The organism is Enterobacter sp. Ap-1006 (assembly GCF_011752835.1).
Classification (GTDB): domain Bacteria; phylum Pseudomonadota; class Gammaproteobacteria; order Enterobacterales; family Enterobacteriaceae; genus Cedecea.
Genome location: NZ_VWWU01000004.1, coordinates 572,379 through 621,296, shown reverse-complemented (window position 1 = coordinate 621,296; position 48,918 = coordinate 572,379). Strand labels below are relative to the sequence as shown.

Here is a 48,918-nt window from a genome sequence, read left to right as displayed (position 1 = left end):
TTTGCCTGGCGGCCGTAGCGCGGTGGTCCCACCTGACCCCATGCCGAACTCAGAAGTGAAACGCCGTAGCGCCGATGGTAGTGTGGGGTCTCCCCATGCGAGAGTAGGGAACTGCCAGGCATCAAATAAAACAGAAAACCTCAGCCTGATGGCTGGGGTTTTTTGTTTTCTGGTTTCTGCCATTTTCTACTCTCAGAGAGCAGGATAAAATCGTCAGGAACGATTTTGCACAGCCGGAGGCTGCCCGCAGGGTGACGGGCAGGACAGCCCGGCATACAACTGCCAGGCATCAAATAAAAGCAAAAGGCTCAGTCGAAAGACTGGGCCTTTTTGCTTTTGTACGCTTCATATTTTACCTTCCTTAAACAGACATATTCACTACGTCCTTGCCTTCAATCCAGCGTAAATATCTACTCTGCATCATCACTCTTAAATGAAACATTTTCACCTTTTCGCTTCTGACTCGACATTGATCCATAAACTCGGTATCGTCAGGTGTCTGGATGTCTAAACGTTTAAACGTATGCTTTGAGGATATAAGGTTATGCCGATTCGGGTGCAGGACGAGCTACCAGCCGTCAATTTCCTGCGTGAAGAAAACGTCTTTGTGATGACGACATCGCGCGCCAGCAATCAGGAAATACGTCCGTTAAAGGTACTGATCCTGAATCTGATGCCAAAGAAAATTGAGACGGAAAACCAGTTCCTGCGGTTGCTCTCCAACTCTCCACTGCAGGTGGATATCCAGCTGCTGCGCATCGACAGTCGTGAATCTCGCCATACCCCTGGCGAGCACCTCAATAACTTTTACTGTAACTTTGACGACATTAAACACGATAACTATGACGGATTGATCGTCACCGGTGCGCCTCTCGGACTGGTTGAATTTAATGATGTGGCTTACTGGCCGCAAATCCAGCAGGTACTGGAATGGGCCAAAGATCATGTTACCTCGACGCTGTTTGTCTGTTGGGCAGTCCAGGCCGCGCTGAATATTTTGTACGGTATTCCTAAGCAAACACGGGATGAAAAACTTTCTGGCGTCTACGAGCACCATGTTACTCAGCCCCATGCTTTGCTAACTCGAGGGTTTGATGATTCATTCCTGGCGCCTCACTCTCGCTATGCTGATTTTCCTGCGCAGCTGATCCGGGATTACACCGATCTGGAGATCTTTGCAGAAACTGAACAGGGCGATGCCTATCTGTTTGGCAGCAGGGATAAGCGTATCGCGTTCGTGACCGGCCACCCGGAATATGATGCGCTGACGCTGTCCGGCGAGTACTTCCGCGATGTCGATGCGGGGCTTCAGCCCGAGGTACCTTATAACTACTTCCCGGGCGACGATCCGGCGAAAAAACCTCACGCGACCTGGCGTAGCCATGGCAATCTGCTGTTCACCAACTGGCTGAACTACTACGTCTACCAGATTACGCCATTCGACCTTCGCCACATGAACCCGACGCTCGATTAAGCGTTTCAGCTTCCCATCCCAGGCGCCTTCGGCGCCTTTTTTCTTTTCTGAAAACCACTTCCCTCCTTGATTAAACTTTAATCCCATAAATATCAATACGATAAATCAATTTAAAATTAAAAATGGAAATTGTTTTTGATTTTAAAAATTCATCAAGTAGTCTTAATTCTGTTGCATGAAAACTGCACAGCCGTGCGCGATTCACTTTTGGCCGTCTCGACGGGATAAGACGAAGGAGTAACCGAATGACACAACAGACAGTTAGCGAAGAGCTGGCCTTTAGCCAGCCGTTTGGTGAGCAAGAGAAGCAGATCCTCACCCCGGAGGCCGTAGAATTCCTCGGCGAGCTGGTGAGCCGCTTTACTCCACAGCGCAATAAGCTGCTGGCATCTCGCATTGCTGAACAGCAGGCCATCGACGGTGGAAAGCTTCCTGATTTCAATTCGGAAACAGATTCCATTCGTAAAAGTGATTGGAAGATTCGTGGTATTCCGCAGGATCTGCTCGACCGCAGGGTAGAGATTACCGGGCCGGTTGAGCGAAAAATGGTGATCAACGCGCTGAATGCTAACGTAAAAGTCTTTATGGCCGACTTTGAAGATTCTCTGGCGCCGAGCTGGAGCAAAGTCATTGACGGGCAAATCAACCTGCGCGACGCGATTAACGGCACCATCAGCTGGACAAACGAAGCGGGAAAAATCTATCAGCTGAAGCCAGACCCGGCGGTACTGGTTTGCCGCGTGCGCGGCCTGCATCTGCCTGAAAAACACGTGACCTGGCGTGGGGAAGCGATCCCTGGCAGCCTGTTTGACTTCGGGCTCTATTTCTTCCACAACGTGGATGCCCTGCTGGCTAAAGGCAGTGGCCCTTATTTCTATCTGCCCAAAACTCAGTCATGGCAGGAAGCGGCCTGGTGGAGCGAAGTCTTCAGCTTTACGGAAGATCGCTTCGATCTGCCACGCGGCACCATTAAAGCAACTTTACTGATCGAAACACTGCCTGCTGTCTTCCAGATGGACGAGATCCTGCATGCTTTGAAAGATCACATAGTGGGCCTGAACTGTGGCCGTTGGGACTACATCTTCAGCTACATCAAAACCCTGAAAAACCACCCGGATCGCGTCCTGCCGGACAGGCAATCCGTGACGATGGATAAGCCTTTCCTGAACGCCTACTCGCGCCTGCTGATCAAGACCTGTCATCGTCGCGGTGCCTTTGCGATGGGCGGCATGGCGGCCTTTATCCCGAGCAAAGACAGCGCGCGTAATGAATGGGTACTCAACAAAGTCAAAGCGGACAAAGAGATGGAGGCCAACAACGGCCATGATGGTACCTGGATTGCGCATCCGGGCCTGGCGGACACGGTTGTTGAGGTCTTTGGCAAAGCGCTGGGTGAGCGCCAGAACCAGCTGGACATCAGCCGCAGCGAAGATGCACCCATTACTGCGGCACAGTTGCTTGAACCTTGCCCTGGTGAACGCACTGAAGAAGGTATGCGCGCTAACATCCGCGTTGCGGTGCAGTACATCGAGGCGTGGATCTCCGGCAACGGCTGCGTGCCTATCTACGGGCTGATGGAAGATGCCGCGACCGCTGAAATTTCCCGTACTTCTATCTGGCAATGGATCCACCACCAAAAGACGCTAAGCAACGGCCAGACCGTGACGAAAGCGCTGTTCCGCCAGATGCTTGCCGAAGAGATGTTGGTGATTCAGGACGAGCTGGGCGACCAGCGTTTTAGCCAGGGACGCTTCGATGAAGCTGCACGGCTGATGGAACAAATTACCACCTCAGAAGAGTTAATCGACTTCCTGACGCTGCCGGGCTACCGCCTGCTTGCCTGAACCTAACCCTATAAAAATGGAGCATCTGAAATGAAAACCTCTCGTAGCCAACAGATTCAACAAGTACAACAAGAATGGACACAGCCGCGTTGGGAAGGCATCAAGCGTACCTATAGCGCAGAAGACGTCGTGAAACTGCGCGGTTCACTGACCCCGGAATGTACTCTGGCACAGCACGGGGCGGCTAAACTCTGGCGCCTGCTGCACGGTGAGTCGAAAAAAGGCTACGTAAACAGTCTGGGGGCGTTAACCGGAGGCCAGGCTCTACAGCAGGCTAAAGCCGGCATCGAAGCCATTTACCTCTCCGGCTGGCAGGTTGCGGCGGACGCGAACCTGGCGTCCAGCATGTACCCGGATCAGTCACTTTACCCGGCGAACTCTGTCCCTGCTGTTGTCGATCGGATCAACAACAGTTTCCAGCGTGCGGATCAGATCCAGTGGGCATCCAATATTGAACCAGGCGATCCGCGCCACATTGACTACTTCCTGCCTATCGTTGCCGATGCAGAAGCCGGTTTTGGCGGCGTGCTGAACGCCTTCGAACTGATGAAGTCGATGATTCAGGCCGGTGCCGCTGCGGTGCACTTTGAAGACCAGCTTGCCTCGGTGAAGAAATGCGGCCATATGGGCGGTAAAGTTCTGGTCCCCACTCAGGAAGCTATCCAGAAGCTGACCGCTGCTCGCCTGGCGGCTGACGTGATGGGGGTTCCAACGCTGCTGATCGCCCGTACCGATGCTGATGCCGCAGATCTGATCACCTCCGACTGCGACGAATACGACCGTGAATTCATCACCGGTGAGCGCACGCAGGAAGGTTTCTATCGTACCCGCGCTGGCATTGAGCAGGCTATCAGTCGCGGCCTGGCCTACGCGCCTTATGCCGACCTGGTCTGGTGTGAAACCTCTAAACCCGACCTGGACCAGGCCCGCCGTTTCGCGGAAGCCATCCATGCGCGCTTCCCAGGCAAACTGCTGGCCTATAACTGTTCGCCGTCGTTTAACTGGAAGAAAAATCTCGATGACAAAACCATCGCGTCCTTCCAGCAAGAACTGTCGGACATGGGTTACAAATACCAGTTCATCACCCTGGCGGGGATCCACAGCATGTGGTTCAACATGTTCGATCTGGCGCACTCTTATGCGCAGGGGGAGGGCATGCGCCACTATGTTGAGAAGGTACAGCAGCCTGAATTTGCCGCCGCTTCTGAAGGCTACACCTTCGTTTCTCACCAGCAGGAAGTGGGCACCGGCTACTTTGACCGCGTAACCACCATCATCCAGGGCGGCGCTTCTTCCGTCACGGCGCTGACAGGTTCGACGGAAGAAGAGCAGTTCTGAACAAACTTTATTTTCCCCCTCTCCTTTGGGAGAGGGCCGGGGTGAGGGGAGAAATAAATGTCACACAGGCTGGAGTTGTTAATTGCCCACACCATCCTGCAGGGGTTCGACGCGCAATACGGTCGATTTCTGGAGGTCACCGCGGGTGCCCAGCAGCGCTTTGAACAGGCCGACTGGCACGCCGTTCAACAGGCGATGAAAAGCCGCATCAACCTGTACGATCACCACGTAGGTCTCGTCGTAGAACAGCTTCGCTGCATTACCGGCGGGCAGAACACCGACGCGGCCTTTTTACTGCGCGTGAAAGAGCAATACACCCGGCTTCTGCCGGATTACCCGCGTTTTGAAATTGCCGAAAGCTTTTTTAATTCTGTCTATTGTCGGCTCTTCGACCACCGCTCGCTTACTCCCGAGCGGCTTTTTATCTTCAGCTCCCAGGCAGGCAAACAGCTTCGGCCGCTGCCTCGCCCACTGGCAAAAACTTTTTTCCCGGAGCAAGGCTGGGCGACGTTGCTCACGACCTTGCTCTCCGATCTCCCGCTGCGCCTGCCCTGGCAGGATATTGCGCGGGATGTGGGTTTTATCCTCGCCCATCTGCACGAAACCTTCGGCGCAGAAACATTGCAGACGGCCACGCTGGAAGTGGCTAATGAACTGTTTTACCGCAATAAAGCCGCCTGGCTGGTTGGCAAACTGATTCTGCCGGGAGGAAAAATTCCCTTTTTATTGCCGATCCATCGCACCGATGATGGCCGGTTAATGGTAGACACCTGCCTGACCAGCTCCCCCGAAGCCAGTATCGTTTTCGGCTTTGCGCGTTCCTATTTCATGGTTTATGCCCCTTTCCCCGCCGCGCTCGTGGAGTGGCTACGCGAGATTTTACCGGGAAAAACCACCGCCGAACTGTACATGGCGATTGGCTGCCAGAAGCACGGCAAAACCGAAAGCTATCGCGAATATCTGACCTACATTCACAGCACGGCCGAGCAGTTTATTGAGGCACCCGGCATACGCGGCATGGTGATGCTGGTGTTCACGCTGCCGGGCTTCGATCGCGTATTTAAAGTGATAAAAGACAAATTCGCGCCGCAAAAAGAAGTCACCGCCGAAAGGGTCCGTGCCTGCTACCAACTGGTAAAAGAGCACGACCGCGTGGGGCGCATGGCGGATACGCAGGAGTTTGAAAACTTCGTGCTGGAGAAGCGGCAGATAAGTTCCGACCTCATGTCGCTGCTACTTGAAGAAGTGCCTGAAAAACTGACCGATCTTGGCGACCGTATTGCCATCAGCCATCTCTACATTGAGCGGCGAATGGTGCCGCTTAACCTGTGGCTGGAGCAGGTAGAAGGCCAGCAGTTAAGGGATGCGGTGGAAGAGTACGGCAATGCCATTCGTCAGCTGGCGGCAGCCAATATCTTCCCTGGCGACATGCTATTTAAAAACTTTGGCGTGACGCGTCACGGGCGGGTGGTGTTCTACGATTACGATGAAATTTGCTACATGACCGAGGTGAATTTCCGGGATATTCCGCCGCCGCGTTACCCGGAAGATGAACTCTCTTCGGAGCCGTGGTACAGCATCTCGCCGGGAGATGTTTTCCCGGAAGAGTTCCGGCACTATCTTTGTGCAGATAAACGCATTCGCCCGCTATTCGATGAAATGCACGCCGACCTGTTCCGCGCTGAATTTTGGCGCGCTTTGCAAACTCGCATCCGCGGTGGCTATGTAGAAGATGTTTATGCTTACCGCCGCCGCCAGCGCTTCAGCCAGCGCTTTGGGGAAGTGAAGCGAGCGGGCTAGCGCCCGCCGCCGTAAGCCAGAGTAATGTCCTTCGCGGCTTTGATCACCAGCGCACCCAGCTCCGTCACGCGGTCATCGGTGATGCGTGAAATCGGGCCAGAAATAGAGATTGCCGCGAATGCCTCATGGTGTTCATCGTAGATGCACGAAGCCACGCAGCGCAGCCCCAGGGCATGCTCTTCATCGTCAAATGAATAACCGCGCTTGCGGGTTTGCGCTAAATCTTCTTTCAAATGCAGTGGCGAAGTCAGCGTGGCTGGCGTGTAGCTGTGCAGACCTTTGCGGTGCAGCAGGCCCGTCAGTTCGTCGTCGTTTAGCTGAGCCAGAAACGCCTTGCCCGCGCCGGATGCGTGCATCGGCAGCTTGCCGCCAATAGGTGCTGACATACGCATCAGCTGCGTGCACTGAACCTGGTCGATAATAATTGCCTGGTGATCGCTCTTGTCGAGTACCGCGAGGTTGACGGTTTCACCGGAGGCTTCCATCAGTTTGCGCAGAATAGGGTGCACAATGGCCAGCAGATTGCGGCTTTGCAGGAAGCTGCTGCCGACGACAAATGCGTGCGCGCCAATCGTCCAGTGGCCAAGATCGCCCACCTGATGCACAAAGCCTAACTGCTGCATTGTGGTGAGCAGGCGATGGGTGGTGGAATTGGGCAAACCAGCCTGCTGGGCAAGCTCGGTGAGCGCCACGCTACCGTCAGATTCGGCAATCCACTCCAGCAGCTTAAGGCCGCGGGTCAGGGACTGCACTTGCCCGGTGGCAGCCGGAGCCGCAGCGGCGGCGGCGCGGGGTTTCTTACCTCGTTTAGCGGGGACTGTAGCAACCATACCGGACTCCTTTTTCGTATCGTGGAAATCATTTTCGTTTTATTTGGCGAATTTGCAACCGCTACTCAGACTGATCGGAGGAGTGATGCTGAACATCTCTCATGTTCCCGATATGCGGCTTTTACGACCCTATAGATTGTGCAAGTATGGGATGGCATATCCGTCAGGCAGGGAAAACAGGTGGGAGTGAGGCGTGAGCAACAACGTAGAGAAGCTGAAGCAACAACTGAGTGAGCGCATTCTGGTGCTGGACGGCGGCATGGGAACCATGATCCAAAGCTACCGCCTTGATGAGAGTGATTTCCGCGGCGAGCGTTTTGCCGACTGGCCGTGTGACCTTAAAGGCAACAATGACCTGCTGGTGCTCAGCAAACCGGAAATTATCGCCGCGATTCACTATGCCTACTTTGAAGCTGGCGCAGACATCGTCGAAACCAACACCTTTAACTCCACCACCATTGCAATGGCGGATTACCAAATGGAGTCGCTGTCGGCGGAAATTAACTACGAAGCCGCTAAGCTGGCGCGTGCCTGTGCCGACGAATGGGCGGCCCGTACGCCGGAAAAACCGCGTTACGTCGCCGGTGTGCTTGGCCCGACCAACCGCACGGCATCAATTTCTCCAGACGTGAACGACCCGGCCTTCCGCAACATCACCTTTGATCAGCTGGTCGCCGCTTACCGTGAATCGACCAAAGCGCTGGTGGAGGGCGGGGCCGATCTGATCATGATCGAGACGGTCTTCGACACCCTGAATGCTAAAGCCGCCATCTTCGCCGTAAAGACGGAGTTTGAAGCGCTTGGCGTTGATCTGCCGATCATGATTTCCGGCACCATTACCGATGCGTCAGGCCGTACGCTTTCCGGTCAGACGACGGAAGCTTTCTATAACTCCCTGCGCCACGCCGACGCGCTCTCTTTCGGACTTAACTGCGCGCTGGGGCCGGACGAACTGCGACAGTACGTGGCTGAACTGTCACGCATTGCCGAGTGCTACGTGACGGCTCACCCTAATGCTGGTCTGCCAAACGCTTTTGGTGAATACGACCTTGATGCGGACGTGATGGCGCAGCAGATCGGGGAATGGGCGCAGGCCGGATTCCTGAACATTGTCGGCGGCTGTTGCGGGACGACGCCTGCGCATATCGCCGCAATGAGCGCGGCGGTAGCAGGCGTTGCGCCGCGTAAACTCCCCGATCTGCCGGTTGCCTGTCGCCTCGCCGGGCTTGAGCCGCTGAATATCGGCGCGGACAGCCTGTTCGTTAACGTCGGGGAACGCACCAACGTTACCGGCTCGGCAAAGTTTAAGCGTCTGATCAAAGAAGAGAAATACAGCGAAGCGCTGGACGTGGCGCTGCAGCAGGTCGCCAGCGGCGCGCAGATCATCGACATCAACATGGACGAGGGAATGCTCGACGCCGAAGCGGCGATGGTGCGTTTCCTGAACCTGATTGCCGGTGAGCCGGATATCGCCCGGGTGCCCATCATGATCGACTCCTCGAAATGGGAGGTGATCGAGAAAGGGCTGAAGTGCATTCAGGGCAAAGGCATCGTTAACTCTATTTCCATGAAAGAAGGCACTGAGCCGTTTATCCATCATGCGAAGCTGGTACGCCGCTACGGTGCGGCGATGGTGGTGATGGCGTTCGATGAAGTGGGCCAGGCCGATACGCGAGAGCGTAAAATCGAGATTTGCCGCCGGGCCTATAAAATTCTTACCGAAGAGGTGGGCTTCCCGCCGGAAGACATCATCTTTGACCCGAACATCTTCGCGGTGGCGACCGGCATCGAAGAACACAACAACTACGCCCAGGATTTTATCGGCGCCTGCGAAGATATTAAGCGCGAGCTGCCCCATGCGATGATCTCCGGCGGCGTGTCTAACGTCTCCTTCTCTTTCCGCGGCAACGAGCCGGTGCGCGAGGCCATCCACGCGGTATTCCTTTACTACGCAATTCGCAACGGCATGGACATGGGGATCGTCAACGCCGGGCAACTGGCGATATACGACGATCTTCCGGCTGAACTGCGGGATGCCGTCGAAGACGTCATTCTCAACCGCCGCGACGACAGCACCGAACGTCTGCTGGAGCTGGCCGAAAAATATCGCGGCAGCAAAAGCGATGACGGCGCCAATGCTCAACTGGCGGAGTGGCGTAGCTGGGACGTAGTGAAACGTCTCGAATATTCGCTGGTGAAAGGCATCACCGAGTTTATCGAAGCGGATACCGAAGAGGCCCGCCAGCAGTCGACTCGTCCAATAGAAGTGATTGAAGGCCCGCTGATGGCGGGAATGAACGTGGTCGGGGATTTGTTCGGCGAAGGGAAAATGTTCCTGCCGCAGGTGGTGAAATCGGCCCGCGTGATGAAGCAGGCGGTGGCTTACCTTGAGCCGTACATCGAAGCCAGCAAAGAGCAGGGCAGCAGTAACGGTAAAATCGTGCTGGCGACCGTCAAAGGCGACGTCCATGACATCGGCAAGAACATCGTCGGCGTAGTGCTGCAATGTAACAACTACGAGATTATCGATCTTGGCGTGATGGTGCCCGGCGAGAAAATTTTGAAAACCGCCCGTGAAGTGGGAGCCGATATCATTGGCCTGTCCGGGCTTATCACCCCGTCGCTGGACGAAATGGTCAACGTGGCCAAAGAGATGGAGCGGCAGGGCTTTACGCTGCCGCTGCTGATCGGCGGGGCAACCACGTCAAAAGCCCACACGGCGGTGAAAATAGAGCAGAACTACAGCGGGCCAACCGTCTACGTGCAGAACGCCTCGCGCACCGTCGGCGTGGTTTCTGCTCTGCTTTCAGAAACCCAGCGCGATGAATTTGTCGCCCGCACCCGCAAAGAATACGAAGTGGTGCGAACGCAGCACGCGCGTAAAAAACCGCGCACGCCGCCGGTTACGCTGGAAGTCGCGCGGGATAACGATCTGCCTTTCGACTGGGAAAACTACACGCCTCCGGCTCCGCACCGGCTGGGTGTGCAGGAAGTGACCGCCAGCATTGAAACGCTGAGGAACTACATCGACTGGACGCCGTTCTTCATGACCTGGTCGCTGGCCGGAAAATATCCGCGCATTCTGGAAGATGAGGTTGTTGGCGAGGAGGCAAAACGGCTGTTTAAAGACGCTAACGACATGCTGGATATGCTCCACCGGACGAAAACAATGACGCCGCGCGGCGTGGTCGGCCTGTTCCCGGCGAATCGCGTGGGGGACGACGTGGAGATTTATGTCGATGAAACACGCTCTCAGGTGAAAGGCTTCAGCCGCCATCTGCGCCAGCAAACGGAAAAGAACGGCTTCCCGAACTACTGCATTGCCGATTTTGTGGCGCCTAAATACAGCGGTAAAGCCGACTACATCGGTGCTTTTGCGGTCACCGGCGGTATTGAAGAAGACGCGCTGGCGGGCGCTTATGATGCGCAGCACGATGATTACAACAAAATCATGGTGAAAGCGGTTGCCGACCGCCTGGCCGAAGCTTTTGCTGAATATCTGCACGAGCGCGTGCGTAAAGTTTACTGGGGCTACGCGGCCACGGAAAACCTCAGCAACGAGGAACTGATTCGCGAGAATTACCAAGGCATTCGCCCGGCACCGGGCTACCCGGCCTGCCCGGAGCACACGGAAAAAGCGGCCATCTGGGCACTGCTGGACGTCGAAAACGTGATTGGCATGAAGCTCACCGAGTCTTACGCCATGTGGCCCGGTGCGTCTGTTTCTGGCTGGTACTTCAGCCACCCGGACAGCAAGTACTTCGCCGTCGCGCAAATTCAGCGCGACCAGGTTGAAGATTACGCCCGACGCAAAGGCATGCCGGTGAGCGAGGTTGAACGCTGGCTTGCGCCGAACCTCGGGTACGACGCCGACTGACTCACAAACCTGTTATCTTTCCTTACAACTTACAAGGCGCTCTGGGGGCGCCTTGTCTCTTTATTGAAGTTAAACCCTTATACTGAAGGATGGTGGCTATTTTTGCTTCGGGAACCCTAAAAACTTTACCCTAAATAATTCGAATTGCAGGAAGGCGACAAGACCGACAATCCCCGGGAGCATAGCTAACTATGTGACTGGGGTGGGCGGGTGCAGTCAACGCACCTGCGGTTTGAAGTATGACGGGTATATAAGGAGAACAAGAATCCGTGCTGACGTTGTTACACCTGCTGTCCGCCGTTTCGCTGCTGGTCTGGGGCACGCACATTGTGCGCACCGGTATCATGCGCGTTTACGGTGCCAACCTGCGCAGTGTGCTTAGCCACAGCGTAGAAAAGAAACCGCTCGCCTTCTGCGCCGGGATAGGCGTGACCGCGCTGGTGCAGAGCAGTAATGCCACCACCATGCTGGTGACCTCGTTCGTTGCCCAGGATTTGGTGGCGCTCGCCCCTGCGCTGGTGATTGTGCTGGGAGCTGATGTCGGTACAGCGCTAATGGCGCGTATCCTGACTTTCGATCTTTCGTGGCTTTCGCCGCTGCTGATTTTCATCGGCGTAATCTTCTTCCTCAGCCGCAAGCAGACTCGCGCCGGGCAGCTTGGCCGCGTGGGGATTGGCCTAGGTCTTATTCTGCTGGCGCTCGAGCTGATTGTGGGGGCCGTTACGCCGATTACCCAGGCGAACGGCGTTCAGGTGATCTTTGCTTCCCTGACCGGCGACATCATGCTCGACGCGCTGATTGGCGCGATGTTTGCCATTATCAGCTATTCGAGCCTGGCTGCTGTCCTGTTGACGGCCACGCTGACCTCCACCGGCGTGATCTCGTTTGATGTGGCGCTGTGTCTGGTCATCGGGGCTAACCTCGGCTCCGGCCTGCTGGCAATGATCAATAACAGCGCTGCGAATGCTGCCGCCCGTCGTGTGGCGTTGGGCAGCCTGCTGTTCAAGCTGGTGGGCAGCCTGCTGGTGCTGCCGTTTGTGCATGTCCTGGCCCGGCTGATGCACCACCTGCCGTTGCCGGAGTCTGAACTGGTTATCTACTTCCACGTGTTCTACAACCTGATTCGTTGCCTGGTAATGGTGCCGTTTGCCGAGCCAATGGCACGCTTCTGCCGCCGGGTGATCAGCGAAGCGCCGGAAGTCGACGCCCGAATGAAGCCGAAGCACCTCGATCCTACGGCGCTGGATACTCCCGCGCTGGGGTTATCTAACGCCGCGCGGGAAACCCTGAGGATGGGCGACGTGCTGGAGCAGATGCTGGAAACCTGGAGCAAGGTGATGCACGGCGAGCCGCGCCAGGAAAAAGAGCTGCGCAAGCTGGCCGACGACGTGGACGTGCTGTATACCGCCATCAAACTTTACCTTGCGCAGATGCCGAAGGAAGATCTGGCGGAAATGGAGTCGCGCCGCTGGGCGGAAATCATCGAAATGTCGCTGAACCTGGAGCAGGCGGCGGACATCATCGAACGTATGGGCAGCGAGGTGGCGGATAAATCTCTCGCCGCTCGCCGGGCCTTCTCGCCGGACGGCCTGACCGAGCTGGATAACCTGCTCCAGCAGTTGATCAGCAACCTGCAGCTGAGCCTGTCGGTGTTCTTCTCGAGTGACCTGGGCAGTGCCCGCCGGCTGCGCCGGAACAAACACCGCTTCCGCATCATGAACCGCCGCTACTCCCATGCCCACGTTGATCGCCTGCACCAGCAGAACGTGCAGAGCATCGAGACCAGCTCGCTGCACCTCGGGCTGCTGGGGGACATGAAGCGCCTGAACTCGTTGTTCTGTTCCGTTGCCTACAGCGTGCTGGACCAACCGGACGATGACGACGAGCGGGATGAATATTGATCGTCAACCCGGTATCGCTCTATAATTGAATAATGTATGCGCATTACAATGGGGGTTAATATGCGTGTTGAAAGTGCAGCCGCTAAAAAATCGGTGAATGTCACGCTAGCGCCGGAGATTCTGGATGAGGCCCGTAAGCTGAAACTAAATATCTCGGCGGTACTGACCGAGGCATTAATCGAGAAATTTCGCGAAAACGCTCGGGCTGAGTGGCTCAAGGATAATCAGGAAAAGATTGCCGCGCTTAATGAGTTTGTTGAGGAGCACGGCTCGTTCAGTGATTTTCAGAGGAGCTTCTGATGGAACAGTTTCACGCCTACGAAAATACTGGCGCAGGGAAGAAAACGTATCCTTATCTCATCAATATGCAGCACCCCATTGCTGATGCCTTAAAGCATGTCCTGGTCATTCCCGTTATTGAACGCGAATTACTGGGTGCCATGCCTCCAGAAAAAATCTGCCCCATCGTGACGATTGAGGGGCAGCCTTGCGTGGCGATGACTCACATGATGGCAGGTATTCCGCTTAAAGAACTCGGTGCTTCAGTCGCGGATTTGACGCATTACAGAGATGAGCTGTGTGGCGCCGTTGATTTTATGATTCAGGGTTACTAACAAGCCCATTTTGCGGTTCGCAACGCCCTGCGGGTAAGGTATAGTCCTGGGTTTTCGGAGGAGCCATGCTGACTAATTCATCTATTCGTCTTAACAAATACATCAGCGAGAGCGGGATCTGCTCACGCCGTGACGCCGATCGCTACATCGAACAGGGCAACGTTTTTATTAACGGCAAACGCGCCAAAATTGGCGATCAGGTTTTTGCCGGCGACAGCGTGAAGGTGAATGGTCAGCTCATCGAACCCCGCAACGAAGAAGACCTGGTGCTCATTGCGCTGAATAAGCCGGTGGGAATTGTAAGCACCACGGAAGACGGCGAGAAAGACAACATCGTGGACTATGTGAACCACAGCAAGCGCGTGTTCCCCATTGGACGCCTGGACAAAGATTCTCAGGGGCTGATTTTCCTCACCAACCACGGCGACCTGGTGAACAAAATTCTGCGTGCCGGGAACGACCATGAGAAAGAGTACGTGGTCACGGTGAACAAGCCGGTTACCGACGAGTTTATTCGTGGTATGGGGGCAGGCGTACCGATTCTGGGCACCGTCACCAAGAAATGCAAAGTTAAAAAAGAAGCGCCGTTTGCGTTTCGCATCACCCTGGTTCAGGGGCTGAACCGCCAGATCCGCCGCATGTGTGAACACTTTGGCTATGAAGTGACGAAGCTGGAGCGTACGCGCATCATGAACGTTAATCTCACTGGGATCCCGCTTGGGGAATGGCGCGACCTGACGGATGATGAACTGATTGAGCTGTTTAAGCTGATTGAGGATTCGTCCTCTGAGGCGAAACCGGCTAAAAAAGCGAAGCCAAAAGCGGCCAGCCCGGCGGCGAAAAAACCGTTGGTAAGCGGCCCGAAAAGCTCAGCCAAAACGCCCGCTGAGCTTGCCTCGCGTAAACGCTTTGCTTCTCCAGGCCGGAAGAAAAAGGGCCGTTAAACTAGCGTTTGCCTCGCGTATGGTTGTTGGCTGACCATGAATAAGTCGTCGTCGTATCCGGCTTTAAGGCATTTTGTTTCTTCAGCTGGCGAGCTTTCTTAGCCGCCAGCGCTCGTTCCGCCATCAGCTTGTCGATGTACTCTTTTTTTACCTGATTAGTCTCTGAGTTGGTCAACGTACGACCGTGGGCAATGCGGGCGCGATCCAGCAGCGTTTTTAGCTCACGCTGTTCGCTTTCCGTCATGTCTTGCTGTGTCAGTCTGGCTGTGGCCATCGTTGCAATCTCCCAGGAAAGGACCTTCAGTGTAAAACAAACCCACCGCGCCGACGAGACAAAAAAGCCTGCATCAGCAGGCTTTTAACGATTATTTTTTGCCGTCTGGCTTCGGCGTTATCGCTTTGCCGGACCAATACCCGGCCAGCAGAGAGCCGGACAGATTGTGCCAGACGGAGAACAGCGCGCCGGGCAGCGCTGCGAGCGGCGAGAAGTAAATTTTACCCAACGTGGCCGCAAGACCGGAGTTCTGCATCCCCACTTCGATGGCCAGCGTCCGACAGGTCGACTCGTCAAACCCAAACAGCCGCCCGCCCCAGTAACCGCCGAGCAGGCCAATGGTGTTATGCAGAATCACCGCGACAATCACCACCAGACCAACGGAAGCGATGTGTGACGCCGAACCTGCCACAACTGCGCTAATGATGGCGAGAATACAAAGCATGGAAAACGCAGGCAGCCACGGTTCCACGCGCTTTACCAGGCGTGGAAACAGGTGATGCACAATCAGGCCAAGGCCAATCGGGATGATGACGATTTGCAGAATACTGACCAGCATGCCCATCACATCGACTTTAATGTCGGCGTCGACATAGAGACGGGTTAGCAGCGGTGTGGCAAATACGCCGACCAGCGTAGAAACAGAAGATATTGTTACGGAGAGCGCAACATCACCTTTGGCCAAGTAAATCATGACGTTGGACGCCGTGCCGCTGGCTACGCTGCCGACCAGCACCATCCCGGCTGACAGGTCGGGCGGCATATGGAACAACATTGCCAGCAGCCACGCCGCCAGCGGCATCACCAGGTAATGCAGAAAAATGCCTGCAGCTACCGGGGCCGGGCGGGACAGCACGCGTTTAAAGTCTTCAAGTCGCAGGTGGACGCCCATGCCAAACATAATAAGCATTAGCAGCGTGCTGACCCACGGGCCAATTGGGGTAAAGGTTGAGGGGGTATAATACGCAGCGACGGAGAGCAGCAGCGCCCAAAGCGGGAACAGCCGGGTTAGGGTGGCGATCATAGCGGTGTCCTTGCAGAGTTTGTGTTGTTTTATGGTTATAAAAAAAGCCGGGTGCGAGCCCGGCTTTCTGTATTCATGGCATGGATTGGACGGTTATTCAAACAGGTTGCGGTGCAGTTTCTGCACGACCTGCTCGGCATCGTCGCCAGGCACCAGGAAGCACAGGTTGTAGCTGGACGCGCCGTAGCAAATCATGCGGATGTTGAACGGGTCGAGCACGCCGAACACTTCTTTGCCTACGCCACAGGCCTGGGACAGCTTATTGCCGATGATGGCCACCAGCGCCAGGTTCTCTTCGACTTCCACGCGGCACAGCGATGAAAGCTCGGTGAGTAGCGCGGTGGTCAGCAGGCTGTCGCCGGTGGAGGTAGAGCCTGTGGTGTCCATAGTCAACGCCACGCTCACTTCGGAGGTGGTGATCAGATCCACTGAAATATTATGGCGAGCCAGAATGCTGAACACTTCCGCGAGGAAACCACGGGAATGGAGCATGTGCAGGCTGTGCAGCGTCAGCAGCGTTTGCTTGCGACGTACCGCAAGGGCGCGGAAGAGCGGTGGATTTTCCGTTTTTTTGCATACCAAAGTTCCGCCAGCAGCAGGATCTTTGCTGGAGCCAACGAACACCGGAATGTCGCAGCGCACGGCGGGCAGCAGCGTGGCCGGGTGCAGGACTTTCGCGCCAAAGGTCGCCATTTCAGCGGCTTCTTCAAAGGCGATGCGGTCAATGCGTTTTGCCGCAGGTACCATACGCGGATCGGTGGTGTAGATGCCCGGCACGTCGGTCCAGATATCTACGCGCGCGGCATTTAACGCTTCACCAAGCAGCGCGGCGGTATAGTCACTGCCGCCGCGGCCAAGCGTGGTCGTTCTGCCTTTTTCTTCGCTCCCGATAAAGCCCTGAGTGATCACCAGGGATTCCGCGAGGCGCGGCATCATCTGCTGGCTTGCCAGTTCCGCCAGCGCGACGATATCCGGTTCGGCACGGCCGAAGCGGTCGTTGGTGCGCATGACTTTACGAATGTCGAACCACTGCGCTTCCACCTGACGTTCACGCAGAATTTCCACGAATAGCAGGGTGGACATTAATTCGCCGTGGCTGACCAGTTCATCGGTCAGCGCGGTGGAGGTCGCCAGAGAGGCGGCTTCCGCAAGGGTCGTGATGTTTTCAAGCAGGCGGTCGATTTCTTCGCGAATAACGTCCGGATTCGCCAGACGCTCAACGATGTTGTACTGGATTTTGCGGATGGCATCGAGCTTGACGAAGCGCTCGGTCGCTTCGAGGCCTTCGGCCAGAGCAACCAGCAGGTTAGTCACGCCAGCGGAGGCGGAAAGCACCACCACGCGGACGTGGCTATCGGCCAGCACCACATCGGCGCTGCGGTTCATCGCGTCGAAATCGGCGACGCTGGTCCCACCAAATTTGGCGACTACGGTTTGAGACATAACTACCTCGTGTCAGGGGCCATTAACTGGCAAAAAAGTATTCAGCCTTGGCACAAGGGAAGAGCGGTAAACGGGTGGGCGCAGAGCAGGAGAACTACGATATCACCCAGAAGTGCTCCACCTTGTCTATCCAGCTTTGGAGCCGGATATGAAACGCTCGACTGCGAACGTTTCTGGTGACAACCCAGAGGATTCAGCCCCTGCAGCCGACAATAAGCGTGACCAGCCGCTTCATCATCTCGGCGTTGCTCCCCCTCACGTATCGTCCTTGTTACTGGTTTCTCGGATACGATTTTCTGGGCAACGCGCCTCTTCTGGCCTGCGCACGCGCAGGTAGCGCCTAATAAATAAAGCTTCGGCGAAGGCATGTCAACTGCGGGGTTATGCGGATTTTTCATGTTAAATCGGTAATCAGGAATTTAACTTATAAGAGGGTATTTTTGCCGCTTTTTAGGGGGTTACGGGAAACCCTCGGTTAATGGCATAAAATCAATCACAATTTTTGCCTGCAGGCGCTACAATCGACCGAAGTCACAATTCTCAAATCAGAAGAGTATTGCTATGAAAAACATCAACCCGAAGCAGACCTCTGCCTGGCAGGCACTCCAGAAACATTACGATGAGATGAAAGACGTTACGCTTTCCGACCTGTTCGCGAAAGATAACGACCGCTTCAGCAAGTTCTCCGCAACCTTCGATGACCTGATGCTGGTGGACTTCTCCAAAAACCGCATCACCACCGAAACTCTCGAAAAACTGCAGGCGCTGGCGAAAGAAACCGATCTGCAGAGCGCGATCAAATCCATGTTCGCCGGCGAGAAAATCAACCGCACCGAAGACCGCGCCGTGCTGCACGTTGCGCTGCGTAACCGCAGCAACACGCCTATCGTGGTCGATGGCAAAGACGTGATGCCGGAAGTGAACGCGGTGCTTGAGAAGATGAAAGCCTTCTCTGAAAGTATCATCAGCGGGAACTGGAAAGGCTACACCGGCAAAGCCATCACCGACGTGGTTAACATCGGTATCGGCGGCTCTGACCTCGGCCCATTCATGGTTACCGAAGCGCTGCGTCCATACAAAAATCACCTCAACATGCACTTTGTGTCCAACGTTGACGGTACCCACATTGCCGAAGTGCTGAAGAAAGTTAACCCGGAAACCACGCTGTTCCTGGTGGCCTCTAAAACCTTCACCACTCAGGAAACGATGACTAACGCCCACAGCGCGCGTGACTGGTTCCTGCGTGCCGCTGGCGATGAAAAGCACGTGGCAAAACACTTCGCTGCGCTGTCCACCAACGGGAAAGCCGTCGGTGAGTTTGGTATCGACACCGCAAACATGTTCGAATTCTGGGACTGGGTTGGCGGCCGCTACTCTCTGTGGTCCGCGATTGGCCTGTCCATCATTCTGTCCGTGGGCTTCGACAACTTTGTTGAGCTGCTGTCCGGCGCGCACGCGATGGACAAACACTTCTCCACCACGCCTGCCGAGCAAAACCTGCCGGTTCTGCTGGCGCTGATCGGCATCTGGTACAACAATTTCTTCGGTGCTGAAACTGAAGCGATTCTGCCATACGACCAGTACATGCATCGCTTTGCCGCCTACTTCCAGCAGGGCAACATGGAGTCCAACGGTAAGTACGTTGACCGCAACGGCAACGCCGTGGACTACCAGACTGGCCCAATTATCTGGGGTGAGCCGGGTACCAACGGGCAGCACGCGTTCTACCAGCTGATTCACCAGGGGACCAAAATGGTGCCTTGCGACTTCATCGCACCGGCTATCAGCCATAACGCGCTGTCGGATCACCATCCAAAACTGCTGTCTAACTTCTTCGCACAGACCGAAGCGCTGGCGTTCGGGAAATCCCGTGAAGTGGTTGAGCAGGAATACCGTGACCAGGGTAAAGATCCGGCTACGCTGGACCACGTTGTGCCGTTCAAAGTGTTCGAAGGCAACCGCCCAACCAACTCTATCCTGCTGCGCGAAATTACCCCGTTCAGCCTGGGCGCGCTGATTGCACTTTACGAACACAAAATCTTCACCCAGGGCGCGATCCTGAACATCTTCACCTTCGACCAGTGGGGCGTGGAGCTGGGCAAACAGCTGGCTAACCGCATCCTGCCAGAGTTGGGTGACGACAAACAAATCGCCAGCCACGACAGCTCAACCAACGGCCTGATTAACCGCTATAAAGCATGGCGTGATTAATTAAACCGCGTGATGTAAATATGCCAGCCTCGTGCTGGCATATTTTTTATAAGAGTTATCCCCTTGTCGTCATAATTCTCGACATTGCCACCCTGAGGTTAATCCGAAAAATGATTTTCCCACCGCTTTGTCAGGTCTTTAATTTAAGATTATATTGAATTGATCTTTCTAAAATACATTAATAAATAATTGTTTTTATTTGATTTATTTTTATTAAAATATAACTCAGGTCTTGATTTTTACTCTTTTTCTTAAAGTTCACTCCTTATTTCCTGCAGGCTAATTCATCACATTGTGTTGTGTATACTCGATCGCGCCTGAAACCTTTTCAGGTAAATCTCCATTCATTCAATGAAGGGAAATTGTAATGAGAAAAACCCTTTATGGCGCTTTAGCCATATTTACGCTGGCTGCCGCCGGCGCGGCGAATGCTGACCCTGTAGCTGTGGGTGATGCGGCCGGCGCGCAGGCGACGTCTGTGTCTGCAGGCAGTTCTGCTGCAACCAGCGCCAGCACTGTTGGTTCTGCGGTCGGTGTGGCATTAGCCGCAACCGGTGGCGGCGACGGTTCAAACACCGGAACCACCACAACCACGACGACCAGCACCACCACCCGTTAACGTTTGGGTGTTTTTAACCATAACCACACTTCGGTGTGGTTATTTTAAATCGGGGAATCACCGTGCAGCGACTCGCAATACTCTTTGTCTGTCTGTTACTCCAGGCGTGCTCAGCGACCACCAGAGGGCTTGGCACCTCGCTTTGGAACAGTATTGCCGGAGGTGGGGGCGTGCAGCTTACCGACGATGAAATTGCCGAGATGCGCTACGCGAGCCAGTACATGAGCATCAACAACGGCCCGCAGCTGTTTGTGGTGCTCGCCTATAACGAAGACGGCCAGCAGAAGTGGGTGACGCAGGACAGATCGGTCATCGTCACGCAGAACGGCCGCATTGTGAAAACCTCCGGGCTGGGCGACAACCTGACGGAAGTGACCAACCTGGCCCGTGACCCGCTGGCGAACGTGAAACAGATTAAGGATGGCGCGAGCTGGACCCGGCAGATGGCCTGGACTGAACGCCAGCAGGTTCGCTACGCCACCGCAACGTCCACCTTTGAATTTGACGGCACCGACACGGTGAAGCTTGGCAGTAGCGTGACCAAAGTACGCGTCCTGGAAGAAGAGGTAACCGCGCTCGGGAAAAGCTGGACGAACCGCTATTGGGTGGATGATGAAGGCCAAATCCGCAAATCAAAACAGTACCTTGGCCCCGGCTACTGGCCCATTACCACGCTTCTTGTGAAGGCGGCAAAACAATGAAAAAACTCCCCTTTACGTTTATGGCTCTGCTTTTTGCCAGCGCCTTTACCCACGCAGAAAGTACCGTGACGGTCTATACCCAACCGCAAACGCAGCCGCGGGTGATTAAAGATGCCGCCAGGCTGGCGGATTTGGTGACTAACCCTGCGTTAAGCCGCACCTGGTGGCCTGCGGCGGTGATTAGCACCCGGCAGGCAAGCGCCGCAGAAGAGCAAAAACACCAGCAGCTTCTGGCGCGCCTGGCTGAAGTGGCAGCGGACGAAGGCGGAGATGACGGCGCGGCAATCAACGGACTGCGCCAGCAGCTCAGCGCTATGCATGTGACCGGGCGGCAGTTTGTCAATCTGGACCCCGACTGGGTTCGCCTTCGCCCACAATCAAACGTGCCGCTTCAGGGGGAATACAGTCTTTGGGCCGGCCCGCAGCCCACAACCATCACCCTGGTGGGATTAGTCAGTTCTCCCGGCGTGAAACCTTTTACCCCCGGACGCAGCGTGGATGACTATCTGGACGACGTCAGCCTGTTGAGCGGGGCCGAAAGAAGTTATGCCTGGGTGATTTACCCGGACGGCAAAATCGAAAAAGCGCCAGTTGCTTACTGGAATAAACGCCATAGAGAACCATCGCCAGGTAGCCTCATCTTTGTGGGATTCTCTGACCGCCTTTTCAGCTCCACCTTTGATGAGCTGAACCAGCAGATTCTTAATACCCTGACCCATCGGATACCGGATTAATGAAAAAACGTTACCTGTATAGCCTGATTGCGCTGGCGGTGACTTCCGCCTGCCGCGCCGAAACGTATCCGGCTCCCGTTGGCCCTTCGCAGGCAGACTTTGGCGGCGCGGGTCTGCTGCAAACGCCGACGGCGCGCATGGCGCCTGAGGGCGAATTTAATCTCAACTACCGCGACAACGATCAGTACCGCTTCTACTCCGCCTCCATGCAGCTTTTCCCCTGGATGGAGGCCACGCTGCGCTACACCGACGTGCGCACACGTCACTACAGTAGCGTGAAGGCTTTCTCGGGTGACCAGACCTATAAAGACAAAGCGTTTGACGTGAAATTCCGCCTGTGGGAAGAGGGCTACTGGCTGCCTCAGGTCTCTGCCGGTATTCGTGACCTGGGCGGCACCGGGCTGTTTGACGGTGAATATGTGGTGGCGAGCAAAGCCTGGGGGCCATTCGACTTCAGCCTTGGCATGGGCTGGGGGTATTTAGGCACCAGCGGCAACATCAAAAACCCGCTCTGTGAATACAGCGACAAGTACTGCCACCGGGATAACAGCTACCAAATGGCGGGCTCCTTCAACTTTAGCGGCATGTTTCACGGCCCGACGTCGCTGTTTGGCGGCGTAGAGTACCAGACGCCGTGGCAGCCACTCAGGCTGAAGGTTGAATATGAGGGCAACAACTACAGCCATGAGTTTGCGGGGAAAATAGACCAGCGCAGCAGCGTTAACGTCGGCGCTATCTACCGGGTGACCGACTGGGCCGACGTGAACATGAGCTACGAGCGCGGCAACACCTTTATGTTTGGCGTGACGCTCCGCACCAACTTCAATGACCTCAAGCCGGGGTACAACGATTCCCGTCGTCCTGAGTACCAGCCGCACCCGCAGGACGAAATTCTGCAGCACAACGTGGTGGCCAATCAGCTGACCGACCTGAAATACAACGCCGGGCTGATCAACCCGAACATTCAGGTCAAAGGGGATACGCTCTACGTCACGGGCGAGCAGGTGAAATACCGCAACTCCCGCGAAGGCATCGAACGCGCCAACCGCATCGTGATGAATGACCTGCCGGATAATATTCGCACCATCCGCATTACCGAAAGCCGGATTAATATGCCGCAGGTTACCACTGAAACGGACGTGGCCAGCCTGCGTCGGCACCTTGAGGGGGAGCCGCTGGGGCAGGAAACGACGCTGGTACAAAAACGCGTTGAGCCGGTAGTGCCAGAAAGCACCGAACAGGGATATTACATCGAGAAGTCGCGCTTTAATTATTCGGTAGATCCGATTCTCAACCAGTCTATCGGCGGCCCGGAAAGCTTCTATATGTACCAGGTCGGGGTGATGGGGAACGTCGATTACTGGCTGACGGATCACCTGTTAACCAGCGGCAGCCTGTTTGCCAACGTCGCCAATAACTACGACAAATTTAACTACACCAATCCGCCAATGGATTCTACGCTGCCGCGCGTGCGTACCCACGTTCGCGAATATGTAGAAAACGATGTTTACATCAACAACCTGCAGGCCAACTACTTCCAGTATTTCGGGCATGGGATTTACGGCCAGGTTTATGCGGGCTATCTGGAAACCATGTACGGCGGGGCGGGGGCCGAGCTGCTTTACCGTCCGGTGGACAGCAACTGGGCGATCGGCGTCAACGGCAACTACGTCAAACAGCGTGACTGGCGCAGTTCGCAGGACATGATGAAATTTACCGACTACAGCGCCAAAACAGGGCATATCACCGGCTACTGGACACCGCCGTTTGCTCAGGATGTGCTGGTTAAGCTCAGTATCGGCCAGTATCTGGCGCAGGATAAAGGCGGCACGCTGGAGATTTCCAAACACTTTGACAGCGGGATCGTGGTGGGCACCTACGCCACCATCACCAACGTGTCGAAGAAAGAGTATGGCGAGGGGGACTTCACCAAAGGTTTCTACATCAATGTGCCGCTGGATATCTTCTCGGCTTACCCAACCCGCAGCCGGGCGCAGGTGACCTGGACACCGCTGACGCGTGACGGCGGGCAGATGCTGGGCCGTAAGTTTGACCTGTATGGGGTGACCAGCGACCGCAGCGAAAATTTCCGCTAACGAAGGTAAGTAAATAAACTAGATCAAGATCACATTTTAGACGTATAACAGCCTCTCAAGACCACAATAAAAATGAGAGGCCGTTATGCCTGCGACACCGCGTTTTTCCTGGATTTCTACCGTCATGCAGACGGTGCTTAATCTGGGCCTGTTAGCCCTTGGGCTGATTTTGATTATCTTCCTCGGCAAAGAGACCATTCACCTGGCCACCGTATTGTTTGCGCCGGGGGATGACGCCAGCTCGTATCTGTTTATCGAGGGGCTGGTGGTCTATTTCCTCTATTTCGAATTTATCGCGCTGATTGTGAAGTACTTTCAGTCGGGCTATCACTTCCCGCTGCGCTACTTTATCTACATCGGCATTACCGCAGTTGTTCGCCTGATTATCATTGACCACAGTTCGCCGCTGGACGTGCTGATCTACTCGGCCGCGATTCTGGTGCTGGTGATTACGCTTTGGTTGTGTAACAGCCAGCGCCTGAAGCGGGAATAAAAAAGGGCGGCCCTGGGGCCGCCTGAATAAAGTGCTAAGGTCAAAGTGAGGGTTGCAGTGGTATGGCATAAAGATGAAGCAAATGACTTTCAGGGATAAACGTTAACCTTTCACCCCGCCAGCGGTCAGGCCGCTCACCAGCCAGCGCTGGGCCAGCAGGAACACAACGGTAATCGGTATCGCGGAGAGCACCGCCGCGGCGGCAAAATCGCCCCACAGGTAGTTCTGCGGGTTAAGGTATTGCTGCATCCCCACGGCCAGCGTGTAGCTGTCCACGTCGCGCAGCAGCAGCGAAGCCACCGGCACCTCGGTAATCGCGGCAATAAACGACAGAATAAAGACCACGGCCAGAATCGGTACCGACAGCGGCAGCAGCACCAGACGGAATGCCTGCCACGGCGTCGCGCCATCCAGCGCGGCAGCCTCTTCCAGCGAACCATCAATCGTTTCGAAATAACCCTTAATCGTCCAGACGTGAAGCGCTATCCCGCCTAAATACGCAAAGATCACCCCACCGTGCGTGTTCAGACCAATAAACGGAATGTACTGGCCCAGGCGATCAAACAGGGCATACAGCGCCACCAGAGACAGCACCGCCGGGAACATCTGGAAAATCAGCATCCCTTTCAGCAGCGTGGCTTTCCCGGGGAAACGCATACGGGCAAAAGCGTAGGCGCAGGTTGTAGAAAGGGTAACGATACCTATCGCCGTGATCCCGGCAATTTTTATCGAGTTCCACAGCCAGAGCAGCACCGGGAACGGTGGCGGCGTGACGCGACCGTCCGCGTGCTCAACGCTAAAGCCAAGCGCCAGCTTCCAGTGTTCCCATGAAACCTGGTCCGGGATCAGGCTCCCGGTGGCAAAGTTACCCGGACGCAGCGAGATGGCGATGACCATCAGCAGCGGGAACATGATTGCCGCGATAAACAGCAGCAGCAGAAAGTGCGTGAGAAACAGACGCAGCTTTTGAGATTTGGGTTGCACCATGGCCATCGTCGGTCTCCTTAATCAAACTTCATGCGGGTGGCTTTCAGGTTCACAATCGCAAGGCCGCCCACCAGCAGGAAGATAAGCGTTGCGATAGCTGCAGCCAGGCCAAAGTCCTGACCGCCGCCGCCTTCAAAGGCGATGCGGTAGGTGTAGCTCACCAGCAGGTCGGTATAACCCGCTGGCGTGGTCGTCCCGAGTCTGTCCGGGCCGCCGTTGGTCAGCAGCTGAATCAGAACGAAGTTGTTAAAGTTAAAGGCGAAGCTGGCAATCATCAGCGGCGTGAGCGGCTTAATCAGCAGCGGGAGCGTGATTTTAAAGAAGTTCTGGAACGGGCCCGCGCCGTCCATCGCCGACGCCTCATAAAGATCGTCAGGAATCGCTTTCAGCAGCCCCATGCACAGAATCATCATGTAGGGATAACCCAGCCAGGTATTGACGATGATGATCATTGAGCGAGCGGTGGTTGGGTCGCTGAACCAGGCGGGCTTAATGCCGAACAGTGCACTCAGCATCATATTGATTTCGCCAAAGCTTTGGTTGAATAAGCCTTTGAAAATCAAAATGGAAATAAACGAAGGTACGGCGTAGGGCAGAATCAACAACAGGCGGTAAGCCGCCTTGCCTTTGAGCGCTTCCCACTGCACTACGCAGGCTAGCACCATCCCCACAGCGACGGTAAGAATCACCGTCAGCACCGAGAAAATCACTGTCCAGACGAAGATAGCCAGGAACGGTTTTTGGATCCCGTCATCGTGAAAAACGCGCAGGAAGTTTTTCCAGCCGATGGTGACCGTATAGCCCGGGCTTAGCTGTTCTCCGGCCCAGCTGCCGTCGGCGTTTACCGACTCGTAAAAACCAATATGGTCGTTCGGGGCGTATTTTACGCTGGTCTGGTTATTGGTCAGCTCGCCGTTTTCCGCCAAAGTGTAGAGCGGGCGTGTGCCGGAAAACTGGCGAAGCGAGCTCATCACCACCTTACTTTCATCCGGCAACACAGCGGTTATCTGGCTCAGCGCCTGGCGGTTTTGGGCGATCACGCGCAGGTTGCCGCGCTCGCCGGTTGGCAACGCATCGGCTTCTTTCAGCCGGATTTTTTGTTCACCACCAAAGGTAAACTTGTCCGAGACATAGTTTTTCCCGCTTTCCCCGTCGGTGAGCGCTAACGTCCATTCATTGCCGTCTGGGTAAAGGCCAAAGTTGAACGTTTTGCCTGCCTGGTACTGGCGGTCCATCAGCACCTGCTGCGCGCGTTCAAACGTCAGCTGGTTGGTGCTGCTGTAGTTGGTAAAAGCGATAGCGATAGTGCAGATCAGCGGGAAGAGGACGAACAGCCCCATGCCGGCCATGCCGGGATAAACGTAGCGCCAGGCGTATGCCTTACGGTTAGCAAAAATATAGAGGCCAAGTGAGCTTAAAATCAGCGTCATTATGGCGAACAGGTACTCCCCCTGGGCGTACATTAAAACCACAAGATAGCCAACCAGCAGGCCTAATGCCCCGATGAGTGACCATTTCAGTCCCTCGCTTTGCCACCAGCGGCTCTTTTTAACTGCATCCATGGGGTGTTCCTCTACAGCGTGTTATTTCCCCTCACCCTAACCCTCTCCCCAAGGGGGAGAGGGGACAGAAAGGGCCTGTTTTCTCACTCCAGCGGGGAAGCGGGCTCAATCCGCATTCCGTCTCCCCTGCGGGAGAGAACCGGACTCAATCCGAATTCCGTCTTCCCAGCGGGAGAGAGCCGGGCTCCGTCCGAATTCCGTCTTCCCAGCGGGAGAGAACCGGGCTCCGTCCGAATTCCCCCTCTCCCCTATGGGGAGAGGGCCGGGGTGAGGGGCAAGATTTACTTAGTGATACGTCCCTGTGCATCCTTCAGCGCAGCATCAACTGTCTGGCGGCCGCTAACGGCATTGATAACCGCGGTGCGTACCGCATACCAGAAGGCAGACATCTGAGGAATATTAGGCATAATCTCGCCCTTCTGGGCGTTATTCATGGTGGCGGCAATGCGTGGATCTTTCGCCAACTGCTCCTGGAACGATTTCAGCGCCACGGCACCGAGCGGTTTGTCCTTGTTCACATCTGCCAGACCCTGGTCGGTCAGCAGGTAGTTCTCAAGGAACTCTTTCGCCAGTTCTTTATTCGGGCTGGCGGCGTTGATACCGGCGCTCAGGACGCCGACAAACGGTTTAGACGGCTTGCCTTTAAAGGTAGGCAGCAGCGTCACGCCGTAGTTGATTTTGCTCTTGTCTATGTTAGACCAGGCCCACGGGCCGTTGATCGTCATCGCCGTGTCGCCTTTGTTAAACGCGGCTTCGGCAATTGAGTAGTCGGTGTCGGCGTTCATCTGCTTGTTCTTGATCATATCGACCAGGAAGCTCAGGCCGGCTTTCGCCCCCGCGCTGTCTACGCCCACATCTTTCACATCATATTTGCCGTTTTCGAACTTGAAGGCATACCCGCCGTCTGCCGCAATTAGCGGCCAGGTGAAGTACGGTTCCTGCAGGTTGAACATCAGCGCGCTCTTACCTTTGGCCTTCAGCTCTTTATCCAGGGCGGGGATCTCCTCCCAGGTTTTCGGCGGGTTTGGGACCAGGTCTTTGTTATAAATCAGCGACAGCGCCTCTACCGCAATCGGGTAAGCGATAAATTTGCCGTTGTAACGTACGGCGTCCCAGGTAAACGGATAGAGTTTGTCCTGGAAGGCTTTGTCTGGGGTGATTTCGGCCAAAAGACCGGACTGCGCATAGCCACCGAAGCGGTCGTGAGCCCAGAAGATAATGTCCGGGCCATCGCCGGTTGCCGCCACCTGTGGGAATTTTTCTTCAAGCTTATCAGGATGTTCAATGGTGACTTTAATACCGGTATCTTTCTCAAACTTCTTACCGACTTCGGCCAGGCCGTTGTAGCCCTTATCGCCGTTAATCCAGATGACCAGTTTGCCTTCTTCGATTTTTGCCAGTGCAGAGGCGGAAAGCATCATCGTTGCCAGGGCTGACAAAGCGAGAACGCGGGCGCCGGTTTTCATTTTCATGTTCCCATCCTTTTGAGTGGTGGTGTGCGCTTCATAGGGTAGTGCAGATTCACGGTGCTAAGTCTGCGGAGATGGCAAGCGCTTCTCATCCTCCTTTGCTCTACGCCCCTGGGCAGTTATCTGTGATCTGCTTTGCATAACTCAGCGTTATGTGTCCTGGCGCACATAAAAACACAGCGAAAACTGAAGCCGCGATCACGAAAATCCCTTGTGCCGCCTGCAACCGGTTGCAGATACCACGCTCTCATCCTCCCGCCTCCTCCCCCATAAAAAAGCCATAGGGCGGAGGATTTACCAAATGTAGCTATCCCTCATAGTCGGACACATCTTGAATCACCTGTCCGACGGCAGGCGGCAGTAATGAGGGAGTGGTAATGGCGAGCGTGCAGCTACGGAACGTAACAAAAGCCTGGGGTGACGTGGTGGTGTCGAAAGATATCAATCTCGACATCAATGAGGGAGAGTTTGTGGTTTTTGTCGGGCCATCTGGCTGCGGTAAATCAACGCTGCTGCGAATGATCGCAGGCCTTGAAACCATCACCAGCGGCGAGCTGCTGATTGGTGAAAAACGGATGAATGACACCCCTCCCGCCGAGCGTGGCGTGGGCATGGTCTTTCAGTCATACGCCCTCTATCCCCATCTCTCCGTCGCCGAAAACATGTCCTTTGGCCTGAAGCTTGCCGGGGCAAAAAAAGACGAGATCAACCAGCGCGTAAATCAGGTTTCCGAAACCTTACAGCTCGCGCATTTGTTGGAGCGCCGCCCGAAGGCGCTGTCCGGTGGGCAACGTCAGCGCGTCGCGATTGGCCGAACCCTGGTGGCGGAGCCGCGAGTGTTCCTGCTGGATGAGCCGCTTTCCAACCTGGATGCCGCACTGCGTGTGCAGATGCGCATTGAGATCTCCCGCCTGCACAAGCGCCTGGGCCGCACGATGATTTACGTGACCCACGACCAGATTGAGGCGATGACCCTGGCCGACAAAATCGTCGTGCTGGATGCCGGCCGGATTGCGCAGGTCGGGAAACCGCTAGAACTGTATCACTACCCGGCAGACCGCTTTGTGGCGGGCTTTATCGGGTCGCCAAAAATGAACTTCCTGCCGGTAAAAGTGACCGCGACGGCCATTGACCAGGTGCAGGTGGAATTGCCTAACCGTCAGCATGTCTGGCTGCCGGTGGAAAGCCGCAACGTTCAGGTGGGGGCCAATATGTCACTTGGCATTCGCCCGGAACACCTGCTGCCGAGCGACATTGCTGATGTCACCCTTGAAGGGGAAGTGCAGGTCGTTGAGCAGTTGGGACATGAGACTCAGATTCACATCCAAATCCCCGCCATTCGTCAAAACCTGGTTTACCGCCAGAACGACGTGGTGTTGGTAAAAGAGGGTGCCACATTCGCTATTGGCCTGCCGCCAGAGCGCTGTCATCTGTTCCGAGAAGATGGCACCGCATGTCGTCGGTTGCATCAAGAGCCCGGCGTTTAAGCATTCCCATAAAAAAGAAAAGCAATGATCTCAGGAGATAGAATGATGATTACTCTGCGCAAACTCCCACTGGCGGTCGCCGTGATTGCAGGCATCGTGTCTGCACAGGCCGGCGCCGTTGACTTCAAGGGTTATGCTCGTTCCGGTATTGGCTGGACAGGTAGCGGCGGCCAGCAGCAGTGTTTTAAAGCGACAGGTGCCGGTTCTAAATACCGTCTGGGTAACGAATGTGAAACTTATGCTGAAATTGAGTTAGGTCAGCAAGTTTGGCAGGAAGCCGATAAAAGCTTCTATGTTGACACTATGATTGGTTATGCCACCAACCAGCTGAACGATGACGAGGACACCAACGGTGGCCCGCGCGTACGTCAGATGAACGTGGTGGGTAAAAACCTGATCGACGCGCTGCCGGGGGCCAATATTTGGGCAGGTAAGCGCTACTACAAACGTCATGACGTCCACATGATCGACTTCTACTACTGGGACGTTTCTGGCCCGGGTGCTGGCCTGGAAGATATTAACCTGGGCTTCGGTAAACTCTCCCTGGCCGCAACCCGTAACGGTGAAGCGGGCGGTTCAGAAGCCTTCATCAACGGCACGACCAAAAAACAAGATCTGGCGAACGATATCTTTGATATCCGTTTAGGCCAAATGGAAGTGAACCCAGGCGGTTCTCTGGAAGTTGGCTTTGATTACGGTCGCGCCAATACCAGCAAGCACTACGACTACAATTATGGCGTGCAGGATCCGACTAAAAATGGTTGGTTGGGTACCGTGGAGCATACCCAGACCTTCCTCGGCACCAGCCTGAACAAATTTGTGGTGCAGTACGGCACCAACGCGATGGCGCAAACCAACGGCACCGGGCGCCCGAATACCTTCCAAAACAACGACGGTAAAATGCTGCGCGTGATCGACCACGGGGCGATCGACTTCAACGATACCTGGGGCCTGATGTACGTGGGTATGTACCAGGATATCAACCGTGATGATAAGAACGGTACCCAGTGGTGGACCGTGGGCGTTCGTCCTATGTACAAATGGACGCCAATCATGAGCACCCTGCTGGAAGTTGGCTACGACAACGTGAAGTCTCAGCTGACCGACAAGAGCAACAACCAGTACAAAATCACCCTGGCACAGCAGTGGCAGGCGGGGAACAGCATCTGGTCTCGTCCGGCTATCCGCGTCTTTGCAACCTACGCCAAGTGGGATGAAAAATGGGGCTACTCCTCCGGTGATTCCAATGACGCTAACTTCGTAGCTGGCACGCCAGGCGGGATTGCTTTCAGCGATACCAGCGCCCGTACTTTCAGCCGCGGCAACGACAGCGAAGTCACCTTCGGTGCTCAGATGGAAGTCTGGTGGTAAGTTAACCCGCCGCGCGGGTGCTTAGCGCCCGCCGGTTTCACATGCCTGACCCGTCTCTTTTTTGCCTGAAGGAGACGGGTTCGCTTCGAGGATAAAACAATGAAAAAACATCTTCTCGCGCTTTGCCTGCTTCCCGTTCTGGGCTTATCCTCCGTGCCGGCCGCTTTTGCTGCCAACACGGCGATTAACCCACAGAATGTCTCAACCGCACCGTCTATTCCTACGGAAAAATTACAAAGTCTGCCGTGGATTCCGTTGATGCCACCCGTTAGCCAGGATGTGGTCCTGAGCGCTTCTTCGGCCAGCCTTAACGTCGGGGAACTCACCGGGAGCGTAGCCGCCTTCGTGCTGCCAGCGGATCAGGGCTCACTGGAAATCACGCTGACCAGCCTGGTAAAAGACCTGAGCGTTTATGCGCCAAACGTCCTGATTCTCGACGGGCAGATGCAGCCTTCTGCTTTCTTCCCGAGCAGTTACTTCCAGTACCAGAAACCGGGCATGACCTCCGGCAACCGTCTGGAAAACGTCATGAAGTTGACTCCGATGATGGGTCAGAAGCAGATTTATATGCTGGTCTACACCACCAAACACGATCTGACGGAAACCACCCGGATGATCAACCCGGCGAAGCTCTATGCCGAGGGGGCAAGTAACGCGATTCCTGACGTTGCCGACCCGATTGCCCGCCACAGCGGGCAGGGTACGCTGACGGTACAAGTGAAAACCGAACAGAACAGCGGCAACATCATGATCGGTAAGATCTTCGGCGGATCCGATACGAAGCCTATTGTCGTGGGTAACGTAACCCCGCCGCCGGCCTACTCCGCTCCGGCCGCTGCCCCAGCGCCAGTTGCCGCATCTGCTCCGGCCCCGGCCCCGGCCGCGAAGAGCGAGCCGATGCTCAATGATACGGAAAGCTACTTTAACCGCGCGATTAAACAGGCTGTGGATAAAGGCGACATTGATAAAGCCCTGAAACTGCTGAATGAAGCCGAGCGCCTGGGTTCCACCTCCGCCCGTAAAACTTTTATCAGCAGTGTAAAAGGCAAGGGGTAATTCTCTCCCCACGTTGCTGATGCTTGAAGTATTGGTGCGCTCAGGCGCACCTTTTTTTTCCGTAGCCTAAAAGCTTTAAGCTGCTGTTGCTCAATTGTTGCGGTATTTGCCGCGAGTGTTGCCATTCATTGCCCGCCGGGTGATGTTCTGCGTTACAATGCCATCAGGTTATGTATCGGAGAGTATTCCCATGTCCGACGCGCTGTCGCCGTTGCGCGCCCTGAATTTCTACACTGAGGTCCCGCAAGGGCTTAGCTCCGCTTATCTCGACTGGCTGTTGCTGGAAGATTCGATGACTAAACGCTTCGAACAGCACTGCCAAAAAGTCACCGTCCGCATCGTGCGCGAAGGTTTTGTCCCTGCTGGCAATGATTTGCCCGAAGCCGATTTATTACCTGCCTCTGCGCGTTACTGGCTGCGGGAAATTATCCTCTGCGGGGATGACGAACCCTGGCTGCTGGGGCGCACCGTGGTGCCTGAAAGCACGCTTGATGGCCCTGAGCTGGCTTTGCAAAAGCTTGGCGATACGCCGCTCGGGCGCTACCTTTTTAGTTCATCAACCCTGACGCGTGACTATATTGAGATTGGCCGCAGCGCCGAACTGTGGGGACGCCGTTCCCGACTGAGACTTTCCGGTAAGCCTTTGTTGCTGACCGAACTGTTCCTGCCGGCATCTCCGCTGTACGAAGAGGAAAAATAATGGAGTGGAGTCTTAAGCAGGGAAAACTGCTGGCTTATCACCGGTTAATGCGTACCGATAAGCCCATTGGCGCTTTGTTGCTGCTATGGCCCACGCTGTGGGCGCTGTGGGTGGCCACCCCGGGCTTACCCTCGCTGCTGAATCTGGTTGTTTTTATCGCTGGCGTCTGGCTGATGCGCGCCGCGGGTTGCGTGGTGAACGATTATGCCGACCGTAAATTTGATGGTCACGTAAAGCGTACCGCGCAGCGCCCGCTGCCCAGTGGCGCAGTTTCTGAGAAAGAAGCGAAGGTGCTGTTCGCGGTGCTGGTGGGCCTGGCTTTCCTGCTGGTGCTGACGCTCAACACCATGACGATCTTGCTGTCCGTGGCCGGCCTGGCGCTGGCATGGGTGTATCCGTTTATGAAGCGCTACACCCATTTGCCTCAGGTGGTGCTGGGTGCGGCTTTTGGCTGGTCCATTCCTATGGCATTTGCCGCCGCCAGCGAATCGGTGCCGCTAAGCTGCTGGCTGATGTTCTTCGCTAACATTTGCTGGACCGTGGCGTACGACACACAGTATGCGATGGTCGACCGCGACGACGACCTGAAGATTGGTATTAAGTCGACGGCGATTCTGTTTGGCCGCAACGATAAGCTGATCATCGGCCTGCTGCAAATCGCCACCATGCTGTTGATGGGCGTTGTGGGCTGGCTCAATGGGCTGGGGGGCTTGTTCTACTGGTCAATTTTGCTGGCGGGCGGGCTGTTTGTGCATCAGCAGAAGCTGATCGCCAAACGCGAGCGCGAAGGCTGCTTTAAAGCGTTTATGAACAATAACTATGTCGGGTTGGTGCTGTTCCTGGGCCTGGCGTTGAGCTACCTGCATTTCTGAGTCAGTCTTCAGGCAATAAAAAAGGCGGGTTAATTACCCGCCTTTTTCGTTTCTGCTGAATTAAGAAACCACGTCCTGAGAAGCGGAGCTCTCAATCGTCAGACGTACGTCCGAGGTCACAAGATCGGCCAGCATCTGGTAAACCTTGATGGTTTCGGTCGCGTCTGCATCACCGGTATCGCTGATATAGCCTTCATCGCGCAGGGTAAGCACCAGCGAGGTAAAGACCGCTTTATCAAAGAATTCCGGGGCGTTAATGCCGTGCAGAACGGAAAGTCGCTGCGCCACCGTGCGGCTTTCGCGTTCCAGCGTCCCGCGGTTGATCGACGGGTTGGCGCTCAACTGCCAGAAGGTGATGGCATACCGCTGGATTGTCTCGCGCACGCCCGCCGCCAGAAGCTGCAGAGTGCGTGAACGGTGAGGGTTGATCTGCACTTCGTCACCGACAACCATGACCAGATCCTGACGCTCCATCTCGGCGATCAGCGCATCGATTTCTCTGCCCAGTTCGCTTTTTTCCCAACGCAGGAACAGCTCGGCTTTCAGCATCGGGTAAATGACTTCTATCTGACGCAGCAGCTCCGCGCGCGAGATGTGGCGATGCTGAGTGATGATGGACGCCATCAGCGACGGCAGCACCAGCATGTGCATGATGTTGTTGCGGTAATAGGTCATCAGCACGGCCTGCTCGCGCGGCAGAATGATGATGTCACCGATGGTGTCTTTTTCCACCTCAAACTTGTTCATCTGCAGCGCGTGGTCGATCAGCGCGTCAGCGGAAACCGTTGGTGCGGTGGCATCCGGAGAATACGGCACGTTACGCAGCAGGTTCAGGTAGCAGTCGAGCTGTTCGGTAAGCTGTTCACGGGTCAGTGAACGCTGGCGTGAAGCAAGCAGCGCGGTACAGCACAGGTTCATGGCGTTAGCGGCCCCTGCGTTGTTGATACGCACCATGATATCGGCAGCGATATCATTCACCGTTGGCGTCAGCCAGGCCGGGCGAATTGCTTCTATCGGATCGATAGAGTCTTTCCATTCCGGAACATGCTGGTTCAGGTAGGTCATCAGCGGCAGCGGTTCGCCGAAGTTAACGTAACCCTGGCCGAGGTTGCGCAGCTTACTCAGGCCGCGCACCATCTGCATGAAGCTCTCTTTTTCTTTGGTCGCACCGCGCAGCTCTTTCGCGTAAGTGCCCACTTCCATGACGTGCTCGTAACCGATGTAAATCGGCACCAGAGTGATCGGGCGAGTGCCGCCACGTAGCATGGCCTGAATGGTCATCGACAGCGTGCCGGTCTTAGGATCCAGCAAACGGCCGGTACGGGAGCGGCCACCCTCGACAAAGTATTCAACGGAATAGCCGCGGCTGAACAGTTCGCCCAGGTATTCGCGGAATACCGTGGAGTAAAGCTTGTTACCCTTGAAGGTACGGCGAATAAAGAACGCGCCCAGGCGGCGGAAAATCGGCCCGGCTGGCCAGAAGTTCAGGTTGATCCCGGCGGCAATGTGCGGCGGAACCAGCCCCTGGTGATAAAGCACGTAGGAAAGCAGCAGATAGTCCATGTGGCTGCGGTGGCAGGGCACATAGACGATTTCGTGGCCGTCATGGGCAAGCTGGCGTACGCGTTCGGCGTTATGCACGTTAATGCCCTGATAGAGGCGGTTCCAGGTTAACCCTAAAACGCGGTCCGTCAGACGTACGGCTTCGTAGGAGAAGTTCGCGGCAATCTCTTCCATCAGCGCGACGGCGTTTTGCTGCGCTTTTTCGTGGGAGATTTTCTTGCTGCGGGCTTCATCTTCTACCGCGCGGGCAATCGCCTTTGACGCCAGCAGCTTGTTGAAGAGATCCTGGCGGACCGGCAGGCGCGGGCCAACGGCGGCCAGGCGCTGGCGGGCAAAGTGAGTGCGCGCCACGCGAGCCAATTTTTGGGCAATAATCTTGTCCGTGCCGTGTTCGGTTGCCATGCGGCGAAGCGAAACCGGCGGCGAGAAACGCACGAAGCTATCGCGACCCAGCCAGGAAACCGCGAAAAATTTCTGGACGCCGTTCAGCGTGCGTAAAGGCGGGTTGATTTCCCCTTTTTCGCGCCCTGGCGAGCGGCCGAACATCACGGAAACCGGCACCATCTGTACATCGAGATCGGGATTGCTGCGGTGCAGATCCAGATAATCGTGGAACAGTTTTACCGACTCTTCTTTTGGCGTGTAATAGGTGAAGACGCGCGGCCCGCCGTGGATAAACACGTAGCGCGGCAGCAGTACGCCGTCAATTTCCAGAGGTTCCAGCGGGTCGGGCAGATCGTGATCCAGACATTGAGCACGCAGCGTCAGTAAGTCTGCCTTAGAATTGTAGGGCAGGACGTACATGATGGGGCGTGAAGGGTCCAGACCGAGTTCGGTTTGGGGATCCGCCGGGATAGACTTGCTCTTTACCAGAACGCTTAATGGTAAATTCAGTAATTTGTAGTAAATTCTTGGCCAGCCTGACATAAACGATGTAAAGCCTCAGGTTAATAATGCAAATGCGCCGCAAGGATATCAGAAACTCTGGGGAATTTCTGTGGCGCTGCGATTTAGACTCAGCGAGCATTGACGCTCAATATTTAAAAAGGTTTCCTTGAATGGCGAATAATACCACCGGCATCACCCGCATTATTAAGGCTGCAGGCTACTCGTGGAAGGGGCTGCGTGCGGCCTGGATCAACGAAGCCGCCTTTCGTCAGGAGGGCGTAGCGGCGGTTATCGCTATCATCATCGCCTGCTGGCTGGACGTGGACCCCATCACGCGTATTTTACTGATTGGCTCGGTTGTTTTGGTGATGATTGTCGAAATCCTCAACAGCGCCATTGAAGCGCTGGTTGACCGTGTCGGCACCGAGTACCACGAGCTTTCAGGGCGAGCCAAAGATATGGGTTCCGCCGCCGTATTGATAGCGATTATCCTTGCGGTTGCAACCTGGGCCACCTTGCTTTGGTCACATTTGCGATAGCCCTTCCAGAATAGTTTAAGTCGCTGGTTTTTTGCTTAATTTGTGGTTTCAAAATCGCCCGGGGCTGTATATACTCACAGCATAACTGTATAAACACCCAGGGGGCGGAATGAAAGCACTAACTACCAGGCAGCAAGAGGTGTTTGATCTCATTCGGGATCATATCAACCAGACCGGCATGCCACCTACGCGCGCCGAAATTGCACAACGTCTGGGGTTCCGTTCTCCAAACGCCGCGGAAGAGCATCTTAAAGCGCTGGCACGTAAAGGTGCCATCGAGATTGTTTCTGGTGCATCACGCGGCATTCGCCTGCTGGTTGAAGAAGAAAATGGCCTGCCGCTGGTGGGCCGTGTTGCCGCCGGTGAGCCGCTGCTGGCGCAACAGCACATCGAAGGCCACTACCAGGTTGACCCTTCTCTGTTCAAGCCGAATGCCGATTTCCTGCTGCGCGTCAGCGGCATGTCGATGAAAGATATCGGCATCATGGACGGTGATTTATTAGCCGTTCACAAAACCCAGGACGTGCGTAATGGCCAGGTCGTTGTCGCGCGTATTGACGATGAAGTGACCGTAAAACGCCTGAAAAAGCAGGGCAATACCGTGCACCTGCTGCCGGAAAATAGCGAATTCCAGCCTATTGTGGTCGATCTTCGCGAGCAGAGTTTTAGCATTGAAGGTCTGGCCGTCGGGGTGATCCGCAACGGTGAATGGCTGTAACACCTCTTCCGGTGGTGCGGTAACTCTGCCGTGCCACCTGCCTTAAACACCTCTCTTTTTTCCTCTGGATCATTCCCATGCGATTCTTTTCGTCAACGGATGGTGCGCTGTGGCGGCTTGCGCTGCCGATGATTTTTTCCAACATCACCGTTCCGTTACTGGGCCTGGTCGATACGGCGGTCATTGGCCATCTTGATAGCCCGACCTATCTCGGCGGGGTGGCTATCGGCGCCACGGCGACCAGTTTCCTCTTTATGCTGCTGCTTTTTCTGCGCATGAGCACCACCGGGTTAACGGCACAGGCGTTTGGTGCGAACGATCCACAGCGGCTGGCGCGCGCGCTGGTTCAACCCCTGATGCTGGCGATGATAGCCGGGCTGGCTATCGTGGTCCTGCGTTATCCACTGATCAACCTTGCGCTGCACGTTGTTGGCGGCAATGACGAGGTGTTATATCAGGCAAGACGGTTCCTGGAGATCCGCTGGCTTAGCGCTCCAGCATCACTGGCTAACCTTGTGCTGTTAGGCTGGTTGTTGGGCGTGCAGTATGCGCGGGCGCCGGTCATCCTGTTGGTCGTCGGCAACCTGATTAATATCGTGCTCGACCTCTGGCTGGTGATGGGGCTGCACATGAACGTGCAGGGGGCGGCCTTGGCCACGGCGGTGTCCGAATATGCCACGTTTATCATCGGCCTGGTGATGGTGCGGAAGGTACTGAAGCTGCGGGGCATCAGTTGGGCTCGTCTCAAAACGGCCTGGCAAGGGGACTTACGCAAGCTGCTGGCCCTCAATCGCGACATCATGCTGCGTTCGCTGCTTCTGCAAATTTGCTTTGCTTCAATCACCATTTTTGGTGCGCGTCTCGGCAGCGAAATTGTTGCCGTTAACGCCGTGCTGATGACGCTGTTGACCTTTACCGCCTATGCGCTGGACGGCTTTGCTTACGCCGTAGAAGCCCATTCAGGGCAGGCTTACGGGGCGCGTAACCGTGGGCAGTTGCTCGAAGTTTGGGGGGCTGCGTGCAGGCAGGCGGGGCTGGTTGCGATAGCATTTGCCGCTATTTATGCTTTTGCTGGGGGGCAAATTGTCGCGCTGCTTACCTCCCTGCCGGAGCTTCGTGTTCTCGCAAATCATTACCTTGCCTGGCAGGTTATTTTGCCGGTCGTGGGCGTTTGGTGTTACCTGCTTGACGGCATGTTTATCGGCGCGACGCGGGGTGCCGAAATGCGCAACAGCATGGCGGTTGCGGCGCTGGGCTTTGGCGTGACGATGCTTACGCTGCCTTTGTGGGGTAACCACGCCCTGTGGCTGTCTCTGGCGGTGTTTCTGGCCTTGCGTGGCCTGTCGCTTGGCGTCATCTGGCGGCGCCACTGGCGTAATAACACCTGGTTCGCTACATCGGGAGGCCATTGATCGAACTTCCCGGCCTTCGTTAACCCTGCTCCTGTCGTGCTGATTTCTCGTTTCTAAGACGAGGAATCAGCGTTCCATCGCTTTTAATAATGGTTAAAGATTCTGAGTTTTAAATGTAACTCGGAATCCTTGTCTACAATTACCTTTACATCCAGCAGACAGTGGATGTTTTCCAGAAAGTCAGCATCCTGCAGCCCGGATGCGAAAATCTAAACCGAACGATGAGGAGATGATGATGAATAAGGACGAAATCGGCGGTAACTGGAAGCAGTTCAAAGGTACGATCAAAGAGAAATGGGGTAAGCTGACCGATGACGATATGACCGTCATCGAAGGGAAGCGTGACCAGCTGGTGGGTAAAATCCAGGAACGCTATGGCTACGCCAAAGACCAGGCAGAGAAAGAAGTGAAGGACTGGGAGTCCGGGAGCAAATACCGCTGGTAATCTGGCGGACCCTCAAATGTGCTAATCAGTAAGACCAATCCTGCCCGGGTACAGGGATGTACCACTCCCTCTTAACGCTTTTTCTTCGGCTGCACTGAATGATCGTGATCGCAGGTGCCGTGGTGGCTACAAGCTTCAACTTCCGAACAATCAGCGCACAATCCGTGGGCTTCAATCACGTTATGGCGCAGGGCAAACCCCATTTTGGATGCCAGTTTCTGCATAATATCTTCCACACCCTGGGCGGCCTGCTCTTTCACGGCCCCACATCTGTCGCAGATAAACATGGCAGAAGAGTGGGTTGGATGATCGATAAAATTACACAGCACGTAACTGTTGTTGGATTCCACGCGGTGCACAAAACCCTGCTCCAGCAGAAAATCCAGCGCGCGATAAACCGTTGGAGGTTTAGCCTGTGGCTCGCTAACGCGCAGGAGATCCAGCAGATCATAAGCGCTGATGGCCCCGGTTTGCTCGGCCATCAGGCGCAAAACCTCGAGACGCTGTGGCGTCAGGCGTACATTGCGTTGCAGGCAGAGCTTTTCAGCCTGAGCTAACACGTTTTGCGAAGTTGTGGTGTCCATCAGCCTCTCCCGGTCATTGACGCAATACTTTACCATAATGCGGATAAAACGCCGAATCCTGGTACATACTGACCCTATCTACCCAGGAGGAAGTGATGCAAAAACCTGATTGTATTCGTCACTGGCGCGAGCTGGAAGGCGAGGATGACGCAACTTACCCGGACAGCGCGGAGCTGTTTTCTATTGGCGCTCCTCTGGCCCGTAATTTCGGTTTAACCCGCCTTGGGATTCACCATGAGCGTATTCCTCCGGGCCGCAGAACCTCTTATCCCCACGCGGAAAGCAGCGAAGAAGAGTTTGCCTATGTGCTCGAAGGGCACCCCGAAGTGTGGATCAACGGTCATCTTTGGGCGCTCGAGCCGGGCGATAGCGTGGGATTTCCTGCCGGAACCGGCATTTGCCATACCTTTATTAATAATACCGAACAGGATGTGCGGCTATTAGTCGTTGGCGAAGCGAATAAAGCCGAAAATAAAATTTATTACCCGCTAAATCAGTCTTATGCCGTGCAGCGGCAGGATCGCTGGATAGATCATCCGCCTCAATTCTTTGGCCCGCATAACGGTCTTCCTTCACGAAAGCCGAAGGGTAAACTATAAATTAATTAGCATGGAAACAATAAGACGTTAACCCTAAGGATATATCTGGGATCCTGATGGTTCAAATATCCATCTTTTTATCGCGCTATTCACAGCAATAGTCTGCCTCTGTTCAGTCATAACTGTCAGAGGCGAATTACTTCATCTGACAATCAGACAGGCGTGCTGTGAATGAATAAAATAAAATCTTCGGTGGCGACACTCGCCGCAACCTTCTTTATTGCCCATCAGGCCGGGGCGGCAGGGACCTGGTCCGAAGCGCGAAACGATGCGATGGGGGGCACCGGCGTGGCTTCGGCTAATTATGGCAGTGGCGTATTAATCAACCCGGCGCTATTAGCCCGGTCCAAACCAGACGACAATATTACCGTTATTTTACCGTCTGTCGGGGCGCAAATAACGGATAAAGACAACCTTCAGGATCGCATCGACGGTATCAGCGACAAAGTTGATAATTATAAACAATCTATTGGGTCGTTAACGCTGCGGGATATTCTTTTTAATCCGAACGGAACGTTAAATCAGTTTCGCAGCGCAGCAGGGGATTTAGCAGGGGAACTCGAAGATTTGCGGGGCGATACGGCAAAGGCCAAAGCCGCCGCGGGGATTGCGGTTAGCATCCCAAATGACACTCTCTCCGTGGCTTTCGTCACTAAAGCTTACGCCCGAGCGAAAGTCAGCTCTGATATCGATCAGAACGACATCAATTATCTGCGAAGTATCCAAAACTCCAGCGCGGTAGCGGGAGGCGTGGCGTTTGATGCGCTGCAAAATGGTTCCGGTCAGATTACCCGTAACCTGAATTCGACCGCTTCCGGCCGCGCGGCCATTGTTTCTGATTATGGGATTGCTCTTGCCCACAAGTTTGACGTTGGCGGCGTGCCGGTGTCAGTTGGCGTCACGCCTAAGCTGCAGAAGACCTGGCTGTATAACTACACCACGTCCATTTACGACTATCGCAGCGGCGACTGGAAGAACAGTCAGTACCGCAATGATGACACCGGATTCAACCTTGACGCAGGCGTGGCGGCCGATTTTGGCGAGAACTGGACAGTCGGCCTGAGCGGCCAGAACCTGGTGTCCCGCGATATCGACACGAAAGATATTCGCATCACTAACGGGCGTACCGGCGAAGTACGGAACTACAAAGATACCTGGCAAATCAGCCCGCTGGTGACCGCCGGGGTAGCCTGGCATAACGAGCTGGTGACCCTGAGCGCGGACGGCGATCTGACCGAAACCAAAGGCTTTAAAAGCGAAGCCAACTCTCAGTATGTGGGTGTCGGCGCTGAGGTGAGGCCGCTTTCCTGGCTGGCGCTGCGTGCCGGCTATCGTGCGGATGTGAAAAGCAATGACAGCAACGTCTTTACCGGCGGGGTAGGGTTCGCGGCAGGCAAACACGTCAATATCGATTTGATGGGCCTGTATGGCGAAGACCAAACCTGGGGCGCGGGGGCGCAGTTGAGCGTGGCTTTCTGATGCTGAATGCCGGGGCAGCCTGATGCCCCGGCGCTGCTTTATGCTATAGTAGCGACCCTTTTTTAATCGTAGCCTGCGTAAACGTATGTCCTCACAAAGCAACCAGACTCCTTTCCAGCCGCATCGTTTCTCCATTGCGCCGATGCTCGACTGGACCGATCGCCACTGCCGCTATTTCCTGCGTCAGCTGTCCCGCCACACGCTGCTGTACACCGAAATGGTGACCACCGGGGCGATCATCCACGGTAAAGGGGACTATCTGGCCTATAGCGAAGAAGAACATCCGATTGCGCTGCAGCTTGGCGGCAGCGATCCTCAGGCGCTGGCGCATTGTGCGAAACTCGCCGAAGCGCGCGGCTACGATGAAATTAACCTGAACGTGGGCTGCCCGTCTGACCGGGTGCAGAACGGGCGCTTTGGTGCTTGCCTGATGGGTGAAGCGCAGCTGGTTGCCGATTGTATTAAAGCGATGCGCGATGTGGTTTCTATTCCGGTGACGGTAAAAACCCGCATCGGCATTGATGATCAGGACAGCTACGAATTTCTCTGCGATTTCATTGGCACTGTGGCAGGCAAGGGCGAATGCGAGATGTTTATCATCCACGCGCGTAAAGCCTGGCTCTCTGGCCTGAGCCCAAAAGAAAACCGTGAAATTCCACCGCTGGATTACCCGCGCGTGTACCAGCTCAAGCGTGATTTCCCGCAGCTCACCATGGCGATTAACGGCGGGATTAAGACGTTGGAAGAAGCGAAAACCCACCTCGAGCATCTCGATGGCGTGATGGTCGGGCGCGAGGCTTACCAAAACCCAGGCTTGCTGACGACGGTTGACCGCGAAATTTTTGGGGCAGATGTTGCGGACAGCGATCCCGTTGCCGTGGTGCGAGCGATGTATCCATACATTGAACGCGAACTGGCAAACGGCACCTACCTGGGCCATGTAACTCGGCATATGCTTGGTTTATTCCAGGGAATACCGGGCGCGCGTCAGTGGCGCCGTTACTTAAGCGAAAACGCTCATAAAGCCGGGGCAGGCATTGAAGTGGTTGAACACGCGCTGTCTTTGGTTGCCGATAAGCGCCAGCTTTAGCCTTAAGGCCACCGGGAGAATTCAGGTATTGCGGAGCCGATCACAAGCCTGAACTTAATCCCGGTGGCGTCATTTCTTTTACTTATTAAATCTGCGACTATCCTTTCGCAGTAACAAGAATTCATCGCGCTGTACCCTACATACAGCACGAACAAAAAAGAAAGGGCTTCCTCAGGGAAGCCCTAATTCTTTCTGAGTTTTGAAAGTGTTACGGAATCAACAGGCTCGAGCCCTGCGTGGCACGGCTCTCCAGCGTCTGGTGTGCAAGCACCGCATCCTTCAGCGCAAATTTCTGGTTTTCCGCGACATCTACCTTAATCGCGCCGCTGGCGATCAGCGAAAACAACTCGTGGCAGGCTTCATCGAACTCGGCGCGGGTGGTGAGATAGCCGTTCAGAGAAGGGCGAGTCACGTACAGCGATCCCTTCTGGTTCAGAATGCCCAGGTTTACGCCGGTCACCGGCCCGGAAGAGTTACCAAAGCTCACCATCAGCCCACGGCGCTGCAGGCAATCCAGCGACGCTTCCCAGGTCTCTTTCCCGACGGAGTCATACACGACCGCCACTTTCTTGCCGCCGGTCAGCTCTTTGACGCGCTCAGAGATATTTTCGTGCTGATAGTTGATAGTTTGCCACGCCCCGGCCTGCAAAGCGCGATCGGCCTTTTGTGCTGAGCCGACGGTACCAATCAGTTTGGCGCCCAGCGCTTTCGCCCACTGGCAGGCAATTAAGCCCACGCCGCCCGCCGCCGCGTGGAACAGGAAGGTTTCATTGGCTTTAATTTCGTAGGTTTTACGCAGCAGGTAAAACACGGTCAGGCCTTTCAGGAAAGAAGCTGCTGCCTGTTCGAAAGAGATAGCATCCGGGATTTTAGCGACTTTATCGGCTGGCGCATTGTGAACGCTGCTGTATGCGCCCAGGCCAGACTGCGCGTAAACAACGCGATCGCCAACCTTCAGGTGAGTGACTTTGCTGCCGACCTTGCTGACAACGCCAGCCGCTTCGGTACCCAGCCCGCTCGGGAGCGCCGGTGGCGGATAGAGCCCGCTGCGGATATAGGTATCAATGTAGTTAATACCTATCGCTTTATTCTCAACCTGAACTTCGTTCTCCGCCGGATCTTTCGGCGTAAACTCAACGGCTTTCAATACTTCTGGCCCGCCGTGTTGGCTAAATTCGATGCGCGTTGCCATGGAAACTCCTTGTGTCGAAGAGTGACAAGAATGGTTATACTTCCCGGTCTCTCACTATGAATTTGGTAGCTCCCTCACTATGGCAGGAAATAAACCCTTCAACAAACCGAAAGAACCCCGCGACCGTCAGGTAGAAGGGCTGAAGATGCCGCCGCACTCGCTTGAGGCGGAGCAGTCGGTGTTGGGCGGTTTAATGCTGGATAACGAACGCTGGGACAACGTCGCCGAGCGCGTGGTCGCTAACGACTTCTTCAGCCGTCCGCACCGCATGATCTTTACCGAAATGCAGCGCCTGCTCGAAATGAGCAAACCCATCGACCTGATTACGCTTTCCGAATCTCTGGAACTCCAGGGGCAGCTCGAGAGCGTCGGTGGTTTTGCTTATCTCGCGGAACTCTCTAAAAACACGCCAAGTGCGGCGAACATCAGCGCTTACGCGGATATCGTGCGCGAACGTGCGGTTGTGCGCGAAATGATTGCGGTCGCCAATGAAATTGCCGATGCCGGCTACGACCCGCAGGGGCGTACCAGTGAGGATTTGCTGGATCTGGCAGAATCCCGCGTTTTCCAGATTGCCGAAAACCGCGCTAACAAAGATGAAGGCCCGAAAAGCATCGACCAGATTCTGGAAGCCACGGTTTCCCGAATTGAGTCCCTCTACCAGACGCCGCACGACGGCGTCACGGGGGTGGATACCGGCTACCAGGATCTGAACAAGAAAACAGCGGGCCTCCAGCGCTCTGACCTGATTATCGTGGCCGCTCGTCCGTCGATGGGTAAAACCACTTTTGCGATGAACCTGTGCGAAAACGCCGCCATGCTGCAGGACAAACCGGTACTGATTTTCAGCCTCGAAATGCCCGGCGAGCAGATCATGATGCGTATGCTGGCGTCGCTGTCGCGCGTGGACCAGACCCGAATCCGTACCGGCCAGCTGGACGATGAGGACTGGGCGCGTATCTCCAGCACCATGGGCATTTTGCTCGAGAAGCGCAACATGTACATCGATGACTCTTCTGGCCTGACGCCAACCGAAGTGCGCTCCCGTGCCCGCCGTATCTACCGTGAGCATGAAGGTTTAAGCATGATCATGATTGACTACCTGCAGCTGATGCGCGTGCCGTCGCTGTCCGACAACCGTACGCTGGAGATCGCCGAGATTTCCCGCTCGCTCAAGGCGCTGGCAAAAGAACTTCAGGTTCCGGTGGTGGCGCTGTCGCAGCTTAACCGCTCCCTGGAACAGCGCGCCGACAAACGCCCGGTCAACTCCGACCTGCGTGAATCTGGCTCCATCGAGCAGGATGCCGACTTGATCATGTTTATCTATCGCGACGAGGTTTACCACGAAAACAGCGATCTGAAAGGTATCGCGGAAATCATCATCGGTAAGCAGCGTAACGGCCCGATCGGTACCGTACGCCTGACCTTTAACGGCCAGTGGTCACGCTTCGATAACTATGCCGGGCCGCAGTACGACGAAGAATAAAAATCCTCGTCATCCTTCAAGCCACAGCGGCGTGGGCTGCACTCTCACCCGAACCACTTACTTTAGTAAGCTCATTGGGCTGAGTTATTTTGCCGCCTTGCTGTGACCTGAATGATTTAGAGGATGGGTAGCATTTAATCCAAACACTGAGCAAGGAACGAACATGCAAGCGGCAACCGTCGTCATTAACCGCCGCGCTCTGCGACACAACCTGCAACGCCTCCGCGAACTGGCTCCGAACAGTCGCCTGGTGGCAGTCGTGAAAGCAAACGCCTATGGGCATGGTCTGCTGGAGACCGCCCACACCTTAGAAAACGCCGATGCCTTCGGCGTGGCCCGCCTCGAAGAAGCCCTGCGCCTGCGGGAAGGTGGCATCACTAAACCCGTTCTGCTGCTGGAAGGGTTCTTCAATCCTGAAGACTTGCCGACGATTGCCGCCCAGAACTTCCAGACGGCGATCCACAGCATTCAACAGCTGGAAGCGCTAGAGCAGGCCGATCTCAGCCAGCCCATCACCGTCTGGATGAAGCTGGACACCGGGATGCACCGCCTCGGCGTGCGCCCGGAAGAGGCCGAAGCTTTCTATCAGCGCCTGGCCGCCTGCAAAAACGTCAGCCAGCCGGTAAACGTGGTGAGCCACTTTGCCCGTGCCGATGAGCCGGAGTCCGACGCCACCCCGCGCCAGCTCGATATCTTTAATTCTTTCACTGCAGGCAAGCCGGGGCAGCGCTCTATCGCCGCCTCGGGCGGCATTCTGCTGTGGCCCGACTCGCATATGGACTGGGTTCGCCCCGGCATCATCCTGTACGGCGTTTCGCCGCTGGAACAAAAGCCGTGGGGTGAAGACCTTGGTTTCCAGCCGGTGATGTCTTTAACCTCAAGCCTGATCGCGGTTCGCGGCCATAAAGCCGGGGAGCCGGTCGGCTACGGTGGGACCTGGACTGCCGAGCGCGACACCTGCCTTGGCGTGGTGGCTATGGGCTACGGTGACGGCTACCCGCGCAGCGCGCCGTCCGGCACGCCGGTGCTGATCAATGGTCGCGAAGTGCCCATTGTGGGGCGCGTTGCCATGGACATGATTTGCGTCGATTTAGGCCCGGATGCCGCCGATAAACCGGGCGATAGTGCAGTGCTGTGGGGTGAAGGTTTGCCGGTCGAACGCATCGCCGAATATTCGAATGTAAGTGCTTACGAACTTATCACTCGCCTGACTTCAAGGGTAACAATGAAGTATCTGGACTGAGTGTCCTCGCCTGGTTTACAGTGGAAATCCGCGAACTGTAAACCAGGAGAACCTCACCGTGTTTCAAAAAGTTGACGCCTATGCTGGCGACCCGATCCTTTCCCTCATGGAACGCTTTAAAGTCGATCCGCGCAGCGACAAGGTCAACCTCAGCATCGGCCTCTATTACAATGAAGACGGGGTGATCCCGCAGTTACAGGCCGTGGCAGAAGCAGAAGCTCGCCTGAACGCGCAGGCTCACGGCGCCTCTCTCTATTTACCGATGGAAGGCCTGAACAGCTATCGCAGCGCCATCGCGCCGCTGCTGTTTGGTGCTAACCACCCGGCGCTGGTGGAAGGTCGCATTGCCACCGTGCAAACGCTCGGGGGGTCCGGTGCCTTAAAAATTGGCGCTGACTTCCTGAAAACCTATTTCCCTGATTCACAGGTATGGGTCAGCGATCCAACCTGGGAAAACCACGTCGCCATCTTTGAAGGCGCGGGTTTCACCGTGAATACTTACCCGTGGTTCGATAGCGCAACCAACGGCGTGCGCTTTGAGGCGCTGCTGGAAAAACTGAATACGCTGCCTGAACTTAGCATCGTGCTGCTGCACCCTTGCTGCCACAACCCAACCGGCTCAGATCTCACCGACAGCCAGTGGGATTCCGTCACGGAAATTCTTAAAGCACGCAACCTGATCCCGTTCCTCGATATCGCCTATCAGGGCTTTGGCGCGGGTATGGAGCAGGATGCCTATGCCATCCGCGCCATCGCCTCCTCCGGGCAGCCGATGCTGGTCAGCAATTCCTTCTCTAAAATCTTCTCTCTCTATGGCGAACGCGTGGGCGGGCTTTCCGTAGTTTGCGAAGACAGCGATGCCGCAGGGCGAGTGCTGGGTCAGCTCAAAGCTACCGTGCGCCGCAACTACTCCAGCCCGCCGAACTTTGGGGCGCAGGTCGTGGCGACCGTTCTGAATGACGAGAAGCTGAAAGCGAGCTGGATTGCGGAAGTGGAAACCATGCGCGTGCGTATTCTGGAAATGCGCCAGGTGCTGGTGGAAGTGCTGACTAAAGCTGTGCCGGGGCGCAACTTTGACTACCTGGTGAAACAGCGCGGCATGTTTAGCTACACCGGGCTAAGCGCGGCTCAGGCCGACCGCCTGCGTGATGAGTTTGGCATTTACCTGCTCACCAGCGGTCGTATCTGCGTTGCCGGGCTTAATCACAGCAACGTTCAGCGCGTGGCGCAGGCGTTCGCTGCAGTGATGTAAGTGCTCGCTAACTTTATTTAGTTACCGCATGTTCTCTTTTTCCTCTCCCGTTTGGGAGAGGAAATTCCTGCTCCATTCTGTGACCCTGCCTATTTTCTCTGACATAAAACTGAAAAAAATCTTTGTCGATCGGTCCCCGGCAGGTATGGTCGGAAGGCTTTACGGCAAGGCTGCTCATTTTAACAACGATTAAAAACAGAAAATAAAAGGAAAACAATGCGTAAGATCGCCCTGGCACTCAGTGCCGTCTGCCTGCTGGCAGGCTTCAATCATGCCGCTTTGGCAACCGAATCCGCCCCCGCTCCGCTGAATCCTGGCGTCACCGTGGCGCAGCTGGCGCAGCAGGTGCCAATCCACTGGGTTTCTGTGGCACAAATTGAAAATAGCCTGCTTGGCCGCGCGCCTATCGCCGTCGGGTTTGATATCGACGATACCGTGCTGTTTTCCAGCCCGGGCTTTTATCGCGGGCAAAAAGAGTTCTCGCCGGGTAAGCAGGACTACCTGAAAAACCCGGCTTTTTGGGAAAAAATGAACAACGGCTGGGATGACTTCAGCATGCCTAAAGAGGTGGCAAAAAGCCTGATCACCATGCACCTCAAGCGCGGCGACAGCGTGTACTTTGTGACCGGGCGCAGCCAGACCAAAACCGAAACCGTCACCAAAACCCTGCAAAACGACTTCCTGATCCCGGAGCCGAGCGTCAATCC

General features: G+C 55.5%; 41 protein-coding genes, 1 rRNA gene and 1 riboswitch (1 of these 43 cut by a window edge). Of the genes, 32 read left to right on the top strand and 10 right to left on the bottom strand.

The annotated features are described in order from the left end of the window. The first annotated feature begins 4 nt into the window (after positions 1-4). The 5 genes from rrf to aceK all read left to right on the top strand — a co-directional run bounded on the left by rrf (position 5) and on the right by aceK (position 6,456). Positions 5-120 (top strand): 5S ribosomal RNA (rrf, locus tag F3J28_RS15825). A 424-nt stretch (positions 121-544) separates the two neighbouring features. Further along, complete coding sequence (metA, locus tag F3J28_RS15820) at positions 545-1,474, top strand: homoserine O-acetyltransferase MetA (RefSeq protein ID WP_039289281.1); 930 nt, start codon at positions 545-547, stop codon at positions 1,472-1,474. A gap of 245 nt (positions 1,475-1,719) precedes the next feature. Then, positions 1,720-3,318, top strand: a complete 1,599-nt coding sequence (aceB, locus tag F3J28_RS15815; protein ID WP_166877643.1) for a malate synthase A — start codon at positions 1,720-1,722, stop codon at positions 3,316-3,318. A 30-nt stretch (positions 3,319-3,348) separates the two neighbouring features. Next, positions 3,349-4,656: an isocitrate lyase gene (aceA, locus tag F3J28_RS15810; protein WP_166877640.1), complete on the top strand. Its 1,308-nt coding sequence runs from the start codon at positions 3,349-3,351 to the stop codon at positions 4,654-4,656. 57 nt (positions 4,657-4,713) lie between these two features. Beyond that, a complete protein-coding gene (gene aceK, locus F3J28_RS15805) occupies positions 4,714-6,456 on the top strand; it encodes a bifunctional isocitrate dehydrogenase kinase/phosphatase (protein ID WP_166877637.1) in 1,743 nt (580 codons plus the stop codon). Here the strand turns inward: aceK and iclR are convergent. Further along, positions 6,453-7,286 carry a glyoxylate bypass operon transcriptional repressor IclR gene (gene iclR / locus F3J28_RS15800; RefSeq protein ID WP_166877634.1) on the bottom strand — a complete coding sequence of 278 codons (834 nt, stop codon included), beginning with the start codon at positions 7,284-7,286 and terminating at the stop codon, positions 6,453-6,455. The genes aceK and iclR overlap by 4 nt on opposite strands. A gap of 193 nt (positions 7,287-7,479) precedes the next feature. Here iclR and metH point away from each other — a divergent pair, with 193 nt between their 5' ends. The 5 genes from metH (at position 7,480) to rluF (ending at position 14,622) form a co-directional block, all read left to right on the top strand. Further along, a complete protein-coding gene (metH, locus tag F3J28_RS15795; protein ID WP_166877631.1) occupies positions 7,480-11,163 on the top strand; it encodes a methionine synthase in 3,684 nt (1,227 codons plus the stop codon). A 269-nt stretch (positions 11,164-11,432) separates the two neighbouring features. Then, positions 11,433-13,064 (top strand): Na/Pi cotransporter family protein, encoded by a 1,632-nt coding sequence (locus F3J28_RS15790; RefSeq protein ID WP_008455880.1) that lies wholly within the window; start codon positions 11,433-11,435, stop codon positions 13,062-13,064. Between the two features lie 36 nt (positions 13,065-13,100). Continuing rightward, positions 13,101-13,364 (top strand): type II toxin-antitoxin system CcdA family antitoxin, encoded by a 264-nt coding sequence (locus F3J28_RS15785; protein WP_166877628.1) that lies wholly within the window; start codon positions 13,101-13,103, stop codon positions 13,362-13,364. After that, a complete protein-coding gene (locus F3J28_RS15780; RefSeq protein WP_008455875.1) occupies positions 13,364-13,678 on the top strand; it encodes a CcdB family protein in 315 nt (104 codons plus the stop codon). The genes F3J28_RS15785 and F3J28_RS15780 overlap by 1 nt, the downstream gene beginning before the upstream one ends. 65 nt (positions 13,679-13,743) lie before the next feature. Next, positions 13,744-14,622: a 23S rRNA pseudouridine(2604) synthase RluF gene (rluF, locus tag F3J28_RS15775; protein WP_008455873.1), complete on the top strand. Its 879-nt coding sequence runs from the start codon at positions 13,744-13,746 to the stop codon at positions 14,620-14,622. 1 nt (position 14,623) lies between these two features. On the opposite strand, the gene F3J28_RS15770 is transcribed toward rluF, so the two are convergent. From F3J28_RS15770 to lysC, 3 genes are all read right to left on the bottom strand, one after another. Further along, positions 14,624-14,896 (bottom strand): YjbD family protein, encoded by a 273-nt coding sequence (locus F3J28_RS15770; protein WP_008455871.1) that lies wholly within the window; start codon positions 14,894-14,896, stop codon positions 14,624-14,626. A gap of 91 nt (positions 14,897-14,987) precedes the next feature. Then, complete coding sequence (panS, locus tag F3J28_RS15765) at positions 14,988-15,920, bottom strand: ketopantoate/pantoate/pantothenate transporter PanS (protein WP_039299431.1); 933 nt, start codon at positions 15,918-15,920, stop codon at positions 14,988-14,990. A gap of 93 nt (positions 15,921-16,013) precedes the next feature. Then, positions 16,014-17,363 (bottom strand): lysine-sensitive aspartokinase 3, encoded by a 1,350-nt coding sequence (gene lysC, locus F3J28_RS15760; protein WP_166877625.1) that lies wholly within the window; start codon positions 17,361-17,363, stop codon positions 16,014-16,016. A 102-nt stretch (positions 17,364-17,465) separates the two neighbouring features. Continuing rightward, a riboswitch (Lysine riboswitch) is annotated at positions 17,466-17,685 on the bottom strand. 239 nt (positions 17,686-17,924) lie between these two features. Here lysC and pgi point away from each other — a divergent pair. The 6 genes from pgi to psiE all read left to right on the top strand — a co-directional run bounded on the left by pgi (position 17,925) and on the right by psiE (position 24,217). After that, positions 17,925-19,574: a glucose-6-phosphate isomerase gene (gene pgi / locus F3J28_RS15755; protein ID WP_008455864.1), complete on the top strand. Its 1,650-nt coding sequence runs from the start codon at positions 17,925-17,927 to the stop codon at positions 19,572-19,574. A gap of 367 nt (positions 19,575-19,941) precedes the next feature. Beyond that, entirely contained in the window at positions 19,942-20,193 is a 252-nt protein-coding gene (gene yjbE / locus F3J28_RS15750) for an exopolysaccharide production protein YjbE (protein WP_008455862.1), read from the top strand. Between the two features lie 62 nt (positions 20,194-20,255). After that, entirely contained in the window at positions 20,256-20,894 is a 639-nt protein-coding gene (locus F3J28_RS15745) for a YjbF family lipoprotein (RefSeq protein ID WP_166877623.1), read from the top strand. Beyond that, positions 20,891-21,628 carry a capsule biosynthesis GfcC family protein gene (locus F3J28_RS15740; protein WP_166877620.1) on the top strand — a complete coding sequence of 246 codons (738 nt, stop codon included), beginning with the start codon at positions 20,891-20,893 and terminating at the stop codon, positions 21,626-21,628. The genes F3J28_RS15745 and F3J28_RS15740 overlap by 4 nt, the downstream gene beginning before the upstream one ends. Then, positions 21,628-23,724: a YjbH domain-containing protein gene (locus F3J28_RS15735; protein WP_166877617.1), complete on the top strand. Its 2,097-nt coding sequence runs from the start codon at positions 21,628-21,630 to the stop codon at positions 23,722-23,724. The genes F3J28_RS15740 and F3J28_RS15735 overlap by 1 nt, the downstream gene beginning before the upstream one ends. An 85-nt stretch (positions 23,725-23,809) precedes the next feature. Then, complete coding sequence (psiE, locus tag F3J28_RS15730; RefSeq protein ID WP_008455857.1) at positions 23,810-24,217, top strand: phosphate-starvation-inducible protein PsiE; 408 nt, start codon at positions 23,810-23,812, stop codon at positions 24,215-24,217. A 102-nt stretch (positions 24,218-24,319) separates the two neighbouring features. Here psiE and malG read toward each other — a convergent pair whose 3' ends face one another. The 3 genes from malG to malE all read right to left on the bottom strand — a co-directional run bounded on the left by malG (position 24,320) and on the right by malE (position 28,238). After that, positions 24,320-25,210 carry a maltose ABC transporter permease MalG gene (gene malG, locus F3J28_RS15725; protein ID WP_008455854.1) on the bottom strand — a complete coding sequence of 297 codons (891 nt, stop codon included), beginning with the start codon at positions 25,208-25,210 and terminating at the stop codon, positions 24,320-24,322. Between the two features lie 11 nt (positions 25,211-25,221). Further along, the gene (gene malF, locus F3J28_RS15720; RefSeq protein WP_166877613.1) at positions 25,222-26,766 is read right to left on the bottom strand and encodes a maltose ABC transporter permease MalF; all 1,545 of its coding nucleotides are present in this window, start codon (positions 26,764-26,766) and stop codon (positions 25,222-25,224) included. A 281-nt stretch (positions 26,767-27,047) separates the two neighbouring features. After that, positions 27,048-28,238: a maltose/maltodextrin ABC transporter substrate-binding protein MalE gene (gene malE / locus F3J28_RS15715; protein WP_008455851.1), complete on the bottom strand. Its 1,191-nt coding sequence runs from the start codon at positions 28,236-28,238 to the stop codon at positions 27,048-27,050. Between the two features lie 374 nt (positions 28,239-28,612). Here malE and malK point away from each other — a divergent pair, with 374 nt between their 5' ends. From malK to ubiA, 5 genes are all read left to right on the top strand, one after another. After that, positions 28,613-29,722 carry a maltose/maltodextrin ABC transporter ATP-binding protein MalK gene (gene malK, locus F3J28_RS15710; RefSeq protein ID WP_008455848.1) on the top strand — a complete coding sequence of 370 codons (1,110 nt, stop codon included), beginning with the start codon at positions 28,613-28,615 and terminating at the stop codon, positions 29,720-29,722. Positions 29,723-29,764: 42 nt separating this feature from the next. Then, positions 29,765-31,093, top strand: a complete 1,329-nt coding sequence (locus F3J28_RS15705; protein ID WP_166877610.1) for a maltoporin — start codon at positions 29,765-29,767, stop codon at positions 31,091-31,093. A 99-nt stretch (positions 31,094-31,192) separates the two neighbouring features. After that, entirely contained in the window at positions 31,193-32,149 is a 957-nt protein-coding gene (gene malM, locus F3J28_RS15700) for a maltose operon protein MalM (RefSeq protein ID WP_166877607.1), read from the top strand. A 190-nt stretch (positions 32,150-32,339) separates the two neighbouring features. After that, entirely contained in the window at positions 32,340-32,849 is a 510-nt protein-coding gene (ubiC, locus tag F3J28_RS15695; protein ID WP_008455844.1) for a chorismate lyase, read from the top strand. Further along, complete coding sequence (gene ubiA / locus F3J28_RS15690; RefSeq protein WP_166877604.1) at positions 32,849-33,721, top strand: 4-hydroxybenzoate octaprenyltransferase; 873 nt, start codon at positions 32,849-32,851, stop codon at positions 33,719-33,721. The genes ubiC and ubiA overlap by 1 nt, the downstream gene beginning before the upstream one ends. Before the next feature lie 60 nt (positions 33,722-33,781). Here the strand turns inward: ubiA and plsB are convergent, their stop codons facing one another. Continuing rightward, complete coding sequence (gene plsB, locus F3J28_RS15685) at positions 33,782-36,211, bottom strand: glycerol-3-phosphate 1-O-acyltransferase PlsB (protein ID WP_166877601.1); 2,430 nt, start codon at positions 36,209-36,211, stop codon at positions 33,782-33,784. A 131-nt stretch (positions 36,212-36,342) separates the two neighbouring features. Between plsB and F3J28_RS15680 the strand changes: the two genes are divergently transcribed. The 4 genes from F3J28_RS15680 to F3J28_RS15665 all read left to right on the top strand — a co-directional run bounded on the left by F3J28_RS15680 (position 36,343) and on the right by F3J28_RS15665 (position 39,286). Continuing rightward, the gene (locus tag F3J28_RS15680) at positions 36,343-36,711 is read left to right on the top strand and encodes a diacylglycerol kinase (RefSeq protein ID WP_008455840.1); all 369 of its coding nucleotides are present in this window, start codon (positions 36,343-36,345) and stop codon (positions 36,709-36,711) included. Positions 36,712-36,820: 109 nt separating this feature from the next. Next, positions 36,821-37,429 carry a transcriptional repressor LexA gene (lexA, locus tag F3J28_RS15675; RefSeq protein ID WP_039289328.1) on the top strand — a complete coding sequence of 203 codons (609 nt, stop codon included), beginning with the start codon at positions 36,821-36,823 and terminating at the stop codon, positions 37,427-37,429. 77 nt (positions 37,430-37,506) lie between these two features. Continuing rightward, positions 37,507-38,841, top strand: coding sequence for an MATE family efflux transporter DinF (gene dinF, locus F3J28_RS15670; RefSeq protein WP_166877598.1), 1,335 nt, complete (start codon positions 37,507-37,509; stop codon positions 38,839-38,841). Between the two features lie 235 nt (positions 38,842-39,076). Next, positions 39,077-39,286 (top strand): CsbD family protein, encoded by a 210-nt coding sequence (locus tag F3J28_RS15665; RefSeq protein WP_039289331.1) that lies wholly within the window; start codon positions 39,077-39,079, stop codon positions 39,284-39,286. A 71-nt stretch (positions 39,287-39,357) separates the two neighbouring features. On the opposite strand, the gene zur is transcribed toward F3J28_RS15665, so the two are convergent. Continuing rightward, positions 39,358-39,870 (bottom strand): zinc uptake transcriptional repressor Zur, encoded by a 513-nt coding sequence (zur, locus tag F3J28_RS15660; RefSeq protein ID WP_166877595.1) that lies wholly within the window; start codon positions 39,868-39,870, stop codon positions 39,358-39,360. Positions 39,871-39,965: 95 nt separating this feature from the next. Between zur and F3J28_RS15655 the strand changes: the two genes are divergently transcribed. From F3J28_RS15655 to dusA, 3 genes are all read left to right on the top strand, one after another. Further along, the gene (locus tag F3J28_RS15655) at positions 39,966-40,469 is read left to right on the top strand and encodes a cupin domain-containing protein (protein WP_008455830.1); all 504 of its coding nucleotides are present in this window, start codon (positions 39,966-39,968) and stop codon (positions 40,467-40,469) included. 171 nt (positions 40,470-40,640) lie between these two features. Further along, complete coding sequence (locus F3J28_RS15650; RefSeq protein ID WP_166877592.1) at positions 40,641-41,948, top strand: conjugal transfer protein TraF; 1,308 nt, start codon at positions 40,641-40,643, stop codon at positions 41,946-41,948. Positions 41,949-42,033: 85 nt separating this feature from the next. Then, positions 42,034-43,038 carry a tRNA dihydrouridine(20/20a) synthase DusA gene (gene dusA / locus F3J28_RS15645; RefSeq protein WP_166877589.1) on the top strand — a complete coding sequence of 335 codons (1,005 nt, stop codon included), beginning with the start codon at positions 42,034-42,036 and terminating at the stop codon, positions 43,036-43,038. A 208-nt stretch (positions 43,039-43,246) separates the two neighbouring features. On the opposite strand, the gene F3J28_RS15640 is transcribed toward dusA, so the two are convergent. Next, positions 43,247-44,230 (bottom strand): quinone oxidoreductase, encoded by a 984-nt coding sequence (locus F3J28_RS15640; protein ID WP_008455823.1) that lies wholly within the window; start codon positions 44,228-44,230, stop codon positions 43,247-43,249. 79 nt (positions 44,231-44,309) lie between these two features. Between F3J28_RS15640 and dnaB the strand changes: the two genes are divergently transcribed. The 4 genes from dnaB to aphA form a co-directional block, all read left to right on the top strand. After that, a complete protein-coding gene (gene dnaB / locus F3J28_RS15635; RefSeq protein WP_008455821.1) occupies positions 44,310-45,716 on the top strand; it encodes a replicative DNA helicase in 1,407 nt (468 codons plus the stop codon). Positions 45,717-45,879: 163 nt separating this feature from the next. Beyond that, on the top strand, positions 45,880-46,959 hold the full coding sequence (alr, locus tag F3J28_RS15630) for an alanine racemase (RefSeq protein WP_166877586.1): 1,080 nt from the start codon (positions 45,880-45,882) through the stop codon (positions 46,957-46,959). 58 nt (positions 46,960-47,017) lie between these two features. Continuing rightward, a complete protein-coding gene (locus F3J28_RS15625) occupies positions 47,018-48,211 on the top strand; it encodes an amino acid aminotransferase (protein ID WP_166877583.1) in 1,194 nt (397 codons plus the stop codon). 216 nt (positions 48,212-48,427) lie between these two features. Next, positions 48,428-48,918, top strand: partial view of an acid phosphatase AphA gene (gene aphA / locus F3J28_RS15620; protein ID WP_008455816.1) — the 5' portion only. It continues 223 nt past the right edge of the window; the window shows 491 of its 714 coding nt (coding positions 1-491); its start codon is at positions 48,428-48,430; its stop codon lies off the right edge, out of view.

What these genes read in the sequence shown, in the direction of transcription:
- metA (WP_039289281.1), top strand. Translation starts at nt 545, where the DNA reads ATGCCGATTCGGGTGCAGGACGAGCTACCAGCCGTCAATTTCCTGCGT.
- aceB (WP_166877643.1), top strand. Translation starts at nt 1,720, where the DNA reads ATGACACAACAGACAGTTAGCGAAGAGCTGGCCTTTAGCCAGCCGTTT.
- aceA (WP_166877640.1), top strand. Translation starts at nt 3,349, where the DNA reads ATGAAAACCTCTCGTAGCCAACAGATTCAACAAGTACAACAAGAATGG.
- aceK (WP_166877637.1), top strand. Translation starts at nt 4,714, where the DNA reads ATGTCACACAGGCTGGAGTTGTTAATTGCCCACACCATCCTGCAGGGG.
- iclR (WP_166877634.1), bottom strand. Translation starts at nt 7,286, where the DNA reads ATGGTTGCTACAGTCCCCGCTAAACGAGGTAAGAAACCCCGCGCCGCC.
- F3J28_RS15785 (WP_166877628.1), top strand. Translation starts at nt 13,101, where the DNA reads ATGCGCATTACAATGGGGGTTAATATGCGTGTTGAAAGTGCAGCCGCT.
- F3J28_RS15780 (WP_008455875.1), top strand. Translation starts at nt 13,364, where the DNA reads ATGGAACAGTTTCACGCCTACGAAAATACTGGCGCAGGGAAGAAAACG.
- rluF (WP_008455873.1), top strand. Translation starts at nt 13,744, where the DNA reads ATGCTGACTAATTCATCTATTCGTCTTAACAAATACATCAGCGAGAGC.
- F3J28_RS15770 (WP_008455871.1), bottom strand. Translation starts at nt 14,896, where the DNA reads ATGGCCACAGCCAGACTGACACAGCAAGACATGACGGAAAGCGAACAG.
- panS (WP_039299431.1), bottom strand. Translation starts at nt 15,920, where the DNA reads ATGATCGCCACCCTAACCCGGCTGTTCCCGCTTTGGGCGCTGCTGCTC.
- lysC (WP_166877625.1), bottom strand. Translation starts at nt 17,363, where the DNA reads ATGTCTCAAACCGTAGTCGCCAAATTTGGTGGGACCAGCGTCGCCGAT.
- pgi (WP_008455864.1), top strand. Translation starts at nt 17,925, where the DNA reads ATGAAAAACATCAACCCGAAGCAGACCTCTGCCTGGCAGGCACTCCAG.
- yjbE (WP_008455862.1), top strand. Translation starts at nt 19,942, where the DNA reads ATGAGAAAAACCCTTTATGGCGCTTTAGCCATATTTACGCTGGCTGCC.
- F3J28_RS15740 (WP_166877620.1), top strand. Translation starts at nt 20,891, where the DNA reads ATGAAAAAACTCCCCTTTACGTTTATGGCTCTGCTTTTTGCCAGCGCC.
- F3J28_RS15735 (WP_166877617.1), top strand. Translation starts at nt 21,628, where the DNA reads ATGAAAAAACGTTACCTGTATAGCCTGATTGCGCTGGCGGTGACTTCC.
- psiE (WP_008455857.1), top strand. Translation starts at nt 23,810, where the DNA reads ATGCCTGCGACACCGCGTTTTTCCTGGATTTCTACCGTCATGCAGACG.
- malG (WP_008455854.1), bottom strand. Translation starts at nt 25,210, where the DNA reads ATGGCCATGGTGCAACCCAAATCTCAAAAGCTGCGTCTGTTTCTCACG.
- malF (WP_166877613.1), bottom strand. Translation starts at nt 26,766, where the DNA reads ATGGATGCAGTTAAAAAGAGCCGCTGGTGGCAAAGCGAGGGACTGAAA.
- malE (WP_008455851.1), bottom strand. Translation starts at nt 28,238, where the DNA reads ATGAAAATGAAAACCGGCGCCCGCGTTCTCGCTTTGTCAGCCCTGGCA.
- malK (WP_008455848.1), top strand. Translation starts at nt 28,613, where the DNA reads ATGGCGAGCGTGCAGCTACGGAACGTAACAAAAGCCTGGGGTGACGTG.
- F3J28_RS15705 (WP_166877610.1), top strand. Translation starts at nt 29,765, where the DNA reads ATGATGATTACTCTGCGCAAACTCCCACTGGCGGTCGCCGTGATTGCA.
- malM (WP_166877607.1), top strand. Translation starts at nt 31,193, where the DNA reads ATGAAAAAACATCTTCTCGCGCTTTGCCTGCTTCCCGTTCTGGGCTTA.
- ubiC (WP_008455844.1), top strand. Translation starts at nt 32,340, where the DNA reads ATGTCCGACGCGCTGTCGCCGTTGCGCGCCCTGAATTTCTACACTGAG.
- ubiA (WP_166877604.1), top strand. Translation starts at nt 32,849, where the DNA reads ATGGAGTGGAGTCTTAAGCAGGGAAAACTGCTGGCTTATCACCGGTTA.
- plsB (WP_166877601.1), bottom strand. Translation starts at nt 36,211, where the DNA reads ATGTCAGGCTGGCCAAGAATTTACTACAAATTACTGAATTTACCATTA.
- F3J28_RS15680 (WP_008455840.1), top strand. Translation starts at nt 36,343, where the DNA reads ATGGCGAATAATACCACCGGCATCACCCGCATTATTAAGGCTGCAGGC.
- lexA (WP_039289328.1), top strand. Translation starts at nt 36,821, where the DNA reads ATGAAAGCACTAACTACCAGGCAGCAAGAGGTGTTTGATCTCATTCGG.
- dinF (WP_166877598.1), top strand. Translation starts at nt 37,507, where the DNA reads ATGCGATTCTTTTCGTCAACGGATGGTGCGCTGTGGCGGCTTGCGCTG.
- F3J28_RS15665 (WP_039289331.1), top strand. Translation starts at nt 39,077, where the DNA reads ATGAATAAGGACGAAATCGGCGGTAACTGGAAGCAGTTCAAAGGTACG.
- zur (WP_166877595.1), bottom strand. Translation starts at nt 39,870, where the DNA reads ATGGACACCACAACTTCGCAAAACGTGTTAGCTCAGGCTGAAAAGCTC.
- F3J28_RS15655 (WP_008455830.1), top strand. Translation starts at nt 39,966, where the DNA reads ATGCAAAAACCTGATTGTATTCGTCACTGGCGCGAGCTGGAAGGCGAG.
- F3J28_RS15650 (WP_166877592.1), top strand. Translation starts at nt 40,641, where the DNA reads ATGAATAAAATAAAATCTTCGGTGGCGACACTCGCCGCAACCTTCTTT.
- dusA (WP_166877589.1), top strand. Translation starts at nt 42,034, where the DNA reads ATGTCCTCACAAAGCAACCAGACTCCTTTCCAGCCGCATCGTTTCTCC.
- F3J28_RS15640 (WP_008455823.1), bottom strand. Translation starts at nt 44,230, where the DNA reads ATGGCAACGCGCATCGAATTTAGCCAACACGGCGGGCCAGAAGTATTG.
- dnaB (WP_008455821.1), top strand. Translation starts at nt 44,310, where the DNA reads ATGGCAGGAAATAAACCCTTCAACAAACCGAAAGAACCCCGCGACCGT.
- alr (WP_166877586.1), top strand. Translation starts at nt 45,880, where the DNA reads ATGCAAGCGGCAACCGTCGTCATTAACCGCCGCGCTCTGCGACACAAC.